Origin of the sequence: Tumebacillus avium, assembly GCF_002162355.1 — a bacterium.
Classification (GTDB): Bacteria; Bacillota; Bacilli; order Tumebacillales; family Tumebacillaceae; genus Tumebacillus_A; species Tumebacillus_A avium.
Genome location: NZ_CP021434.1, coordinates 3,741,954 through 3,799,624 on the forward strand (window position 1 = coordinate 3,741,954; position 57,671 = coordinate 3,799,624).

The 57,671-nt window shown below is 52.8% G+C and carries 58 protein-coding genes (2 of these 58 cut by a window edge); 50 read left to right on the forward strand and 8 right to left on the reverse strand.

Annotation, left to right across the window (positions count from 1 at the left end):
• The 15 genes from CBW65_RS18060 to CBW65_RS18125 all read left to right on the forward strand — a co-directional run.
• Positions 1–3,934, forward strand: the 3' portion of a protein-coding gene (locus tag CBW65_RS18060) for a non-ribosomal peptide synthetase (RefSeq protein WP_087458021.1). 2,537 nt of this gene lie to the left of the window's left edge; 3,934 of the gene's 6,471 nt are visible here — the last part of the coding sequence; the start codon falls outside the window, past its left edge; it ends in the stop codon at positions 3,932–3,934.
• Between the two features lie 113 nt (positions 3,935–4,047).
• Positions 4,048–4,761: a 4'-phosphopantetheinyl transferase family protein gene (locus CBW65_RS18065; RefSeq protein WP_087458022.1), complete on the forward strand. Its 714-nt coding sequence runs from the start codon at positions 4,048–4,050 to the stop codon at positions 4,759–4,761.
• A 30-nt stretch (positions 4,762–4,791) separates the two neighbouring features.
• Positions 4,792–5,550, forward strand: a complete 759-nt coding sequence (locus CBW65_RS18070) for a thioesterase II family protein (protein ID WP_087458023.1) — start codon at positions 4,792–4,794, stop codon at positions 5,548–5,550.
• A gap of 15 nt (positions 5,551–5,565) precedes the next feature.
• The gene (locus CBW65_RS18075; RefSeq protein WP_087458024.1) at positions 5,566–5,790 is read left to right on the forward strand and encodes a hypothetical protein; all 225 of its coding nucleotides are present in this window, start codon (positions 5,566–5,568) and stop codon (positions 5,788–5,790) included.
• A 115-nt stretch (positions 5,791–5,905) separates the two neighbouring features.
• Positions 5,906–6,481: a hypothetical protein gene (locus tag CBW65_RS18080; RefSeq protein ID WP_087458025.1), complete on the forward strand. Its 576-nt coding sequence runs from the start codon at positions 5,906–5,908 to the stop codon at positions 6,479–6,481.
• Positions 6,441–6,977, forward strand: coding sequence for a DUF6431 domain-containing protein (locus tag CBW65_RS24905; protein WP_232463330.1), 537 nt, complete (start codon positions 6,441–6,443; stop codon positions 6,975–6,977). The genes CBW65_RS18080 and CBW65_RS24905 overlap by 41 nt, the downstream gene beginning before the upstream one ends.
• Before the next feature lie 44 nt (positions 6,978–7,021).
• Positions 7,022–8,377, forward strand: coding sequence for a DDE-type integrase/transposase/recombinase (locus CBW65_RS18090; protein ID WP_087455884.1), 1,356 nt, complete (start codon positions 7,022–7,024; stop codon positions 8,375–8,377).
• Positions 8,370–9,170, forward strand: coding sequence for an ExeA family protein (locus CBW65_RS18095; RefSeq protein ID WP_087455883.1), 801 nt, complete (start codon positions 8,370–8,372; stop codon positions 9,168–9,170). Before CBW65_RS18090 ends, CBW65_RS18095 begins: the two co-directional genes overlap by 8 nt.
• Before the next feature lie 151 nt (positions 9,171–9,321).
• Complete coding sequence (locus tag CBW65_RS18100) at positions 9,322–9,795, forward strand: HNH endonuclease (RefSeq protein ID WP_087458026.1); 474 nt, start codon at positions 9,322–9,324, stop codon at positions 9,793–9,795.
• Between the two features lie 145 nt (positions 9,796–9,940).
• Positions 9,941–10,753, forward strand: a complete 813-nt coding sequence (locus tag CBW65_RS18105) for a DNA adenine methylase (protein WP_157722040.1) — start codon at positions 9,941–9,943, stop codon at positions 10,751–10,753.
• A 54-nt stretch (positions 10,754–10,807) separates the two neighbouring features.
• On the forward strand, positions 10,808–11,416 hold the full coding sequence (locus tag CBW65_RS24910; RefSeq protein WP_232463359.1) for an SIR2 family protein: 609 nt from the start codon (positions 10,808–10,810) through the stop codon (positions 11,414–11,416).
• The gene (locus CBW65_RS18110) at positions 11,362–11,694 is read left to right on the forward strand and encodes an SIR2 family protein (protein ID WP_332457842.1); all 333 of its coding nucleotides are present in this window, start codon (positions 11,362–11,364) and stop codon (positions 11,692–11,694) included. Before CBW65_RS24910 ends, CBW65_RS18110 begins: the two co-directional genes overlap by 55 nt.
• 125 nt (positions 11,695–11,819) lie before the next feature.
• A complete protein-coding gene (locus CBW65_RS18115) occupies positions 11,820–13,541 on the forward strand; it encodes a hypothetical protein (protein ID WP_157722041.1) in 1,722 nt (573 codons plus the stop codon).
• Complete coding sequence (locus tag CBW65_RS18120; RefSeq protein ID WP_087458030.1) at positions 13,531–15,687, forward strand: hypothetical protein; 2,157 nt, start codon at positions 13,531–13,533, stop codon at positions 15,685–15,687. The genes CBW65_RS18115 and CBW65_RS18120 overlap by 11 nt, the downstream gene beginning before the upstream one ends.
• On the forward strand, positions 15,684–16,658 hold the full coding sequence (locus CBW65_RS18125; protein ID WP_087458031.1) for a hypothetical protein: 975 nt from the start codon (positions 15,684–15,686) through the stop codon (positions 16,656–16,658). The genes CBW65_RS18120 and CBW65_RS18125 overlap by 4 nt, the downstream gene beginning before the upstream one ends.
• A 148-nt stretch (positions 16,659–16,806) precedes the next feature.
• Here the strand turns inward: CBW65_RS18125 and CBW65_RS25160 are convergent, their stop codons facing one another.
• Complete coding sequence (locus tag CBW65_RS25160) at positions 16,807–16,935, reverse strand: hypothetical protein (RefSeq protein ID WP_269767961.1); 129 nt, start codon at positions 16,933–16,935, stop codon at positions 16,807–16,809.
• The gene (locus CBW65_RS18130) at positions 16,932–18,251 is read right to left on the reverse strand and encodes a helix-turn-helix domain-containing protein (RefSeq protein ID WP_087458032.1); all 1,320 of its coding nucleotides are present in this window, start codon (positions 18,249–18,251) and stop codon (positions 16,932–16,934) included. The genes CBW65_RS25160 and CBW65_RS18130 overlap by 4 nt, the downstream gene beginning before the upstream one ends.
• 130 nt (positions 18,252–18,381) lie before the next feature.
• Here CBW65_RS18130 and CBW65_RS18135 point away from each other — a divergent pair, with 130 nt between their 5' ends.
• The 3 genes from CBW65_RS18135 to CBW65_RS24600 all read left to right on the forward strand — a co-directional run bounded on the left by CBW65_RS18135 (position 18,382) and on the right by CBW65_RS24600 (position 20,549).
• A complete protein-coding gene (locus CBW65_RS18135) occupies positions 18,382–19,098 on the forward strand; it encodes a DUF3238 domain-containing protein (RefSeq protein ID WP_157722042.1) in 717 nt (238 codons plus the stop codon).
• A 73-nt stretch (positions 19,099–19,171) separates the two neighbouring features.
• Positions 19,172–19,618, forward strand: a complete 447-nt coding sequence (locus CBW65_RS18140; RefSeq protein ID WP_157722043.1) for a DUF6843 domain-containing protein — start codon at positions 19,172–19,174, stop codon at positions 19,616–19,618.
• Positions 19,619–20,027: 409 nt separating this feature from the next.
• The gene (locus tag CBW65_RS24600) at positions 20,028–20,549 is read left to right on the forward strand and encodes a transposase (RefSeq protein WP_198299648.1); all 522 of its coding nucleotides are present in this window, start codon (positions 20,028–20,030) and stop codon (positions 20,547–20,549) included.
• 154 nt (positions 20,550–20,703) lie between these two features.
• Here the strand turns inward: CBW65_RS24600 and CBW65_RS25165 are convergent, their stop codons facing one another.
• Entirely contained in the window at positions 20,704–20,829 is a 126-nt protein-coding gene (locus tag CBW65_RS25165) for a hypothetical protein (protein WP_269767962.1), read from the reverse strand.
• On the reverse strand, positions 20,813–22,138 hold the full coding sequence (locus CBW65_RS18150) for a tetratricopeptide repeat protein (protein ID WP_198299649.1): 1,326 nt from the start codon (positions 22,136–22,138) through the stop codon (positions 20,813–20,815). Before CBW65_RS18150 ends, CBW65_RS25165 begins: the two co-directional genes overlap by 17 nt.
• Before the next feature lie 179 nt (positions 22,139–22,317).
• Here CBW65_RS18150 and CBW65_RS18155 point away from each other — a divergent pair, with 179 nt between their 5' ends.
• Positions 22,318–23,607, forward strand: a complete 1,290-nt coding sequence (locus tag CBW65_RS18155; RefSeq protein ID WP_087458036.1) for a helix-turn-helix domain-containing protein — start codon at positions 22,318–22,320, stop codon at positions 23,605–23,607.
• Between the two features lie 96 nt (positions 23,608–23,703).
• Here the strand turns inward: CBW65_RS18155 and CBW65_RS18160 are convergent, their stop codons facing one another.
• Together CBW65_RS18160 and CBW65_RS18165 are read right to left on the reverse strand one after the other, a co-directional pair.
• Positions 23,704–24,195 (reverse strand): hypothetical protein, encoded by a 492-nt coding sequence (locus CBW65_RS18160; protein WP_087458037.1) that lies wholly within the window; start codon positions 24,193–24,195, stop codon positions 23,704–23,706.
• A gap of 17 nt (positions 24,196–24,212) precedes the next feature.
• On the reverse strand, positions 24,213–24,884 hold the full coding sequence (locus tag CBW65_RS18165) for an amidase domain-containing protein (RefSeq protein WP_157722044.1): 672 nt from the start codon (positions 24,882–24,884) through the stop codon (positions 24,213–24,215).
• A gap of 332 nt (positions 24,885–25,216) precedes the next feature.
• Here CBW65_RS18165 and CBW65_RS25395 point away from each other — a divergent pair, with 332 nt between their 5' ends.
• The 18 genes from CBW65_RS25395 (at position 25,217) to CBW65_RS18255 (ending at position 44,719) form a co-directional block, all read left to right on the forward strand.
• On the forward strand, positions 25,217–25,378 hold the full coding sequence (locus CBW65_RS25395; RefSeq protein ID WP_157722045.1) for a helix-turn-helix transcriptional regulator: 162 nt from the start codon (positions 25,217–25,219) through the stop codon (positions 25,376–25,378).
• A 404-nt stretch (positions 25,379–25,782) separates the two neighbouring features.
• Positions 25,783–27,126 carry a radical SAM/SPASM domain-containing protein gene (locus CBW65_RS18175; protein ID WP_157722046.1) on the forward strand — a complete coding sequence of 448 codons (1,344 nt, stop codon included), beginning with the start codon at positions 25,783–25,785 and terminating at the stop codon, positions 27,124–27,126.
• Positions 27,127–27,340: 214 nt separating this feature from the next.
• Complete coding sequence (locus CBW65_RS25170) at positions 27,341–27,667, forward strand: MFS transporter (protein WP_269768023.1); 327 nt, start codon at positions 27,341–27,343, stop codon at positions 27,665–27,667.
• A complete protein-coding gene (locus CBW65_RS18185; RefSeq protein WP_157722047.1) occupies positions 27,667–28,602 on the forward strand; it encodes an MFS transporter in 936 nt (311 codons plus the stop codon). The genes CBW65_RS25170 and CBW65_RS18185 overlap by 1 nt, the downstream gene beginning before the upstream one ends.
• A gap of 280 nt (positions 28,603–28,882) precedes the next feature.
• The gene (locus tag CBW65_RS18190; RefSeq protein WP_087458043.1) at positions 28,883–29,032 is read left to right on the forward strand and encodes a thiazolylpeptide-type bacteriocin; all 150 of its coding nucleotides are present in this window, start codon (positions 28,883–28,885) and stop codon (positions 29,030–29,032) included.
• A 46-nt stretch (positions 29,033–29,078) separates the two neighbouring features.
• A complete protein-coding gene (locus CBW65_RS18195; RefSeq protein WP_087458043.1) occupies positions 29,079–29,228 on the forward strand; it encodes a thiazolylpeptide-type bacteriocin in 150 nt (49 codons plus the stop codon).
• 45 nt (positions 29,229–29,273) lie between these two features.
• Positions 29,274–29,423: a thiazolylpeptide-type bacteriocin gene (locus tag CBW65_RS18200; RefSeq protein ID WP_087458043.1), complete on the forward strand. Its 150-nt coding sequence runs from the start codon at positions 29,274–29,276 to the stop codon at positions 29,421–29,423.
• 177 nt (positions 29,424–29,600) lie between these two features.
• The gene (locus CBW65_RS18205) at positions 29,601–32,327 is read left to right on the forward strand and encodes a lantibiotic dehydratase (RefSeq protein WP_087458044.1); all 2,727 of its coding nucleotides are present in this window, start codon (positions 29,601–29,603) and stop codon (positions 32,325–32,327) included.
• Positions 32,328–32,332: 5 nt separating this feature from the next.
• The gene (locus CBW65_RS18210; RefSeq protein ID WP_157722048.1) at positions 32,333–33,499 is read left to right on the forward strand and encodes a lantibiotic dehydratase C-terminal domain-containing protein; all 1,167 of its coding nucleotides are present in this window, start codon (positions 32,333–32,335) and stop codon (positions 33,497–33,499) included.
• Positions 33,483–35,336, forward strand: coding sequence for a hypothetical protein (locus CBW65_RS18215; protein ID WP_087458046.1), 1,854 nt, complete (start codon positions 33,483–33,485; stop codon positions 35,334–35,336). The genes CBW65_RS18210 and CBW65_RS18215 overlap by 17 nt, the downstream gene beginning before the upstream one ends.
• The gene (locus CBW65_RS18220; RefSeq protein WP_087458047.1) at positions 35,336–37,327 is read left to right on the forward strand and encodes a TOMM precursor leader peptide-binding protein; all 1,992 of its coding nucleotides are present in this window, start codon (positions 35,336–35,338) and stop codon (positions 37,325–37,327) included. The genes CBW65_RS18215 and CBW65_RS18220 overlap by 1 nt, the downstream gene beginning before the upstream one ends.
• 12 nt (positions 37,328–37,339) lie before the next feature.
• Positions 37,340–38,857, forward strand: a complete 1,518-nt coding sequence (locus CBW65_RS18225; protein ID WP_198299650.1) for a nitroreductase family protein — start codon at positions 37,340–37,342, stop codon at positions 38,855–38,857.
• A gap of 15 nt (positions 38,858–38,872) precedes the next feature.
• On the forward strand, positions 38,873–39,862 hold the full coding sequence (locus tag CBW65_RS18230; protein WP_087458049.1) for a thiopeptide-type bacteriocin biosynthesis protein: 990 nt from the start codon (positions 38,873–38,875) through the stop codon (positions 39,860–39,862).
• Positions 39,862–40,746, forward strand: coding sequence for a SagB family peptide dehydrogenase (locus tag CBW65_RS18235; protein ID WP_087458050.1), 885 nt, complete (start codon positions 39,862–39,864; stop codon positions 40,744–40,746). The genes CBW65_RS18230 and CBW65_RS18235 overlap by 1 nt, the downstream gene beginning before the upstream one ends.
• An 82-nt stretch (positions 40,747–40,828) precedes the next feature.
• Positions 40,829–41,908 (forward strand): TOMM precursor leader peptide-binding protein, encoded by a 1,080-nt coding sequence (locus CBW65_RS18240; protein ID WP_157722049.1) that lies wholly within the window; start codon positions 40,829–40,831, stop codon positions 41,906–41,908.
• A complete protein-coding gene (locus CBW65_RS18245) occupies positions 41,905–42,639 on the forward strand; it encodes an ABC transporter ATP-binding protein (protein ID WP_232463361.1) in 735 nt (244 codons plus the stop codon). The genes CBW65_RS18240 and CBW65_RS18245 overlap by 4 nt, the downstream gene beginning before the upstream one ends.
• A 6-nt stretch (positions 42,640–42,645) precedes the next feature.
• A complete protein-coding gene (locus CBW65_RS18250; protein ID WP_232463362.1) occupies positions 42,646–43,389 on the forward strand; it encodes an ABC transporter permease in 744 nt (247 codons plus the stop codon).
• A 202-nt stretch (positions 43,390–43,591) separates the two neighbouring features.
• Positions 43,592–44,719, forward strand: coding sequence for an N-acetylmuramoyl-L-alanine amidase family protein (locus CBW65_RS18255; protein ID WP_087458053.1), 1,128 nt, complete (start codon positions 43,592–43,594; stop codon positions 44,717–44,719).
• A gap of 47 nt (positions 44,720–44,766) precedes the next feature.
• Here the strand turns inward: CBW65_RS18255 and CBW65_RS18260 are convergent, their stop codons facing one another.
• Both CBW65_RS18260 and CBW65_RS18265 read right to left on the reverse strand, forming a co-directional pair.
• On the reverse strand, positions 44,767–45,213 hold the full coding sequence (locus tag CBW65_RS18260; protein ID WP_087458054.1) for a GyrI-like domain-containing protein: 447 nt from the start codon (positions 45,211–45,213) through the stop codon (positions 44,767–44,769).
• A 76-nt stretch (positions 45,214–45,289) separates the two neighbouring features.
• Positions 45,290–45,493 carry a hypothetical protein gene (locus CBW65_RS18265; protein WP_087458055.1) on the reverse strand — a complete coding sequence of 68 codons (204 nt, stop codon included), beginning with the start codon at positions 45,491–45,493 and terminating at the stop codon, positions 45,290–45,292.
• 121 nt (positions 45,494–45,614) lie between these two features.
• Here CBW65_RS18265 and CBW65_RS18270 point away from each other — a divergent pair, with 121 nt between their 5' ends.
• The 13 genes from CBW65_RS18270 to aroA all read left to right on the forward strand — a co-directional run.
• Entirely contained in the window at positions 45,615–45,962 is a 348-nt protein-coding gene (locus CBW65_RS18270; protein WP_087458056.1) for a hypothetical protein, read from the forward strand.
• A gap of 113 nt (positions 45,963–46,075) precedes the next feature.
• Positions 46,076–47,152, forward strand: a complete 1,077-nt coding sequence (locus CBW65_RS18275) for a M42 family metallopeptidase (RefSeq protein WP_232463363.1) — start codon at positions 46,076–46,078, stop codon at positions 47,150–47,152.
• Entirely contained in the window at positions 47,134–48,159 is a 1,026-nt protein-coding gene (locus CBW65_RS18280) for a M42 family metallopeptidase (RefSeq protein WP_087458057.1), read from the forward strand. The genes CBW65_RS18275 and CBW65_RS18280 overlap by 19 nt, the downstream gene beginning before the upstream one ends.
• Positions 48,156–49,136, forward strand: coding sequence for a M42 family metallopeptidase (locus CBW65_RS18285; protein ID WP_087458058.1), 981 nt, complete (start codon positions 48,156–48,158; stop codon positions 49,134–49,136). The genes CBW65_RS18280 and CBW65_RS18285 overlap by 4 nt, the downstream gene beginning before the upstream one ends.
• Before the next feature lie 145 nt (positions 49,137–49,281).
• Positions 49,282–50,439 (forward strand): chorismate synthase, encoded by a 1,158-nt coding sequence (aroC, locus tag CBW65_RS18290; RefSeq protein ID WP_087458059.1) that lies wholly within the window; start codon positions 49,282–49,284, stop codon positions 50,437–50,439.
• Complete coding sequence (gene aroB, locus CBW65_RS18295) at positions 50,436–51,533, forward strand: 3-dehydroquinate synthase (RefSeq protein WP_087458060.1); 1,098 nt, start codon at positions 50,436–50,438, stop codon at positions 51,531–51,533. Before aroC ends, aroB begins: the two co-directional genes overlap by 4 nt.
• Positions 51,534–51,536: 3 nt before the next feature.
• On the forward strand, positions 51,537–51,914 hold the full coding sequence (gene aroH, locus CBW65_RS18300; RefSeq protein ID WP_087458061.1) for a chorismate mutase: 378 nt from the start codon (positions 51,537–51,539) through the stop codon (positions 51,912–51,914).
• A gap of 286 nt (positions 51,915–52,200) precedes the next feature.
• A complete protein-coding gene (gene trpD / locus CBW65_RS18305) occupies positions 52,201–53,238 on the forward strand; it encodes an anthranilate phosphoribosyltransferase (RefSeq protein WP_087458062.1) in 1,038 nt (345 codons plus the stop codon).
• Positions 53,239–54,039, forward strand: a complete 801-nt coding sequence (gene trpC / locus CBW65_RS18310) for an indole-3-glycerol phosphate synthase TrpC (RefSeq protein ID WP_087458063.1) — start codon at positions 53,239–53,241, stop codon at positions 54,037–54,039.
• A complete protein-coding gene (locus CBW65_RS18315; RefSeq protein WP_087458064.1) occupies positions 54,036–54,659 on the forward strand; it encodes a phosphoribosylanthranilate isomerase in 624 nt (207 codons plus the stop codon). Before trpC ends, CBW65_RS18315 begins: the two co-directional genes overlap by 4 nt.
• A complete protein-coding gene (gene trpB, locus CBW65_RS18320) occupies positions 54,656–55,855 on the forward strand; it encodes a tryptophan synthase subunit beta (protein WP_198299652.1) in 1,200 nt (399 codons plus the stop codon). Before CBW65_RS18315 ends, trpB begins: the two co-directional genes overlap by 4 nt.
• Positions 55,852–56,688: a tryptophan synthase subunit alpha gene (trpA, locus tag CBW65_RS18325; RefSeq protein WP_087458065.1), complete on the forward strand. Its 837-nt coding sequence runs from the start codon at positions 55,852–55,854 to the stop codon at positions 56,686–56,688. Before trpB ends, trpA begins: the two co-directional genes overlap by 4 nt.
• Positions 56,689–56,849: 161 nt before the next feature.
• Positions 56,850–57,671 carry the 5' portion of a 3-phosphoshikimate 1-carboxyvinyltransferase gene (gene aroA, locus CBW65_RS18330; RefSeq protein WP_332457843.1) on the forward strand. It continues 459 nt past the right edge of the window, so 822 of the gene's 1,281 nt are visible here — the first part of the coding sequence; the start codon lies at positions 56,850–56,852; the stop codon falls past the right edge of the window.

Here is a 57,671-nt window from a genome sequence, read left to right on the forward strand (position 1 = left end):
GCTGCACATCGGCGGGCCCGGTGTGACGAGGGGGTACCTCGGGCGGGAGGAGTTGACCGCCGAGCGGTTTATTCCGAATCCTTATGGCGAGGGCAGGCTGTACAAGACGGGCGACCTCACCTGTTATTTGCCGGACGGGACGGTCAAGTTCCTGGGCCGCATCGACCATCAGGTAAAAGTGCGCGGCTACCGCGTCGAGCTTGGCGAGATCGAAGCCCGACTGGCCGAACATGATGCCATCCGCGAAGGGGTGGTCATCGCCCGTGATAACACGCTGATCGCCTATCTGGTCGCAGAAGGGGAGCATCTGCCCGACCCGCTCCAACTGCGCGGTTTTCTGAGCGCGCGGCTGCCGGAGTTTATGGTGCCGACCGTTTATCTCCAGCTCGATGTCATGCCGCTTACCCCAAGCGGAAAGATCGACCGCAAAGCTTTGCCTGCCCCGGAAGTCGAGAGCAGCCTGACGGTGAAGGCGGAATACGTGGCACCGTCGACGCCGCTGGAAATTGAGGTCTGCGCGATTTGGACCGAAGTGCTGCAAGTCGAGCAAGTCGGCGTCCAAGATAACTTTTTCACCCTTGGCGGCCATTCGCTGCTGGCGACGCGCCTGATTTCACGGGTGAACTCCCGGTTCGGGACACAATTGCCGCTGCGCTGCCTGTTTGAAGCTCCGACGATTCTCCAGCTGGCTGCCCTGATCGAAGGGCAGGAGCGCACCGTGACAGCGCCGCCGATTTTGCCGGCCTCGCGTGACGAGCATCTGCCGTTGTCTTTCGCGCAAGAGCGTCTCTGGTTCCTCGACCAGTTGCTGGCGGACACGGCGACCTATAACATCCCGATTGCGGTGCGGATGCAAGGGACACTGAACGGTGATGCGTTGTTAACCAGCATCCAATCGATGGTGCAACGACATGAGTCGCTTCGCACGACGTTCCGCATTGTCGACGGGCAGCCCAGACAAATTTTCACAGACGATGTGCAAGTTTCCCTTCCGGTGGCCGATGTGCGAGACGACAACGAGGCACGTCAACTGGCATTGGAAGAAGCCAGACAGCCGTTTGATCTCGCGCAAGGACCGCTGCTGCGTGCGAAACTGCTGCGGTTGGGAGAACACGACCATGTGCTGCTGCTCACCCTGCACCACATCATCGCCGATGAGTGGTCGATGGGGCTGATTGTCCAAGAAATTTCCGAGACGTACGGCGCATTGGCAGCGGGGCAAACACCGCTCTTGCAGGCACTGCCGATTCAGTACGCCGACTACGCGGCCTGGCAGCGCGAGTGGCTGCAAGGGGAAGTGCTGCAAAAACAGCTCGACTATTGGAAAAATCAGCTCGGCGGCGAACTGCCCGTGCTGAACATGCCGACCGATCACCCTCGTCCGGCAGTACAAACGGAGCATGGTGCAAGCCAGACGTTCTTGATGGATGCCGAGCTGACAGCCAAGCTGCATCGCCTGAGCCAGCAAAAAGGCGGGACGCTGTTCATGACCTTGCTCGCAGCGTTCAACACCTTGCTGTACCGCTATACCGGCCAAGACGATATCGTGATTGGCTCCCCGATCGCAGGTCGGGGGCGTGAGGAGATCGAAGGACTGATCGGTTTCTTTGTCAATACGCTCGTCCTGCGCACCGACCTGTCCGGCCAACCGACGTTTGCCGAGCTGGTCGAACGCGTTAAAGAGACCGCGTTGCAGGCTTATGAGCATCAGGACGTGCCGTTTGAAAAATTGGTCGAAGTGCTGCAGCCGGAGCGAGACATGAGCCGCTCGCCGCTGTTCCAGGCGATGTTTGTGCTGCAAAATGCGGTGCACACGCATGTTGAACTCCCCGGCGTCACGCTGAGCGGCTTTGAAGTCGACAGCCAGACGGCCAAGTTCGACCTCAATCTGTTCCTGCAAGAGAATCCGAACGGAGAACTGTCCGGCAGGCTCGAATACAGCACCGACCTGTTCGAGGGCACGACGATCACCCGCCTGATCGAGCATTTTGTCACCTTGCTCGAAGCGGCTGCCGAACAGCCGGAGCAGCGCATCGCCGACCTGCCGTGGCTGGGCGCGGAAGAGCGTCAACAGCTGCTCATCGACTGGAACAACACGCAGGAAGACCTGCCGCTGGCCCGCATCGACGAACTGGTCACCATGCAAGCGGAACGCACGCCAGACGCAGCAGCAGTAACGTTTAACGGACAGCTCCTGACCTACCGCGAGCTGAACCTGCGCGCCAACCAAGTCGCGCACCGCCTGCAAAAGCTCGGAGCGGGGCCGGATGTGCCGGTTGGGCTGTCGATGGAGCGCTCGCTCGAAATGATCATCGGATTGCTTGGGATCATCAAATCCGGCAGCGCTTATGTGCCGCTCGATCCGGCCTATCCGAAAGACCGTCTCGGTTTCATTTTGGAAGAAACGCGTATCCCGATCCTGCTGACCCAGCAGGGTGTGATGGCGGCCGAAGTGCAGGACAGCGTGCAAGTGATCGAGCTGGACACCGACCGTTCCTTGCTCGAAGAAAGCGGGGAGAACCCGGTCAGCCAAGCCAGGCTCGACGATCTGGTCTACATCTTGTACACCTCTGGCTCGACAGGCCGCCCGAAAGGCGTGGCGATGCCGCACCGCCCGGTGGCGAACCTGCTGGCCTGGCAGAAGGGCGAATCCCGCAAAGCGGATGCCCGCACCTTGCAGTTCACGTCGCTGAACTTCGACGTGTCGTTCCAAGAGATCTTCGCGACGCTGTCTGCAGGCGGGACGCTGGTGCTGATCGAAGAAGCCCTGCGCCACAACCTGCTGGAACTGCCGCACGTGCTGATCGCGGAAAAAGTGGAGCGGCTCTTCCTGCCGTTTATCGCCCTGCAGCAACTGGCGGAGATCTGCGCCGAGCTCAAACTGTATCCGCGCGATCTGCAAGAAGTGATTACGGCAGGGGAGCAGCTTCAGATCACGAAAGCGATCCGCAGCCTCTTCGCGGAGCTGCCAGACTGCACGCTAAGCAACCAATACGGCCCGACCGAAAGCCACGTGGTCACGGCGCACACGTTGCAGAACGGGGAGGCCGAATCCTGGCCGCTGCTGCCGTCGATCGGTCGTCCGATCGCCAATGCCAAGATCTATGTGCTGGATGCGGCGATACAGCCGGTTCCGGTCGGCGTGCAAGGCGAACTGTACCTCGGCGGACCGGTGCTGGCGCGAGGATATCTCGGCCGGGATGACCTGACCGCAGAGCGCTTCCTGCCCAATCCGTTTGCTGTCGGTGAACCTCTGTACAAAACGGGTGACGGTGTGCGCTGGCTGGCGGATGGCACGATCCAATACCTCGGCCGTCTCGACAACCAGGTCAAGATCCGCGGCTTCCGCATTGAGCTGGGCGAGATCGAAGCGGTGCTGACTCAGCACCCGGAGATCCAAGAGTGCGTAGTCGTCGCCCGCGAAGACGTGCCGGGCGACAAACGCCTGGTGGCGTATCTGGTCGCGGGACGTGACCAGACGCCGGACCTCGGCGAGGTGCGCGCTTATCTGAAAGCACACCTGCCCGCCTACATGGTGCCGGCGTTCTGCATGCAGCTCGACCAGATCCCGCTCTCGCCAAACGGCAAGGTCGACCGCCGTCAGCTGCCTGCGCCGGAAGCGGGGGAACGCCTCACCGAGTACGTCGCCCCGCGCACCCCGACCGAAGAACGTCTCGTCGCGATCTGGTCAGATCTGCTGCGCGTCAAGGAGATCTCCGTCCATGACAACTTCTTCGACATCGGCGGCCACTCACTGCTGGCGACACAGCTGGTCACGAGAATACAAAGCGAGTTCAAAGTCGCCCTGCACCTCCGCGACCTTTTCGAAAAAACCACCATCGCCGAACTGGCGCAGGAGATCGAAGCGGCCGAAACCGTTCAGGCTCCGGTTTACAAACGCCTGGAACGCGTCGGCACCAAGAAAAAACGGTAAGTCAAAAAGAGTCCGGGCTGTAAATGCTCAGACTCTTTTTTTCATCCACAAACACAGAAAATCGTGATAAAATAAAAGTTAATATATATTAAGAAAATGGAGCGTTCACACATATGACCCTGACCACGATCCAACTCTTCGCCGTTCACCGCGGCGCACAACTGACAGATGCACAACTGCAGCAGTCCCTGCAGACCCTGCCGCTGGAAGACCAGCAGCGCATTCTCCGCTACCGCCGCTGGGAAGACCGCCAAAGCGGCCTGCTCGCCGCCAAACTGGCGCGGAAGATGCTCTCCGAAGAGCTGAGCGTCCCGGCGAGTGACCTGCAGATCCGCCGCACCGAGCTCGGCCGTCCGTACCTGCACGGATTTGCAGACTGGCAAGGCGACTTTAACGTCTCCCACTCCGGCGACTGGGTGTTTGGCGGCATCACCACGCAGGGCGTGCTAGGCGTCGACGTCGAAGGCCTGCGCGAGATCGAGATGGAAGTCTCCAAACACTGCTACTGCCCGGAAGAGCGCGACGAACTGTACAGCCTCGGCGGGGCGGAGCAGAATGCGTTTTTCTACGTGCTCTGGACGATGAAAGAAGCGTATATCAAGGCGATCGGCACGGGGCTGTCCACGCCGCTGACCTCGTTTGGTTTTGACATCCCGAGCTTGAAAGAAGGAAAGATCCTGCTGAAAGATGATCAAGGCGTCCCGCAGCCGCAATGGCATTTCCAGCGTTACGACGTGGACGATGCCTACCGTTTTGCGATCTGCTCCGACCAGGAGAATCTGCCGGGCAGCATTACCCTGCTGACCCGCGACGAAGTGCTCAACTAGACCCTACATCCAAGGAGGAACACCACCACCATGACCCAGACCACCCAAGCGTCCAAATGGTTCCAATGCGCCGATCCGAAACCGCAGGCCACTTCGCGCCTCTTCTGCTTCCACTTCGCCGGAGGAGGAGCGTCCGCCTATAACCAATGGGGGAAAGACCTCCCCGACAACATTGAAGTCGTAGCGATCCAGCTCCCAGGCAGAGAATCCCGCCTCTTCGAGCCGGTGTTTACTTCGCTCCAACCGCTGTTGGAGACGCTGGCAGCTGAGCTTCTCCCGCATCTCAAGGATAAGCCGTTCGCCTTCTTCGGCCACAGCATGGGTGCGATCGTGAGCTTCGAGATGTCCCGTTATCTCAAAAAGCACCAAGGTATTCAGCCGACCCATCTTTTCGTCTCCGGCTATCCGGGGCCGCATACGTACAAGAATGAAGACCCGTATTACGTTAAATCGGATGCCGACCTCATCCAAGACCTCGTCGAGCTCGGAGGGACTCCGCAGGAGCTGCTCGATAATGAAGAGCTGATGAAGCTGGTGCTCCCGACGATTCGGGCTGACTTCCAAGTCTGTGATACGTATGAGTTTGCGGAAGGCGTGCTCCTCGACTGCCCAATCACCGCTTTCGGCGGCTGGGCGGATGAGATGCTGACGGAAGAGGGCATGCAGGCGTGGGGCGAGTTGACTGGTGGCGAGTTTGAGATGGAGATGTTTGAGGGGGATCATTTTTATTTGCTTGAGACAGGAAAAAGAAATGCAATTTTTTCACATATAATCAACTATCGAAAATAGTTTGGGGGAAAAGAAATGAGATTCAAATTCCATCTTTTGTCTGGACATACCGTGAGATTTCCCAAAAAAGAGTTTTATCTTGAAGCAGAAAGCCTTGAAGATGCAGCTAAAAAACTTGCACATGTGAACGGGGAGAAATTCCTTGGAAGCGGATGGGTGAACAAAGGATATATCGCTTCATATGTGTTCAAAGATATTGTCGAACCAGTTGATTATCAGATTCTTGAAGTACGCGAATAAATACTGTTGTCATATTAGATTGCCCATTTAGTGCGGGGCAATCTTTTTTACGGTGATATATAGCTAGAGGATGATTATAGATTATCTAGAAAAATTGGAAATATGAGGTGTAATTATGGAGTACGAAAAAGGTTATATTGGTGTAACATCTTGGGAATGGTTTGAATTTCTGAGGGATAGTAAGATTACGAATAATGTTTGCTTTTGGAGAAAAGAAGAATCGCCATCAAATTCGCTTAGGCCGGGTGACCTTTTCTTTTTCCTTGTGAAAAATAAGAAACAAAAGAAAGGAGAAAGGGCCATTCTTGGCTATGGTGTATTCCAAAGGTACGAAGTACTGGATGTAGAAGAGGCTTGGAAGAAATATACGTTAGGTAATGGATCAACCGACAAGAGTACATTCATTAGTAGAGCTAAATCTTTGAGTGGAAATAAATCAGAAAGTTTTGAGCTCAGCTGTATTATTCTTTCGGTGTTACAGCCAATGCCAATTGACCAAAAGCTGACGCTATTGCCTGTCCAAAAATTGACGGATATAATGACCACGTACAAATTAAAAAAAGGAAAAAGACGACTCTGTATGATGTGCCGCTGCGCTAACAGTTGCACCAGAGTCGTCCCAAAAAATCGCATGATCATTTTATCAAATTATGGGCTCGAAGAAAATAGAAAACGTGGTGTTTTTCGTTAGGAGTGCAGAGCAGCATATCTGCCCTGTCTGTGAGCATGAACTGTTCGTGATCGGTAGCAGGAGTCGCATTGGGCGTAAGCCAACCAGTGAACGGGTCACCTATATCATTCGTCGTTTGCGTTGCAAGGGGTGCGGGAAGATCCATCATGAGTTGCCGGACCTGCTCGTTCCTTATAAACGTTATGAAGCCGAATGCCTTGAAGCAGTCTTGTCTCAGGCGCAGACCTCAGACGTAGCCGCTGATGAATCAACCCTGTATCGCTGGCACATTTGGTTCAAGGTGTGCTGGCAATACTGGGTTAATTGTTTATCAACGGTTGCAGCGCGTCAAGAAAATCCGGTGGAGCCATTGTCCGTACCTTCACCGTCTGCACTCCAAAGGATCGGACATTACGTTGGACAAGAGGCAGGTTGGCTGGCGAGAGTTGTCCGACCCATCGTTCATTCTCAATTATGGGTACATACCCGTTTCGCCTTCTTGTCCGCGATTCCCTAAGGTATCGTGAATCTACATCCTATTGGAAAGGACTGTAGATTCCTATGAAAAACGACAAAAAGGCAGAAGAGATCGCCGTCGAACGGATGCAGTTGATCTCTCCTCTGTTGGCCGATGGTATTGACCCTGGAAAAGCCAAAGAGCTGAAGAAAGCCATTTGTGAACAAACCGGCTTATCCGAAAGAACTCTCCGTCGTTATCTATCTGCCTACCGGGCCGAAGGTTTCGCCGGACTTCGACCTCAAGGGAAGGGTCAAAGGCAAACAGCCGAAGCAATTACTCCCTATCTCCTTGAGCAAGCCATCCTGCTTCGCCGAGAAGTACCCAGCCGCAGTGTTGCACAAATCATTCAGATCTTGGAGTGGGAAGGTTTAGCGAAGCCCGGTGAGATCAAGCGCAGCACCTTGCAGGAAAAATTGATGGAGAACGGCTACAGCACTCGCCACATGCGACTATACTCAACCTCTGGCCTTGCGGCCAGACGCTTTCAACACAAACAGCGTAACCAACTGTGGCAAGCTGACATAAAATTCGGGCCGTATCTACCGATTGGTGAAGGCGGAGCCAACAAGCAAGTCTATCTCGTTGCGTTCATCGACGATGCGACTCGTTATGTGTTGCATGCGGCTTTCTATCCAACACTCGACCAAACGATCGTAGAAGACTGCTTCCGTTTCGCAATACAAACAAATGGCGTACCTGATTCTGTCTACTTTGATAACGGCAAGCAATTTCGAACCAAAAGTATGACTCGTACATGTGCAAAACTTGGCATACGTCTTCGCTTTACTAGGCCATATGCAGCCGAATCCAAAGGGAAAATCGAGCGCTTCAACCGGGTCATAGACAGTTTCCTAACGGAAGCTGCGCTTGAAAAGCCCCAGACACTCGACCAGCTCAATCTGTTGTTCCAAGTTTGGCTCACCGAATGTTACCAGACCAAACCCCATTCCGCACTCGATGACAATTCTAGCCCGCAGGTGGCATTTCGAAGCGGCTCGACGCCGCTCCGGCTCGCCGAGGAATCTCTCATTGCGGATGCGTTTTTACACAGCGAAACGAGAAAAGTGGACAAGGCTGGCTGTATTAGTTTTATGGGGAAGAAATACGAGGTCGGGCTTTCTTTCATTGGACAAAAGGTTGAAGTCGTCTACGACCCGCGTGACATCTCGACGATTACAATTGAGTATGGCAGCCATACACCGTGGCAGGCGAAAGAACTGATCATAGGTGAATGGGCAGGAAGACGCCCCTCTATCCCGTCGACAATTGAACCGCTTATAGTCGAAGGTTCACGGTTACTGGACGCTGCGGAGAAGAAGAATCAAGTCAGGAAAGAACGTCAAACACGCGCCGTCTCATTCCGCAAAATTCGGGAGGAGGCGAAGCGAGATGTTTGAGGCGTTTTATGAAATGGCGAGAACCCCTTTTTCTCGTGATATGCCTACCCATGAGCTGTATGCGTCGGATGTTTTGGAAGAAACGCTTGAGAGATTGGAATATACGGCCGAAAGGCAATGGTTCTCCGTTGTGACCGGCGATTGCGGAACTGGTAAAACAACGACCATCCGCCGATTCGCGGATGTGCTCGACACATCGAGATTTAAACTGTTGTACCTATCCGATTCAAAGCTAACGCCTCGCCATTTTTACAAGGGATTGCTTGAACAGTTGGGGTGTGAAGCGAAGTTTTATCGAGGGGACAGCAAGAGACAACTGCATCGGGAAATTGAGCTGATGCGGGGGATTCATCGCCTGCAACCAGTCGTGGTGGTCGATGAAGCGCATCTGCTAGACAAAGAAATGTTTGAAGAAGTACGGTTTCTGCTGAACTTCAAAATGGATGCCCAGAGTCCAATGGCTCTGATCCTGGTCGGACAAAATGAACTGTGGGATCGCCTTCAACTCCAGATGTTTACGGCCATTCGGCAAAGGATTGATCTACAGTGCAAACTGGTTCACTACGACCGCGCACAGGTTGGGGCGTACATAGCTCGTCATCTGGAATATGCGGGCGTTAGCCGTGACATTTTCACGGATGGTGCGGTCGATGAGATCTATCGTTATTCAAGTGGTACGATTCGCTTGGTTAATAAGGCTGCCACACATAGTCTGATCTATGGAGCAGCAAATAAGCATCGAATCATTGACGACCACATGGTGAAACGGGTAATCGCGGGAGAATTGACTTGATTCTCCCGTTTTTTCTTTCAGGTTTAACATCGCTCACGCGGTCATCTTTTTCGTCAATTCTTGGACAGCAGAGCCTGTCAATTTACGGACATTATAGGGCAGTAGTAACATTTCGGATCTTAATTTCTTTGAAGAGCCTATATATTCAAAAATGAAAGGCGTCTACTTTAAGGAGAGAACCGTCTCTGGTCGTTATATTCATGTTGGCGAAATCGAAGCTCTTCTCGATCACTTCCCGCCAAACTATGATAGCGAAGTTGGTTTTAGTGAGGATGATAATAGTTTTACAGAAGGCCGGAAAATGATGCGATTACACCTTGTTCGAGAGCGAAATCATAAGCTAATAGCACTTGCTAAGGAGAATTATAAACGTATACATGGTAAACTGATATGTGAAATATGCAGGTTTGACTTTGAAGAAAATTATGGGATCGTGGGCAGAGATTATATTGAAGGACATCATATCGTGCCGATGTCGGAACTAAGTGAGGATCATCAAACAAAAGTAGAGGATATCGCACTTGTCTGCGCAAACTGCCATAGGATGTTACATCGTAAACGGCCATGGTTAACGATGTCACAATTGAAGAGACTTCTCAAAAAGCCAAATATTGAGTTGCAATAAGTCGAAGCCTTTGGATATAGCTGCATAGTTCCTGGTTAATTTCTGATTCTGCTAAAGTATAGGAATTTGTAAGCATTTGTTATGTCCAAAAAGGTATAAAAAATATATAATGCAACACAGAGCCATAAATTAGGGAGCGTAGATGATGTACGATAAAAGAAGGTTATCACCTCTAAGATATCCTGGGGCTAAGGGGAGAGTCTTAGATAAGATATCGAAATACATGTCTGTTGAGCATGTAGAATATAGGGAACCATTTGTTGGTGGCGGGTCAGTTTTTCTTTCAAAAATGAAGGTAGAAAGGAATTGGATTAATGATCGAGATGAGTTAGTTGCTGCTCTTTGGCAAGTTATTAGGGATACACCTGAATCTTTGTGTGAGTATGTTGAGTTAACCCTCCCAACAGTTGACTATTGGAGAGAAGTTAAGCGGCTACCTGAAGTAAATCTTCTTGAAAAAGCATACAAATGTCTCTTTCTAAACCGTACAAATTACTCCGGTATATTAAAAGCCAATCCAATCGGTGGAATTGAACAAAAATCTAAGTACCCGATAGATTGTAGATGGAATCCAAACAATCTGATTAAGAGAATTATGCTTTGCAGCGAAAAGTTACAAGGCACAAATATTACAAGTCTGGATTTTAGAGATGTTATTGAAGCAGCGGGTGATGAGGTGTTGATGTTCGTAGACCCTCCATACTATAAAAAAGGGCATAGATTATACCCGACCTATATGAGTAACGAGGAACACCACGTTTTAGCTCAACTACTGCAAAACACTAATCATAGATTCTTACTTACTATTGATAATTGCGAGGAAGTGCAAGAACTTTATCGATGGGCAAATATGTATATTGCACATGAAAGTTGGTTTTATACAATAAAGCCTCAAAATGGAAATTATTTAAAGGGAAACGAATTGTTTATTAGTAATTTTGATATCGAAGAGGTATAGAGATTTAACTTCTCGACACCTAACGGCCCCCAAAAGGGGGCTTTTTTTTTTCTTATGTTGAGAAAGTTTACTTCATCGGATAGAATTACAGGTATAAAAAATAATTTTGGAGGAATTAGCATGGATATATACATTCGACGAATCGCTGATGGATTAATCAAAAAGAAAAACAAATCGGAAGCGGGCGTTGTGTTTTTTTTAGGAGCTGGTTTTTCAATGAGAAAGGCTGATGAAGTAGACGGACTCGGAAGTGGAAACGAACTTGCTTCAAAGTTATGCTTGCAGCTAGATCGACCTAATACCTTATCGCTTGAAAGAGCATCCGAGTATTTTGAGGCGGTATTTGATAGAACCGATTTGATAAGCGAGGTTAAAAGTTATATCAAAGAAAACCAAACCCAGAAAAAAAGCCATATGTTGCTTAGTGAAATAATAAATTTATTAGATGAACCAAACGAAATTGTGTTCACTACCAATTATGATACTTTACTTGAAACCGCGTACAAGGAAAAATATAGAAAGGATTTAGAAGTGTGGAAGCTGGGGAGTCTTATAGCAAGTATCGGCATATCTATAAGATTCATGGATGCATTTCGTTGGAATCAGAGATGGTACTTACTTCAGAGGATTTTTATAATGTTACTACAGAAGAAAACCTTATGAAAGATCTTTATTCCGTGCTGCGGAATAACACATGTGTTTTTATAGGGTTTGGGATGGAAGATCGAGATCTTTTAGATCTATTATTTAACATTCGAGCAAAGAACCAAAACTTTGGTGCAATGAAACATTATTTGGTTATTCCAGAAGGAAGGATTGATAAGGAAAGAGTAAAGTATTTAAACAAAAAATTCGGTATTGAACAAATTGCGTTGGATCGAGATGATTTTCTTGAGCGATTGATCGAAGAGTTTAAAAAAAAAGTAGCAATGATAGATTAAACAACTTTTTAGAAACTTCGATAACAGAATTTGAAGAGCGATCAAATTGGCCATATGAGAACATTGTCGATGATCTACTGATTAACGCTGATTTATTTAAATCTAAAATCGAATATCTTCCGTATTTGATATTGTTTGGACAACATTATGATAGAGACACTGCTATTGAATCTATCCTACAGTCATTAAGTCCGCAACAACTAATGCCTTTGTATAGAAAGCACTATGATCTACTTGACCAGAATGGGCTGATAGGGAATCGGAAAACATTACTAATTGAAATTGCAAACATAATTGCTAATAAAAAAATTTTGGTTGAAAAGTCTGTTGTTAAAGATTTTGTCAAAGCCTTGTTGGAGGAGACAAGGCATGGCCAAATAGGGTCAGTAAATATTTCGATTTTGTACCAATTATTTGATACGGAAGATAAATGCAAAGTTCTACCTCTTTTTTCTACACAAATATTTGACGATATTAAGGATATGGAATTCGAGCTTAATTCACTTAAAGGAGAATTGGGCTTAGAAACTGCGCTTACACTATTTGCTCAGGTAGTAGTAAAGTCTACTAATGTCGATGTAATTAATACGATAGTAAGAGTGGCGGAAGATTCACTTGTGGGGAAAATCTCCAAACTCAGAATGGCCATCATTAATTACGAAATCGACGGGTTGGAGTTAATACCGATAGACGACGGTTTTGGGGATGGGATGAAGAGAAATTTGCTTGAAATAAACGATGAGTGTAAAGCTGTTAGATCGAAGCTATCATCATTATGGACAAATGAATTTCATGATGCTGCTAATTCGCTCAATAGTGATTATCCCCTAAGTGAGTTTATTGCCGAACCTGACATAATTACAAACGGTCCATTTGCTACTGCTAGATTGATTATTGGTACTGGTAAAGGTTGTCTTGTCTCCGATTCAAATTCTCTTATCTCTATCGATTTGGAATCGCATCTTACTAATGCTATTAATGAAGGAGATGTAGTGACCTTAAGTCCAGTGCTGGTTGATGGACGAGTTGGATATGCGACTGTTGACGGGTTCATCAAAATTGTCACTTTTGAAGGTGAAGTGGTAAATCTTGTCGTTACTAATGACAAGATTGTCGCTTTAAAATCTTTCAATAACAAGATATTTGGTCTCGGAGAACTAGGAGATATTTACGTTTTAGACAGCGAAAGTGATGAAACAGTCGACTTATCGTATGAACTTAAAAGTGAGTATAGTTTTTCGGGTATGGTAATAATGGCCAACAATTTGCTCGTATATAATGAACAGTTTATATACCGGCTTGAAATAAAATCAAACGGATATCTTGAAGTCAGATCTGAATATAAGTGTGATAACATTCAAAGCGTTTCAGGAATTGGCAGCTATTGTTTTGTAGTTACCCTGGAAGGGCTGATAAGACTTAATATTTACAGCGGCCATGAAAGAAAATATGACCTGACATCTCCAATAGATGGGACCCTGATATTGGAAACAGAGGATACAGTTATTGTTAATTTTGGAGATAGGATAGTTCGATTGGATTTTAGTTATGAGGAACCTCGGCATAGAGTTGTGTATAGAAGTGATAACCAACGAATTAATGACATGATAATGTGTAATAGTTCTTTAGCAGTAGTACTAGACAATCATGTAATAGCAGTGCTCAAGGAAGTTGGTAAGGGTTTGTTTACGAAAATAAATGAGCATTATTTTGACCGTGAAGCTATGTGGAAACTTAGTTCAGGTTACGGAAGTCTATACATTACTGCAGAACACGGTGTTTTTGTAATTAAAAATCTATCATCTGAATTCAACCGAGTTGAGGGGGAAAAGAACTATGTTGTATAGTAACGCAAGTGAAGTGAACAATAGGGAGTTACTTGACCTACTAAAGTTGTATTTTGAAGATGCCGAAGTTCCAGTTGAATGGATCGAAAGTATCTTTGCGAGTTTGAATAGTCCTGTAATATCTACAGTTACAGGAATAGATTTTTACTTGAAGGTTGAAGGGCTTGAAGGGAAGGTTGGTTACGAGCTTTCTGGTTCTGCGAAGAACAGTAAGGTCTTTGAAATTGTTGGGACAAATCAAAGATTTAAAACCTCGACTCTTATTATTATTGCATTAATTTTGGGTTTCGATTTTGATGGTCTTGATGATGAACTTTCTTCAAACCAGATTGTCACTCGTGTGAACAAAATGCGGAAGTTTATTTTTGAAAACAGCGATCTCGTTATGGTTTTGAAATTATCTAATGCCGACTATTCGTTTAATTTTGAGAAATATAGAGATAAATTGACCTTCTCTGATAGTGATGGTGCCCGAGGCGAATATTATCTTGAAAATGATTTTAGTATATATGAGCAATATCAAGAAGAATTATCTAAGTTGTCAATAGCTGATGTTCAATTTGTATCAAAAGGTAGGAACTTTGTAGGTCATGTTCACAGAGAGATTCGAGACGAATTTCTAGCTACCCTTAACGCGATAAAAAAACCTGTGGAAATTATCGTAAATAATAAATTGCAAGAAAGTCAAACCAACAGCAAGATAAAACAAAAAACACAAGTGGAAATTAAAAACGAAAATGTCTATCTTCGAAACGCTGCCAAAGCTCTAGAAGGACTCGGACTAAGTTTGAACGAGGCAGTATTACATTCAAAGTTCTTAAACAGAAAGATGGACAATTTCGAAACGATTTCAAGTGTCGTTAAAAAAACTGAAAAGTTGAACGGTGAAGAAAAAGCATTAAACTCCTTAATACTTGTAAAACAAGAGGAATATAACGAAAAAATGGGGGAGATACGAAAGTATATAAATGGACTAAACGCAGAAGCCGCACCGTTTGGGACTAATTTCACTCAGAATGATATCTTAGAAAAGATGCAAAGAATTAAGAACGAATGGAACGGACTGCTTATTGGCGGCGAGAGTATCAAGTCAATCCTTCGGGATCTTGAGGGGGAGAAAGTAGTCCCATTTACTGTTAGCAGCAATTATCTCCCCTCTCTGTTTGTAAAAAATAAGCAAGATTTGATGAAGTTGTTTGAAAATGTCTCGAATCATCATATGGGTGTAAATAAATTCCTACAAGTTGCTGATGGGAAAATAGAAATGGTTGATGGCCTCTTGAAGGAGAAAGATCTAATTCAGTTAAAACTTCGTCAACTTAACGATCAACGAAATACAATTATGATGGAGTTGAATGAATTACAAAGTATATTAGATGCTTTTAGATACTTTGGTGATTATGATGATGAGAGTTATTTAGACAAAGTGATGGAGGAAGTTGTTCAAAGGAAGGACTATAAATTATCTTTGAAAATTGTTAAGTTGTTAGATGAGGCAGAGTTTGTACTCAATGCGAGCTCAAATTCTGAATTATTGGATCAAATTCATTCAAGAATTAAAGAAAATGAGGAGTTGCTCGAGAAAGGGAAAACCGTTGTTTCTCTTCCTTCTCAGGCAAAATATACCATCGCACTAGGGAAAGCGTTACAGGATTTGCTTGCGGTTATAGCTTATTTAGATGCTGACCCCAGTTCGCAGTCTTTTGATGCAAAATATAGAGCATCAGTAAGTACGAATTTACATCATACAGTTGTTGGATTGTTCAATGACTATATGAAGGAACGGTGTAAATACTACTTCGAAGTGATTTCAAAAGAAGTAGTTGTTACCGAAGTTCTATCACAATACAATTTTATCAATCAGGAATTTGATATTAATGGAAGGAAAGTTAGTACCAGAGAAGGTATAAGTGGTGGTACAGACTCAGCAATGACAGTCCGAAGCTTTGCTTCAAAACCTACACTTAAGAAACTAGGTCTAATTTTACTCGTTGATGAGTGGGGGGACGTGGGAGTTGAGTTAGCCAAAAGTGTTTATAAAACCTTTGAAGAACTAGATACTTTTGGATTTGGGATTTTCGTCAAGGTGGACGATGATTATGATGTGCTAGAATTGTTTGCTGTAGCGGAGGGGGAGAAAGAGTGAAAGATTCATTGAGGTTGTTACATGTGATATATCAACTTAGCGGGAAGTATATTGGTATGGTGCCAGATACCTCCCCATTAGATGAGGATAAGGTTATTAGATGGCTTAGTAATTTTCTCGTTAGAAGAGTAAAGAAATCACAATTTACAGATGATATGAAACTTGTTACAGTGAAACGTTTCTTTGGTGATAACTTATTGTTTGAGGAATCACTTGAGATGTTGGAGCGAGTTAACGCCGTAATTAAAGTGCGTGATTATATCGTGATAACAGAACTTGGTATATTAATTTCCATTCTTTCGAAATCTTCTACAGGTGATATTCCAAGTTATCAATTTACGGCGTTGAATCTGTTAAGTGCCGGTATTTCTAAGGTGCATAAAAGCAGGATTGGCAAATTATATCCACAAGGACTTCCAGCAAAAGAAACAGTTTTTACAATTTTTCTTCTGGTAAATGGCTCTGTGTGTAGGTCTCGTGCTTTTTCATATAATGACGAAGACGATACTTTAGATGTTGAGCCCATTTTGCTTACTATGGATCGAATTTCAGAGATGTTGTTTGATGGATCCTTCAACATTACTGATCCTAGTGAGTTTTCTAATATGCTTAGAAGAAATACTGGAAATGGCCTTTTAGGTAGGGTATTTGATAGTTTATACGTATCGAAATTCGATAGGATTAGCAAAGTACGCACGGTTTACTTTAATTTAGGGAAGGATATTGATGATGTTGATGCAATATCCAATAATTACAAGAGTTTATTATCTATCTTGATTGACTCAACTGAAAGTATAATAGATCCTGATGTCTTTTTGGATAATTTAAGGAATCTAGTAATCAAGTATCTTGTCGAAAATGATCTTCCGGCGCATTTGCAGTTAACGTATTTTAATGGTGTGGATTATCGTAACACCCTCTATCCGTTACTTAAAGTTATTGATTCTTTTCACGAGCAGAATTATCGATGACAGCCATCGTCATTTGTCTGGCCTGAATTGTCTGACCGATAGCAACTACAGGTTGGGATACAAATAAGATTGAAAACTCAATACGGAATTTTAGACAGAGGTAATAAAGAAAACCGTGGCTATCGCCACGGTTTTCTTTTTGAGATGCTTAATTCGGGCTAACAATCCCCATTGGATCTGGCCCCGGTGCATCGTAGGCAAGTTCAACATTCGATACAGAGTAGAAACTAAACATAAGTAAGGCAATAAACACTGCAGTTATCAGCAATTTTTTCAAGAGAACAAATCTCCTTTCGGATACAGATTTTTGAACAATAGGTTACGCTCACGTTCAAGTATTAGAGCCTGCTCGAACTTGCCGGTCTTTTGATACGCATCGACTGCAACTTCAAGCGAATCAACTTTTCCTGTGACAATTCCTATTTTATCAAACAAGTCAGCCGATTTTAATGAGTCCTCGATACATTTAGTGTAATTATTTGTGCAGAGGTAGTGTTTTGATCTTGCTTGGAGAAATACAGCGTGTTCAATCGAATGATGAAGGCTATGTTTATCGATCAAAGCTGCGATTTCCTGAAGCATAGTCGCAACTTCATGAGGGTGATCGGTTGACTGCATTTCGGTCATTCTTGAGAGAACTAGGACATAGTTCTTGTAATCTTTTTGTTCCAGATAGAAGGCAGCACAATCTTTTAGCACAGCAACTGCCTCTGGTTTGTCTTCTTGGGAAGTTAAGAGAAGTGCAACATGGTGCTGTACCTTAACCGCCCAGGAGATCATATTGAGTCCTTTATACAGGACGAATGCCTCCTCAAACATTTGTGCAGCTCTGATGGTATCGAAAGCTTGAAAGTATGCTCTTCCGTGGGCAAATAGGGCATCTGCTTGTCGTTTGATATCTGTAGTACTGCGGAAATAAGAATAAGAGCGTTCTAAATAAAGAAATGCCTGATGGCCATGCCCCATGAGACGTAACGTATTTCCGAGATTGAAGGAAATGAACGCAGCCAATTGATCAAATGTTTCATAGCGATCGATGAGATCATAGGCTTTGTGATAGTTATAATACGCATTGGTCAGATCCCTTTTCTGATAAGAAGAGTTGCCCAACTTGTTTCTGATCCGCGCCAGAGTGTAGGCATCATCGAAATTGTTGTTTTCAAGTTGTGTAACCAGTGGCAGCAATATTTCGATCGCATCATCGTAAAGCCCTAATTGGTTTAAACATTCTGCATAATCAATCGCAACCTCGATCTGATCTGCTTGTGATAGATCGGGCTGTAGTTTTAATTCTACAAGAAGTGGTTTCGCCTGTTGAGGTTGCGCGGTTTCCAAGTACACCTTGATCAGCTTATGCTTGGCGAACACCTCCATTTGTTCCAACTCGTTTTTTACCAGCTCGTGCAAGGGAACTTGCAGTTTACGAGCGATATGGTGGAGGAGTTCGACTGATGCTGTATTTTTATTTCTCTCTAGCTGGCTGATCATGGAGATCGTTACAAAGCCATCTGCTACGTCGGATTGACTCATGCCTTTTTCTAGACGCAGCCGGCGAATCTTTTCTCCTATTGTTTCTGCTGTTTGGATTGTCAAAAAGATGCCTCCTAATAAAAGAATCAATTATACAATAGCATAATTTCTGGCTGGTGTGTATTCACAGTTGAATTTGTTGTTATTTATTCAAATGACCCCAAAAATAGCATCGACGATAGGAGGGTCTTTCTTGTTCGTTGACCGATTACATAGCGGGGAAGAGAAATTGAGTCACATTCCATTTACCGTTGCCATATCGTTTAAGGAGGTAAATGAAGGAGGAGATGGAATGATTATTTTGCGTGTCGTAACATTCATACCTAAAAACCCTGAAAACAGCGATCCCTCGACAGATTGGATTTACCTAACTGCAGTACCAATTGCACCGGGTTCTTATGTTCAATATTATTATCTTGGAGATGAAAGGGATTTTAATCCGTATACGGCAAACACCCAAGATTTTAGAACGGCCCAACATTTTGAGATCGATTTTTATTACCATACCTTTGCATCGTATAAAAACACTGGGATATCAAATCAAAAAACGATTGTATTTCCTACTTTAAAAGTGGATTACAGCCAGGCTCAGGTTTCCCCGAATTGCTTAAGCGTTAATTGGGTAGACTTCCAAAGAGATTATTGCCAAATCAGTATGAAATGTGATTGCGCCGACCCCTTTATTGATGTTGCCCCTGCTGTAAACTATGATTTTATTATTACAGTGCATTCAAATGGCTATGTTCAGGTTACTGGCACACATGATGGTTTTCCGGCTTTCGAGATTTATAAGAGTTTTGATAATGGTGCAACATGGGGGACTGTTTATAAATATGACCCCCGGCCGATAGAGGCTGGTTTGACGGAATTATTCCCTGGACACTCTATTACTGTCAACAAATGGGGCTGACTTCGTTGCAGGATTCTGTAACTTTTTGAGGGAAGTACTAATTCAGAACGGTATGTGATAGGGGAGAAAAAAATTGAGCAAAAGATCCATATCAGGAATTGTTGTTATTCTTGTTCCCTTAACCATCATACTTGCTGTGTTAGGCGGAATATATTACATGTTTCAACAGAACAGTCGTACGGCCAGCCTATATTTAGTACCTCAAGGGTATGTAGGAATGGTTTCCGTTCAGTTTGGGCAAGCGGGAACAGCACCCGTGCCGGAGGAAGGGGAGTATCTTGTTTTCCGGATCCCTGATTCAGGAGTGTTGAAAACGGCTACACCTGAACCCGAATATGGGAAAGCTGCAGACAAATATTACTATGTTGATCAAAAGGGTACTCGTACTGAGATTGAACCGACCGTCGGAATTCATGGCGGGTCAATTGGTGGAAAAGAAGGTGCCCCACCAACTTTAAGCTTTTTCGTCGGATCTCAAGCCGAGTGGGAGAAGTTTAAGCAACAACAAACGAATAAATAATACAAAAGCACCTTGCCGCGAAAGGCATGGTGCTTTTTTGAGCTGATGGTTGTTCAAATGGCTAATTTATACAACACCATCTCTTTTTGATAAGTGCTAACGGCGCAAACTTCCAATCAGTCTCACCGTACTGTTCCATTTGTGCGCATATCGTTGGTGATACCAGCCTCGAGTATTTGTCGACGCAGCCTTGAACTGATACATGGTAAACGAACAAGGCGGTTGCCTGCGACGACTTCTTCGTTGGTGAGGACCATAACATGCTGTACATCTGTGAACAACGGTTGTAAAATCCCCAATATAAACGGTTGAAAATTCCCCACTTCCAACGGACAATCTCTCCGAGGGGAGAGAAATCATGGTCAAGAATGGGGAATATTTTGTGATTTAAGAAATGAAGCAACGGGGGATGAGCATCACGTCAATCGCGAACGAGCTCGGTCGCGACCGTAAGACGATCAGAAGATGGATTCGGGAGGGAGTTCCGGGCGAGTACCGCCGTACTGTAGAGAAACCAGAAAAGTTGGCTCCCTTCAAGACTTACGTCAGACAACGGATGGAAGAAGGTTGCCTCAATGCGGTTGTTATCTTAGACGAGATTCGAGCAGTAGGGTACACCGGCGGAATCACGATCCTTCGAGACTATATGCGACCGCTTCGGCCGCAGGTGTTCTCAAAAGCAACGGTCAGATTTGAAACACCGCCAGGTCGGCAGGCTCAAGTGGATTGGGGCGAGTTCCGAGTTGAGTGGAACGGAAAGAAAAAGCGTCTCTACGCGTTTGTCATGGTTTTGGGCTTCTCCCGATCAATGTTTGTGGAATTCACAGAAGATCTTCGTGCTTTGTTTACGGTGATAATTTATCAGTTTGAGAAAAAAGAAAAAGAACATCATTGTGATGTTCTTTTATCGTACATTTTGTTTACCCTTTAACGATCCCTAGTGGTTCTCCGTCCCGGTCAGCGGCTACATTGACACCAAGAGGGCCGGGGTCGAGATCTGAAAACCCGTGTACTAATATGACGAACATCGTAATGAAGAAAAATCTTCTCATCCTGATTGCTCCTTGTGTAGGTTTTTGTGAAGGCTACTCCTTGTCTGGGGCAATGATCATGGGAGGGAAGTGGTCGTCGTAAGCTGCAACTGTTGAATGGGTGGTGAGCAAGGAGAAGCACGCCAGGGTCATAGCAATCAAGCTAATCAATTTTTTCATGTGATTTCACTCCATCCAATTGAAGTTTTTCGAAAAGCTCACACCTTTGCCTTTCCAAGACAAAGGCTTTATCGAATTGCCCAAGTCTCTGATAAGCATCGGTTGAGATCTTCATTGCCTGAATTTGATCTCGGATAAATCCAATTCTATCAAAAATCTCAAAGGATTTCGATGCGTAATAAATAGATTTGCTGTAATTCCCCGTCTCGTAGTAATATTGTCCGAAATATTTGTACAACTCGCCAGTGGACGGATGATTCTTTTCTACTTGATATTTATTCACAAGGTTGAGCGCATCGTTCAAGGAAAGCGCTGCACGATTAAAATCCCTTTTTTGAAGATGAGCATTTGCGATTTTAGTGTGGATCAAGATCATTCTAGGATAGTCGTTTTCTTCTTCAAAAATTGGCAGGCAACTAGTAAGCTCTTGGATCGCCTGATCTGGATTTTTCTCCAGCGTTAGGACGGAAGCAATTGTATGTTGAACAATGGCAGAAAAGATTTTTAGATTGTGACTGTTCAAAATGACTTTAGCATGTTCAAAGCAATCAATCGCTTTTGAATATTCCTTCATGTTTTTATATGCCAGCCCTTGCTCGTAATATACTTGGCCCAGACTCTTGAGGTCACCTACCCGTTCGAAGAAGTCGAAAGAACTTTGAAGGTGGGAAATGGAATCCTCATATCGTCCTTTGATCATTAAAGCTACCCCGAGGTTGTAACAGATCTTTGCGCTCAAAACATTGAATTCGAAACGATTTGAGTAATCGTATGCTTTTTGGTAATTGTAAAAGGCGTTCGTGTATTGGCGTAGGATCGTGTAAGCCTTGCCAATCTGATTCCGAACCTGCGCTAACAAGTAGGCATCGTGATGATTATTAACCTCCAATGTGTGAATGAGGGGCAGAAGTATCTCCAGTGATTCGTTGGGTTGTTTTTGCTGATATTTACTTTCCGCTAAATACACGGTCAGTATGTCATGTTGGTTAGTTGAAAGTTCCGGATGCTTCAATACGTTATTAATTACTTGCTCTGCTTCTTTCGACTTGGAGGTTTCGAGCAACACTTCTACAAGTTTGATTCTGCTTACCAGTTCCATATGTTGGTCTTCATTTTGCAAAAGCTCACGAATAGGGATTTTAAATGTATCTGCCAATTTGGCTAGAAGTTCAGCAGATGGTGTTGAACGATCCTGTTCAATTGTGCTAATCCAAGATATAGTTACTCCGACGAGATTACCAAGTTCGGTCTGTGATAAATTTCTTTCTTTACGTAGTCTGCGAATTCTTTGACCTAACGTTTCGTTCATCTGATCACATCCATTATTATTGGATTTCATTGAATAGTATATAAAATTAATCGTAAATCAGCAACGAAACACGAAAACTTCTGTAACTTGTTTTGGATTAATACTTTATATCAAGAATTGATGTAATCAACAAAACACTCCTATAATCAAGTCGCAATATAGCGGAAGGAGTGTTGAAAATGACTAGTCCGTCACTCGGACAAAGGATTCGTCAAATTCGCTTGAATAGAGGACTTACACAAATTGAGCTTGCTAAGGGTTTGATCACACCGAGCATGGTGTCGCAAATTGAATCCGACCGGGCTCGTCCATCTTATAAGGTTTTGGCAGGGATTGCTGCACGTTTGGATGTTCCGCTGGAACATCTTTTAAAGGGCGTGAATTTCGATCTGGAGTATGCGAGCAAATATAAGATGGCAATGAGCATGGTACTGGCGAAAGAATATGAAACTGCGATTCAGCTATTTGAGGAGCTGCTGGAAAGTGCGCCGCATCGGATTCCGAGGGAGAGTTTGCAATTGGAACTTGCGTTTTGTCATCTTGAGATGGGCCACGCAGAAGATGCTGAGGGCATTTTGAACCAGTTGTATCAGGTATTGAGCACAAAGCCGGAAGATCCGCTATTTGCCGTTGTGCTACTTCATCTGGGGAAGGTCGCTGAGTTGAAGGGGGAGTATCCGATTGCCCTTTTCCACACGAAGCGGGCATGCGATGAGTTGCAGAAAGCAGAAGAGATCGACACAGACTTTCAGACGAAAGTCTTGATGCAGCTGGCGAATCTTCATGAGAAGATAGGCAAAGTGGCCGAGGCAGCTGCCTATTTTGAAAATGCTTTGTCACTCAATCAGACTACCGATGAAGAACGTGGAAAGACCTGTCTTCGCTTGGCTGATGTATACGTTCGACAAGAGAAGTATGAACAAGCAGAGGAATATGCTGCGAAGGCGTATTTGCTTTTATCGGAACAAACCAACAAGGAACTGAAGCAGGATATGCAACACCGCTTGCTCATGATCAGACGGGGAAGCAGTGACTGGAAGACTATCGTTCGAGATCTGCTTGAGATTGCAGAGCAGGCGACGAGAGCTGTTCATAAAACAAAGGCTGGGCAAGTATATGCTGACATAGCTCTGGTCTACTTGGAGAACAACGAGTTCGATGAATCCTGGGCATATGCGGAGAAGGCACGTATCGCTCTAAGTGATACGGATCCTGCGATGGGGAAAGTACATCGTGTGCTTGCTTGCATTTATTTGCAACGTAAGGATGAGAAAAAAGGCAGGAAGCACCTCGACAACGCAGTCAAAATTTATAATTATCATGGCAAAGTTGCAGAGCTTGAAGAGGTTACGCTTTACATGTGCCGGTATCTGAACAACCAAGGGGAGCAAAAAGAAGCATTTGAGCGGCTGGAGCAGTTTCATCTTTACATGATGAAGCAATTGGAGCAGCGCGGAATCGTGTTGTAGAGAACCCCTGATTTTTGCACACATGGCATTTTCTTTACCCATACATGTCAAATGAAAAGGGCTGACCGTAAGGTCGCCCTTTTGATACTTCTTGGATTACGGGTTTTCGACTTTTACAATCGATTCTTGTTCCTGAATACTTCTGATCTGGACAAGTTCGGCCATTAGCTGATCATTGCTCTTCGTTTTTGCTTCTTTTTGCTTTTTAAGGCCCGAAAGCATCTTTTGTTTTGCTTTCACAGTTGCAAGGGCCTTATGATCAACCGGTTCAATGTTGTATCCTTTTTCTTGAATCTCCAAAGCCGTTTCCAACCCGGCAATCGCTTCATCAAGGTCCTTTTCCGGGTTCGGGTGCAGTTCTTTTTCCAACTTAGATAACTCAAGATTTTTACTCTTCAGGTCATAACCTTTTTGAGCACTGACTTGAGGGTCTTGGATGGTTTTGAGTTCTTGCTCAGCCGCTTCGACCTCTTTTTTCATTCTTTCGAGCTTTTCAGCTTTAGGTGTCATATCGGCGGAAGCGCTGTAACCTGCAATACCGGCAGCCATGAGAGCGGCTGCAACAGTGATCACTAATCCTTTTTTCATCTGCTTTACCCCTTCCTCTAATAATTAGTTGCTTGTTTAATTCGATATGTTACCAACCAACCGTCTGAGTAAGCGTAACCTGCGAGAGTTTGCTTCAGATAAGAATTTTTCTTGTTTGTCGTATGCTGCGCGACAAGAAGGTCTGAGCTTGAGAAGCCGTGTACGACTTGAGTGTGGTAGGTGAGACCGTCGCTACGGACGTATTGAACAATATCACCTGGCCACAGATCTGTATAGATTGTATTAAAGTTATTATAAGCTTCCGCATAGGTGTATACCTTGTACTGGTAAGCACGGTTAAATCCATTTCCATTAACATTGCCCCAGTGGTATCTAAATTCATGAGCACCTGTCCAAGACTTTGAGCGAAGAGGAATATCGGCGCCGTCATAATACCAACTTCTTATATCCCCAGATAATATCCCACCAGCTGAAAAAACTTTGTTTTCCGTAAGCCCCCCATGAAACAGGACTTGAGAGATAAAGTTCGTACAATCCCCGCCAGCATCTGTGTAGTCGAAGTAAGCCGAGTTAGGATACACAGCATAAGTCTCTGCATATTGTTTTGCAACTGTTCTGTTGTACCCAGAGTTGGCGTTTGGATCAGAGTTGGTGTAGTTACCGGCATATGCGGGAGACGTCAGTAAGGACGCCCCGATCAATGTTACGAACAGAGCTTTTTTCTTCAAAATTGAAACCCCTTCCATTTTATTATATGCCCGTTTGCAATGCTTGAATACCCCGTCAGTCTTTAGTCCGAGGCAACCAACTCCTTTCGTTTCAAACTAATCTCATTTACCTAGACAAAGAAAGGGAAATATATCCATATCCAGTTTTATATTAACACTTTTCTATTATTTGTGGAATATATATTTTGAAATTAATATAATTTGTCGCCTATCCTAAAATGTGATTCTATGAATAAGCTCAGAATCACACATCTCGACTGAAAAATATACTGATAGTACATGTAATTCTCATCTATAGAATTACTATAGGTGAACTATCATGCGATGGACAGGTGATTAAGGAGCTTAGGCTGGCACTTGGGTTGAAGCAGGAGGCGTTGCCGGATGGGATCTGCGTGCAGGGGCAGTTGAGCAAGATTGAGAAGGGGGAGTACATACCAACGTCCAGCACGCACTATGAATTGGCACGGCGATTGGGGGGAGCGTGGACTTGATATCTCGGCAGGTGCGAGATGCGTGGCACGTTTATGTGGAACAGACACTAGGGATGCTCCGGCATTTGGTGAAGGAACAGGAGTATGGACAGATGATGAACTGGTCGCCGCAGAACGGGAATGCCCCGTATTTCAGACTCTGGCCGGGGAACAGATCTTGATGTGGCAAGAAGGCATCGCCTGCTAGTATCTGGCCGGGGCGTTTGCAGAGTCGCTCGAAGTGCTGAAGCAGGCTTTAAAGCTTGAAGCGGCTTCGTACAATCAGTCGGAACATACCAAAACGTCATGGACAACCGTCCGTGACGTTTTTTTATTTAAAATAATAAAAATCCGAATAATACGGCATCGGACGCTATAACGTTATATCAAGTGATTCACGACCGAACGAAAGAGGGGGTAAACAGGTGGGGGAAACAGTTTATAAGCGGTCTCGTTATACCGTTCAGCATAAAACGGCCGATGGGAGCTTTATTTTATATAACTCGATGACCGGGGCGATTGCGGTGGTGGAGCCGGGGCAGCGGGAAGCGGTGCAGCAGACGCTGCGAACGGGTTTGCATGGACCGGCGGCGACCGAGCTGGAGGAAGGCCTGGTCGAAGGGGGATTTCTGGTCGGGGCGAGCGTTGATGAGCAGAAGGTAAACGATTTCAAACGTTTCAGTTCCAAATATCGGACCGATCACTACGGACTGATTCTCATGCCCACCGAAGAGTGCAACTTTCGCTGCGTCTATTGTTACGAAGATTTTCTGCGCGGCGAGATGACGCCTGAGGTGCAGCAGGCGGTGATCGAACATGTGCGCCTGAAAGCGCGGACGGTCGAGAGCCTGGACATCGCGTGGTTTGGCGGCGAACCGCTGGAGGGGTATCGAGCCCTGTGCAACATCTCGCAGGAGGTGGTGAAGATCTGCGCGGAAAACGGCGTGGAGCTGACCGCTTCGATGACGACCAACGGATACCTGCTGACCAAGGAGCGTATGGAGACGCTGAATCGATTTCACATCAACCGCTTTCAGATCACCATCGACGGGCCAAGGGATATGCATGACACGCGCCGGATTCTCAAAGGCGGCGGGCCTACGTACGACCGGGTGTTGGAAAATCTGAAAGCGGTGCGGACGACCGACCTTGATTTTCATATCCGCATCCGCTGCAATTTTGACAAGATGAGTTCTGAGCGGGCCTCCGAGCTGATCCATGAGCTGCATGCGATCTGTGAGGGCGATGCACGATTTGAGATGTATTTCTTCCCGATCGGCAAATGGGGCGGAGATAACGACGAGGACCTGTTTATCTACACCAATAAAAACGAGGCGTATGAGCGTTCGTATGAGTTGCAGGCGGAAGCGAACTGCTTTTTCCCGAACGGCACGTTCCACTCCGGGGCGCTTGAACCGATGGGCAGCGTCTGCTACGCGGCGATGCCGAACAGTGTTGTCATCGGCTCGGACGGCAGCTTGTACAAGTGCACGGTGGCGTTCGACGATCCGATCAATCAGATCGGCCGCTTGCAGGCGGACGGGACGCTGGCGATCGATGAACACAAGTTCGCACTGTGGGTAACTTCTGATTCCACCGATGATAAGCAATGCAAAAGCTGTTTCTTCCAGCCGGCCTGCCAAGGCGCATCCTGCCCGCTCAGCCGATTCCGGACGGGGAAGAGTCCTTGCCCGCCGACGAAAAAGAACATCACCAAGGTGCTGGAAGTGCTGATCGCGGTGGAAGAAAATCCAGTGACGGAAGCTTGAAAGGAGGTGATTCTGCATGAAATTCGTGAAAAAAGCAAACCAGGCTGTACGCAAGATTAACGCGGGCAACAACTGCAACTGCTAATCACACATAGCTGCCAAAAAGGACCGTTTCGACGGTCCTTTTTGGATGTTTACGAGTCTGTAAACTTGTTAGCGAATCGTATATAATGGAGCCAAATCGGCGAAAGGGCAGAAGGACAGGTGAGTGAGCATGGATTCGCGGTTTGCGATTTTCCGGCAACGCAGCTTTTTGTTTTATTGGCTCGGCTATGTGCTGTCACAGCTGGGCGATGTCATTTTTATGATCACGATGTCCTGGATGATCGTGGAAGTCACCGGCTCCGGGATCATCATGGGTACATTTTTGATGATGTTTGGCATTCCGCGGCTGGCTGTCATGCTGATCGGCGGCGTGATGGTCGACCGCTATGATCCGCGAAAAGTGATGATTTACTCCGATCTGCTGCGGGCGGCGGTGCTGGCGGTGATCTTGGCGTTTAGCATCGGGGGATGCCGGAGCTGTGGTTTTTTTATGTGATGGCTGTGATTTTTGGACTTGTTGATGCTTTTTACTGGCCGGCGGCTGGCGTCATTCGGCAGCGGATTGTGACGAAGGAGCATTACACCCAGTCGAACAGCGTGCTGATCGGCTCGATGCAGGTGGCGGGGATCATCGGCCCGCTGGCCGGGGCGATGATCTTTGCTATGGGCGGCTATCATCTGGGGCTGGTGCTCAATGCCTTGTCGTTTATCATCTCCGCCGGGACGCTGGCGTTTGTGAAACTGCAGCCGCAGGAGTCTGCTGCGGCATCGCCAGCCGGGAAGCAAAAGCGTTCCTTTAAAGCTGACTTTCTGGAAGGCATCCGGTATGTGGGGAAGACGCCGATCATTTTGACGATGATCATCGTGAGCTTTTTCGCCAATGCCGGGGCGAACGGGGTGTCGGTCGGGCTGCCTTTTTTGGCGGAGAAATTCGGCGTTGGCGCGGCCGGACTGGGGCAGATGTCGGCCGGCTGGGGGATTGGCGGGCTGATCGGGGCGGTGGTGATAACGCTGATCGCCATCAAGAACCCGACACCGCGCATGACCTTGATCGCTTTTTTCGTGCAGGGGGTCGCGATTTTTCTGACGATCTTTACGCTGAACCATTGGTATGCGGCCGCCTTGCTGGTGGTCTGCGGCTTGGCCTCTACGTCGATTCAGGTCTTTTCTTCCAGCGTCAACCAGACGATCATCCCGCCAGAGCTGATGGGGCGGGTCGGCAGCGTGATGGCGCTGATCTCGATGGGCTCGACACCGCCCTGCCAGGCGCTGGCCGGATGGGTGATCGATACGTTTGGCCTCGATGTGCTGTACTTCTCCGGCGGTCTGCTGGAACTGACGGCAGCCGGGCTGGCCTTTTTGGTGCCTGCGATCCGGCTGTACGGGCGCAAGAATGCGCGGCAAAACACATCGGGAAATGTTACGGTATGAGGGCTGCCCTCGTATCCGGTTAGCAAAAGACTCCCTCGACAGGGAGTCTTTTTATGGTAAAGGTAGGGTAAATATTCCAATAATCCTTGTATGTTATTTAGTCGTGTGATAGAATTCGGTTGTAGATTGTTAGTTACTTTTTTATTATGAACTGAAATAGATAATTGTTACGACTGTGTAAAATACGATCAGGAGTAACGAGACAAAATATTAACAATAAAAAACTTACTATTCGGATATTTTTTCGTGCATTTGTTTGCTTGAAAGGAGGTGAATACACATGGAAATCAAGGCTCTTGAAGTGACTGGTTTGGAAGTTATGGACCTGAATGATGCAATGGCTCTGCCGGAGACAGCTGCATCGTCCGGTTCCTCGTCCAGCTCCGGCTGCTCCACTTGCGGTTCCAGCTCCTGCTGCGGATCTTGCTAATGGTGGGAAGTTGGTGGTGTGAATCTTTGAAGGGAGGTGAATTGACATGGAAATCAAAGCTCTCGAAGTGACGGGTCTCGAAGTGATGGACCTGAATGATGCAATGGCTCTGCCGGAAACGGCTGCATCGTCCGGTTCCTCCTCCAGCTCCGGCTGCTCCACTTGCGGCTCCAGCTCCTGCTGCGGATCTTGCTAATGCGGGGAAGTAAGGAAGTGAATTTGAAAAGGGAGGTGAATCTAAATGGAAATCAAAGCACTCGAAGTGACTGGTCTGGAAGTGATGGACCTCAATGATGCGATGGCTCTGCCGGAGACAGCTGCATCGTCCGGTTCCTCCTCCAGCTCTGGCTGCTCCACTTGCGGTTCCAGCTCTTGCTGCGGATCCTGCTAATTTATGCATGCCTCATTCGATTGGTTGGCGCTGCTGTCACAGCGTCAACCAATCTTTCTACAGTCAAGCCGAGCGCTTTGTTTACTACTATCTCATTATAATACATATTTTTCGAAATCATTCTTGCTTTTTTAGGGGTTTGTCCCAGAAAGAATTACCAACAAGGAGGCATCGGAAATGAAGGACCTGACAACTGACACCCTGCAAGTCCCGTTGGGCGTCGATACCAAGCTCGCCCCGAGGTTCATGCTGCGTGTCGCAGGCATCTCGCTTCAGAGTTTGCTGGAGTGGCAAGCTCCAGAGACGATGGATCGCCTCTCTCAAATCACGGAGCATACCAATTGGCTGGATCATCACACGCAGCCGCTTGTCGACCAACTCGAGGCCGCCGTGCCGAAAATGACCGATGATGCGCTTCGCAACCAATTGATCAAATATAAGCGTGACATTTTCAATAACCGTTTTCCGAAAAAGCGTCCTCCTGAGTTTGCCGGACAGATCGCCGCTGATCTGATCGCCGAGATGCAAGCTTGGGAGGCTGTTTATCACTCGATCGTCGATCTGGAACAAGAAGCGCAGGCGCAGTATGAACGCGAACTGCGCCATAGCCGCATTCGGATGCAGGAGCTGGCGCAAGACCCGTATTTTCTGAACGGCGTGGTGCAGACCTCCCAAGAGCTGTACACGAAGATCCAGAAGTATATCGAAACGCCGGTCGACGAACACAGCGGCCGCCTGCGCAAAGTTGAATATGCGCTGAGCACGGTGCTGACCCGCACCGGAGCGAAGACGTCGCCGTTCAGCTCGTTTACGCTGGTCGGGCATGGCGAATGGGACGAAGCTGGCCAGGAGAGTCTGGCGTCTGTGCAGCAGTATCGGAGCAAACTGCGGATCAACCATACGTTTGTGCTGCGCCTGTTCGACGGGCTGTTGAAGCGGCCGGAGATTCGCCCGCTGCTCACCTATCGGGCCAATCGCTCGTCGATGGTTAGCAACGGGCAGTTCCGCATGATGCGCCGCACCGACAATCCCAAGCGTCGCCCCCGCGTGTTCCGCACCTCGGAGGCGCACGTTTCGCTTCATTATAATCCTTCGATTCAAACCGTCTTGGAAAAAGTGCAGGGAGCGCATGGCGCGATGCTCTCGTTTGAAGCGCTGCTGGGCGAGTTGGCAGGAGTTGGCCAGCGCGAGGAGATCGAAAAGTTTCTCGGGCAGCTGATCGACTTGCAGATCTTGGAGCCAACCGCAGAGCTTGTGGATCAGACGACCGACATTTTGACCGACGTGCAAGGCTGGCTGGCAAAGTGGCCGGTGGTGATCGCCGGGCGGGTGGCCGACAAGCTGCATGCGGTGCAGGAGATGATCGCTGCGTTTGAAACGGCGGCGGTGGAGGAGCGCAGAGAGCTCTTGAACCGCTTGACCCTGCAGTTTGAAGAGCTGTACGCGGAGGTGGGCGTGGAAGCGGACGGGTCGAGATTTGCCATGCTGCTCTATGAAGACGCGATGCTGCCGGAACCGACGCGCCTGCCTGCTGACGAGTGGCAGGGGATGATGCAAGACCTTGCGCGCTTGCAGGAACTGTCGCCTTTGTTTGACGTGAAGTACCGCCTGCAGTCCCGTTTGGCGCAGATGTTCCGGCAAACGTACGGGGAGGACGGCGTCTGCACGCGTGCTTCTGAGCTGATTCAGCCATTGGTGGCGGTCAATCAGGAATTTTTCCGGGCGATGGTGCCGGAGGAGCTGCATGCCGATCTGGGCATCGCCAATGAGGTGGAGAACATCCGCGTCCTCAATGAGCTGAAAGTTGAGTTTGGCCGGATGATCTCGGAGCGGCTGTTGAGCGGGGAAGAAGTGGTGCTGAGCGCGGAAGACATTGACGCGTTCACGTCGCAGATTCCGCAGAGCATCCGCAATCGCCCGATGGCACACGACTTTTTTGTACAGTGGCAAAAGCGGGCTGATGGGCAGAGTCTGCTGGTGCTCAACCAGGCGTATCATGGCTTCCTGACCTTTTTCACCCGCTTCCTTGATTATGCGGAAGGGGATGAAGTGCAGGAGTTGCGCGCGTATGTGGAGTCGCTGTTTGCCGACACGGGGGCATTTGCTGAGGTGTCCGGGGTGTACGGGTTTAATGCCAACCTGCGCGAACCGCTGGCCTCCCGCGAATTGGTGTTCCCGGATCTGCCGCAGACCTGGCCGGAGGAACAGGCGCCGCAGACGATGCGTTTTCATGACCTGTCCTGGGTGTATGACAAAGCGACCGACCGCGTCGTGCTTCATCATCCGGAAGCCGGCATCGTGCAGACGGCGTTCCTCGGGACGCTGATCCCGCTGATGCTGCCGAGTCTGGTGAGGATGGTGACCAATCTGTTTACCAACTCGCTGCTGCCGCTCAATTTCCACTCGTTCCATGAGCATACCTTGAGCGAGGAACAGCGTTTGCAGGAGGTGCGCGTCTATCCGCGGGTGCGGATGGGACAGGTCGTGGTCTCCCGTCAAAAGTGGATGGTGCCGCGCAGCCAATTGATCGAACGCGAGAAGAAGGAAAGCGAATATGAATTCTTCTCCCGCGTGCACAAATGGCGCACGAAGCTGGGGCTGCCCAGCCGTGTGTTTATCCGCTTCATGCCGATGACCGATGCGGAGAATCCGTTCGCGCAGATGTTTGAGAGCAAGGAAGCGGAGCAGGCCAATGTCGATTTTACCAGCTTTAAGCCGCAGTATATCGATTTTGAAAGCCCGCTGTTGGTGCGCCTGTTTGGGAAGATCATCGGCGATACGAGATTTGGCATGAAAATTGAAGAGATGCTGCCCGACGCGGACGGGATGTTTTTCAAGGAGCAGGGTCGTTCGCATGTGACCGAATTGACGGTGGAGCTGGGCAAGCCGGGCGGAAGGGGTTGAGGAAGGTGTGGCAGTCGATTCACGTGTTTTACTATGAAGACCAAAAGGAAGCTTTGATTCTGGACGCCATTCGTCCGGTGCTGCGGGAGTTGCGCGAGACATTTGGCGTGGAACGCCTGCATGTGCGCCGGCATTGGAAGTTGGGGCCGCATGTGGAGCTGCAGATGGAGGCAGAGGAGGATCTTTTGGCCGGCTCGATTCTGCCTTTCGTGCAGGAGCGGCTGGCTCCGTATCTGGAACAGCACCCTTCACAGCGTATGCTGGATGCAGCGCAGTATCTGCAGCAGAGCCAGACGCTGGGCGCCTGGGAGCTGGAGCCGGGGCCGTATGAGCCGCTGCAGCCGGACAACTCGGTCGCGGCGATGCCGTTTGTGCGCCGCTCGGAAGTGGTGAACGGCGTCAACGTGATGACGGCGATCGAAAACTTCTGGGTGCGGGCGCTGGATGCGGTGCTCGACATTATGGAAGATTCACGCGGCAACACGCTCAAACGCTACCAGTGGATGATCCGCATGATGGCGGCGGTGGCGGAGCAGTTTCCGAACCATGGCATCTTGCGCGGACATCTGTCGTACCGGTCGCATGTGGAAGGCTTTCTGGTGCAGATGGACAAAAACGGACAGCTGCTGACCGCTTTCCAACAGCAGGAAGAGCAGCTTGGCGGTGTGATCGAAGCGACATTGCGCGAGGCGTTGGACGGGATGGACGAGCAGGGCGTGTATGTCGGGGAGCAAGGGCCGCTGCGCGTGTGGTCGGAGGCGTTGCGTGACCTGTTTCAGGAGTGTTATGCGCTGGCAAAAGACGGGGAGCTGACTTCGAATACGGACCACTATCAGGATCTCGCCGAACGCATCGGGCAGGAAGCGGTCGACCGCTGGAAGATGGATGACCCGGAGTCGGGGATGAGCGAGTTTCATAAGACGCTGTTTAAAAAGCAAGGCAATGAACAATTTTTTGGCTCGCCGGAGTTTGCGACGTATCGCATGCTGATCAATGTGTTTTATACCTATCTGCCTTTGTTTGGCATCAACCCGAACTATAAGCATCTGCTGTGCTATCTGCTGTGCAACGCGGTGGAGCGTGTGAAAGGGGTCACGTGGCAGGAGATCGTCAGCGAGTTTGGGCAATCGGGCGGGGAAGGGGTGCTGGCACATCATGAAGCCAAAATCTAAACCGCACGTGCATTATGCAGCGACGGAGGACGGGGTGTATTTTCGCACCTGGACAAATGAGTTTGTGATCAAAGGCCCGACAATCTACCAGTGGGTCGAGCAGGTGCTGCCTTACTTGACCGGGGAGCGCACGCTGGACGAGCTGGTCGCGCCGCTGCCGGAAGCGCAGGCGAATTTTGTGCGCACGCTGGTCGGAGAGCTGGTGCGGCGCGGAGTTGTGGTGGATGCCTCGGCGGACAGCGAGGTGCCGGTCAGCGAGTTGGAGATGAAGTTGTACCGGCAGTCGATTCTTTATTTGGAAGACGGGGCTGTGAACGGTCGGGAGCTGTTTCAAAAGTTCCGCTCAGCGCGAGTGCTGCTGTCCGGGGCGGGCTTGAGCTATCGGGCGCTTGTGCGTTCGATGATCAAGATGGGACTGCAGGCTCCGGTGCTTGTCGAGACGGACGATGCAGAGCTGGTGCGTTTTGTTGAGCAGTGGAAAGCGAAGGATGAGACCCTGCATGTGACCTGGCTGGAAGCGGGTCGCGCGTGTGAATGGCTGCGCGGGCAGGCAGGACGTCCTGATTTTGTGGTGCATGTGAGCGATTGTTATGACGACGCGTTTGTTGGACAGCTGACTTCTGTGTGCGCGGAGCTGAACGTTCCGGCACTGGTCGGCACGCGGTTGTTTGGCTTCGGGGTGGTCGGGCCTTTGTTGGATGCGTCGGCCGCCACGGGCTGGAACTGTCTGCTCGATCGCTTCGTGCCGCCGGGCGAGCAGCTGGAAGAGGCCGAATCGCCCGTGTTCCGCCTGATGATCGGGAACGTCGCCGCGCTGGAAAGTTTTAAAGTGGTGACCGGCTTGGAGAGCTTGAACGTGCGCGATGAGGTTGCGCTGCTCGACCCGCGTCTCTTGGAGGCGAAGCATCACAGGCTGTGGCCGTCGCCGCTGCAAGGCAAGGGGCAAGGGGCGGAGGAACGCTTCTGGCAGCTGGAGGAAGCTGCGCCGCTGCGCGAGTTTTTGGGAGAGCTGGAAAGTCTCAAGGATGAGCGGCTGGGCGTGCTGAACATGCTGCATCCGGGGGATCTCTGGCAGATTCCGTTTGCGCACGCGCAGGCGATCGTACGCCTCCCTGGCTTTGCTGACGGGCGTCCGCTGGCGGTGATCGCAGGCGGGGAGCAGATCGACGAGGCGATGGAGATGGCGGTGCGCGAAGCTTTGACCGCTTATGCTCGCTTGGTGCAGGAGCAGATGCCTATGCAGCTTCCGAGTGAGATCGACGCCGCGTGGAGCCACGGGCGCGATGTGCATGAGTGGCAGGGGCGCGGCATTTTGCAGGCGTTGTCCGGGCGGGCGCGCCGGGTGGGCGAAGAGTTGAAGGAATTCACCTCTGCCGATTTGGGTGCGAGTTTGGAGCAGACGTATTGGAAGATGCTGACGCTGCGCTACGGGCTGCAGGTGCGCTTGTTCGCTGTCGAACTGGGTGTGGAGGCTGCACATCTTGTACGCGTGTGGTGTGACGGACAATGGATCGGGTCGGGCATCGGGCGCACGCGCCGCGAAGCTTTGAAGACTGCGCTTTTGCAAGCTTTGAGCGGCTGCCAGCTGCAGGAGAACCACCCTGAACAGATGACAGCAGCGACCATCGAGGCGGCACTTCTGCCGGACGTGATTGAAGAGCTTGCCGAGGTGCCTGCTGAGGCGGTTCCGGAGTGGAAGGCTTGGAATGCGGTCGTGCAGGAGCAGTTGCGCCAGCAGGGACTGCGCGTCGTGGCATTGCCTTGGCTGGCCGATGATGCGCCGTTGCAAATGGGCGTGCTGGTCGGGCAAATCGGGCTGGAGGAGGTGAGCGGTTGATGAACAAACGCCAGATATGGATCGTAGGCGAAGGCGTGCTGGCCGACTGGGTCTGTGAACGGCTCGAACTCAATTTTGAACTGACGCGGATGGAGCATTCGCAATCGCTCGCCTTTTCCGAAGGGCACGGGCCTGATGTGGTGCTGAGCCTGCTCGATCGCCGCGATACAGACGAGGAAGTGCGCATCCAGCGTTTGACGCGTGCGCATGGTGTGCCCTATCTGCGGGCGAGTCTCTATGTAGATCGGAGCTTTCTCGGCCCGTGGTCGTTCGCCGGACAGGAAGGATGTCTGCAATGCGCGGAGATTCGCATGCGCAATGTGCATCCAAACAAGCCGATCTGGAGCGCGGTGACGACAGCGCAGAGCAGTGAGTCGTACCGCACGGCACCGAAGCTGTGGACCGTTCCGTTCCTGGATCTGTTCGCAGAATTGGTCGCGGAGGAGCTGAACGCATTTGCAGCAGAGCGTGACCTGCGTTACGTGCAGGGGATGTACGCGGGCTACGACGGCTCGTTAAAGGGGCAACTGCACCGCTTTTTGCCGCATCCGCAGTGCCCGGAATGCTCGACGGTGCCGGATGATCTGCCGGAGCTGGCCGAGCTGAAGTTCCAGCCGCGGCTCAAGCCGCACCCGCGCGCCTACCGCCTGCCGAATCCCAAGCTGACGCGGGAGAACTTGCGCAAGGAGTTTTATGACTGGCGGATGGGGCTCGTGCATCATCTGTATCGGGAGACGTACTCGAAGTTCATTCCGATCACCGGGGCAGAATTGCCTTTGGAAACGGAAAACCACACGGAGATCGGCTTTGGCCGCACCGTCACCTTTAACGATTCGGAGTTCACTTCGATTCTGGAAGCGTTGGAACGTTATGCGGGGATGATCCCGCGCGGTCGGCGCACCATGCATATTGGCTCGTACAGTGAGTTCCGCGATCAGGCGGTGCATCCGCCACAGCTTGGCATCCACGACCCGGAGCAGCAAAAGGAGCCGGGCTACCGGTATCACCCGTATGATGATGAGTTGAAGGTCGGCTGGGTCTGGGCCTACTCGTGGCGGGAGCAAAAGCCGGTGCTGGTCCCCGAGCAGATGGTCTACTACCGTCTGAGCCAGACCACGCCCGAGCAGCCGCCGGTCAATCGGTTTGTCTATGAGACGTCGAACGGCTGCGCGATGGGCGGGTCGCTCGAAGAGGCGATCTATTACGGGCTGATGGAAGTGATCGAACGCGATTCGTTCCTTGTCGCCTGGTACAACCGTCTGCAGCTGACCGAGCTTGATCTGGAAGGCGTAAAGGATCAAAATATCCTGCTCGTCAAAGACCGTGTGGAAGCGATGGGCTATCGCTTGCATCTGTTCGACATGACGATGGAGAGCGGCATCCCGAGCATCTGGGCGACGCTGATCAATCCGGCCGACGATGCGGCGGTGAAAACCTACACAGCGGCCGGCGCGCATGCCGATCCGGAAAAAGCGATCATGGGCGCACTGGTCGAAGTCGTGACGTCGATGCCGATCTATGAGATCTCGATGGCTCCCAAACGCCAGCAGGCGGAGGAGATGGTGAGCGACCCGACGCTGGTGCAGACGATGGAAGATCATGTGCTGCTCTACTCCCATCCGGATACACTGCCGCGCTATGACTTCTTGTTTGCGGCAGACCGCCCGGTAAAAAGCGTGCGCGAAGTGTATGCGAAATGGTATGAGGAGACGCCGCCCGAGGACTTTTCGGCTGAATTGACCGGGCTGATGAACCAACTGCTGGAGCATCATCAGGACATTTTGGTGATCGACGAAACGCCGCCGGAGCTGGAATCGCTTGGTATCAAGGCGGTCAAAGTGATCGTGCAGGGGATGCTGACGATGTCGTTTGGCCATCAGTTCCGCCGCATCGTCATGGAGCGCGTGCAGCAGGCTCCCGTCACGATGGGCTACCGCAAGGAGCCGATCGCGCCGGAGGAGATCAACCTGCATCCGCATCCGTTTCCGTAAGGCGGGATGACGATGCACAATCGCGATCTGGCCATCGGGCGTTCGTTTTGGCTGCAAACCGGCTACCTGCGCTATGACACGATGCGCGATCTGGAACGGCGCACGGAGCCGGAACTCTTTCTGACCGCTTCCCCGTATCTGGGCCGCGTATCGCTGAGCCTGGCGCCGGTGCGGCCGCTTGGTTCGGTCGAGCCATTGCAACAGGTGCGATCAGGGGCAGCACTTACCCCTTTGGAGCGGCTGACCACGCTGCTCTATCTGACCTTGGGACTGGTGCGCTATGAAGCGGGCAGCGTGCGCCCCTTTCACCGGGGGGCTCCGTCGCCGAGGTGCCTGTATGCGACTGAGCTGTATGTCGTTCCGCCGCAGGGCGTGTTCCGCTATGACCCGTTGATGCACGCGTTGGAGCAGCGCAGTGAAGAGGGTATGTGGGACGTGTTGGAGCAGGCGCTTGGTATAACGCTTTACGGTGCGGAAAGCGTGCTGATCGTGGCGGCAGACGTGTGGCGCATCGCCCGGCTGTATGCGGACTTTGCCTACAACATCGCCACGCTGGAAGCCGGTCATGCGTTGGGGCAACTGCAGGTGCTGGCCAGCCGTTTGGGCTATGAGGCTCGCATTCATGAGCATTTTCTGGATCGGCCGGTGCTGGAATCGCTGGGCCTGAACGGAAAGGTGCAGACGCCGCTGGCGGTGGTTGTTTTATGGCCGCAGGGGGCGGTGAAGCAGGAGCGGGTTTCCTGTGAGTCAGTACCTCGGCAGCCTGTTGCTGCTGACACGCGATTCGAGCAGGAGATGAACCAATGTGGTGACCTGCAGAAGATGATGGAAGCGTCTCGCTTAACTTTTGCAGAAGAACTTCCCGAGGCGGAGCAAGCACAAGAGCATCTCGTCAGGACGACTGCCGATTTTGCCGGATCTGCCGCTGGATGCGAAGCGGATCTGCTGGACGTGATCAAAACGCGCAACTCGGGCAACGACAAGATCGGGCTGTCGGCCACCGGGCGGCCGATTCCGCTGGAACAGCTGTCCGGGCTGTTGCAGGCGCTGGCAGCGTTTCCGGATGCACAGGGTCTCGCCCGGGAGATCGGACTGTATCTGTCCGCCCATCGTGTGGCGGGCCTGGCGTCGGGGATCTACCGCTGTGAGTTGTCCGCGCCGGATTTCGAAGCGCAGAGCTTGCATCAGGACATGGGGTTATTGATGGAACAGGCCAGCGTGGTGGACGGGAAATATATCAACTTCCGGTCGATCCCGGCCGCTTTTTATCTCACGGTTGATTTCGAGCGGACGCTGCACCAGCATGGCAACCGAGGCTATCAGATCATGCAGATGAGGGCCGGGCGTTTGACGCAGTACCTCTGTCTGCTGGCGGCTGCCAGAGGCTGGTATGCCCGTCCGCTGAAAAGCTATCGTGATGCTGAGACGGAAGCTTTACTCGGCTTGTCACAGACGACCCGCACGGTGGTCTATCAGCTGGTGATCGGGGAGAGCGACACGCCGTATTTGGAATTTGATATGGGCTTGTAGACAGGAGGAGTGGGCATGACAGGCGTGACGAAGCGGGAATGGCTGGCCCTGCACATTTTTTATCACCATTTTGAAAAACAGGATGACCTGCTGCTCGACTGCCTGATGCCGGCGGCGCGCAAACTGCGGGCGGAAGGGCATTGCCAAGCGTGGTTTTTCCTGCGCTACTGGGACGGAGGCCCGCACATCCGCATTCGCTTCCTGCAGCCTGACGAGCATGTGGAGCCGTATATCCGCGAACAGGCGGCCGCATACATGCAGGCCCATCCGCCCGCGCAGGAGATGAGCAGGGAGGCGTACTACGCGCAGCACAAGTTCGACGGGGAAGCGGTTGACCGCGACAGCTTGCCGTGGTACGGGAACGGCAGCATCGTGCGTATGCCGTATGAGCCGGAGACGAAACGCTATGGCGGCGCGGCGGCGCTTCCGGTCAGCGAAGACCTGTTTGCACACTCCAGCGACATGGTGGAGCAGGTGCTCACCGCGACGCGGGGCGAGTACCAAAAGCGGATGAACATCGCCATGGATCTCATGCTGCTCACGGCGCTCTGCCTCGGTGTGCGGGTTGAAGATGCCGGAATGTTTTTCGAGCGCTACATGTACAGCTGGCAGACGTTCGTCGATCAGCCGGAAGCGCAGCGCGTGAAAATCCGCGAGCTGTTCGAACGGCAGCGCGAGGTCTGGGTGCCGCGCTTTCGCACGCTGGTCGAGTTTATCGACTCCGATCAGGAGTTCATGTTCTATCGCCAGTGGGTTGATCAGCTCAAAGCAGCTTTTGCCCGCTACGAAGCGATTGCGCTGCAAGGCGAGCTGGTCTGTCCCTACGATGATGACCCGGTCGACTCCGAACGCCGCCGCCGCTATGCGATCGCCTCGATTGCCGTGTCGCAGATTCACATGACGAACAACCGGCTCGGCGTGCTGATGTCGTACGAGCATTACCTGAGCTGCATGCTGCATCTCGCAGCGTCCGAAGCAGTTCAGACGGGCGAGGAGGTGCGCTGATGGCCAAACGCCTGCTGGCCGCCTCCAGGCGGGCTTCCAGCGTCGAGGAGCGCATGGAACTGAAGCGCACCGGGATCGACAACCCGTTTCATCTGGCGGAACTGTATCACGCCAACAGCAAATTTGACCCGGACCTGATGTCGTACCGCCTGCCGCTCGACAAGTATTCGGTTCCGGATGTGATGGAAGATGCGACCGAGATCTATTTTGACCTGCCGCGATTTGAAGAGCTGCCTCCGCTGCCGGGGGCATTGGGCGACGCGCTGCTCGCTCGCCGAAGTTCGTGGGACTTCGCGGAGCCGGTCACGCGGGAGGAATTGATCCTGCTGCTGAAATACGCGCTGGGCACCAACGCGGTGAAGACCGTGCCGGACGGGACGAAGGAACTGCAATTGCGGTTGCGCAGCTACCCGTCGGGCGGGGCGCTGTACCCGGTGCAGTTTTATCTCTACCTGCATGGCGTGGAAGGGATGGAGCGGGGGCTGTACCGGTTCTGCCCGTATCTGAACCGGCTGTATCTGCATCAGGTGGGAGACTTCTCCGGGCAGATCGCCGGGATGACCGCTTCGACCGATCCTGATGCCAATCCGGGCTTCGTCAAGCAGGACTACAGCCGGGCAGCCGTCCACTTTTTTCTCGCCGCCGACTTCCGGCACCAGTCTGACAAATACGGAGCGCGCGCTTACCGCCTGACATTATTGGAGGCGGGGCATGCTGCGCAGAATCTGCTGCTGGTGTCCACGGCGCTGGGGATGACGGGCGTCACCTTGGCCGGATTTTATGATGACCGGGCCAATGAGCTCTTGGAACTGGACGGTGTCGACCGCGCCGCCTTGTACATGATTCCGATCGGTCGGGCAGGAGGTGCATCACAAAATGGATAAAGAAGGTTTTCGTACCTTATTGTTGAATTCCTATTATAAGTTACGCGACGGTTACTTTTTTACTTTTCCTGAAAGTAATGAATTGCAGGTTCGTCACGTACATTGGGGCGAGAGTCTTGCCCGTGTCGGCGCTCCTGAAGGGGAGACCTGGCTGCAGGATGTGTTTGGCGAATTGGACGGCACGCGCACGATGCGGGAGATCATGGTACATGTTCCGGAGGCACGGCATGAGGATTGTTTGAAAATGCTGGCCGCGCTGCGCCGGTCGTTTTTGGCCGAATCCCCGACTCCGATCCCGGATGAGCGTTCATGGTCTGAGCAGTGGCTGCCGCACTTGATGGGCACGCGCCACACCGCACGCCATTTTTATGAACGGGAGCTGGCGAAGGCGAACATCTTGGTGCTTGGCGCCGGGATGATCGGCAGCCGTTTGGCAGCCGGGCTGGTGCAGCTCGGCGCCGGGCATGTGGCGGTCGCCGATGGGCGGGCGGTCACGGCGGATGACCGTTTTCAATCGCTTGCCTACGCGTATGCAGAGCTTGGCGCGATGCGCGCGGAGGCGCTGGCCGGCAGCTTGAACCGGATCGCGGGAACTGTGCGCGCATCCGGGCATGTCTGGGCGGCGCAGGACACGGAGGCACTCTGCCGCCTGATGGAAGGGCGGTCGCTGGTGCTGGTCGCCGAGGATGCATTTGCTCCCAGCCTGTATGAGCAGGTGAACCGGGTGGCGGTGGAGCAGGGCATCACCTGGTCGATGATCGTGATCGACGGGTGGAATGTGCATGTCGGACCGACGTTCCTGCCGGGGCGCACCGGATGTTATCACTGTCTGGAGGCGGACCGCCGGAGCCGGATGGCAAACCCGGTCTCGTATGACCGCTATGTGGAACATCTCATGCAAAACGGGGCGCAGGCAGCGCTTGCGATCTCCCCGACGTTCGCCGACATGGCGGCGGGGATGCTGGCCTCAGACGTGCCAAACATCGTCGGCAACATGCCGCAGCGCATGGAGACAGAATCGAGTCTGACGCTTGGCCGGCAGATGCAGATGGACATGCGGACATTTGATGCCGCCTTGCACGGAGTGATCAAGCAGCCGCGCTGTGCGGTATGCGGGTGCGGGGCGGCGGAGCAGCAGATCAAGGAGGAGGTAGCAACGTGAAGGAACAAACGGTGATCGAACTACATGACGCCAAGAAGACCTATGGTACGGTACAAGCCGTGCGTGGCATCTCGTTGAACGTATACAAAGGGGAAGTGCTCGGCATCATCGGAGCCAACGGCGCGGGCAAAACAACGACGCTGGAGATGATGATGGGATTGATCGAGCCGACCGCAGGCAAGGTGACGGTGCTTGGGTATGACGCCAGAAAACAGCCGGCCGAACTGAAAGAGAAGATCGGGATTCAGCTGCAGAAGACCTCGCTGTATGACCGGATCAAAGTCAGCGAAGCGCTCGAACTGTTCCAATCCTATTATAAGAAAACGCGTGATCCGAAAGAGATCGTCCGGATGTTGAATTTGGAGCCGTACCTGAAGATGCATGTCAAGAAGCTCTCCGGCGGCTGGCAGCAGCGCACGGCGCTGGCTTTGGCGCTGATCAACGACCCGGAGATCATCTTCCTCGATGAGCCGACGACCGGCCTCGACCCGAAGGCGCGGCATGACCTGTGGGAGATCATCCTCAAGCTGAAAGCGGAAGGCAAAACGATCCTGCTCTCCACGCACTATATGGAAGAAGCCAACAAGTACTGCGACCGGGTGGCGGTCATCCGCGCCGGGGAACTGGTGGCGTGCGATACGCCGGACAACCTGATCAAGCTGCTGCCGGGCGGGCAGGGCACGATGGATGACGTCTATGTGGAGATCGCTGCGGCGACGAAAGGAGCGTAACCTCTGATGAACATGTCTGCAATGCTGACCCATACGAAGATGGAGATCAAGCTGTTCTTCCGCGAGATCCTGTTCGTCTTCTTCACGTTCCTGCTGCCGGCGGTGAGCTTCATTTTCTTCGGCACGATGTTTGGCGATGAAACGTATAACGGCTACAATTACATCGACACGTACATTCCGGCGATGGTGTCGATCGTCATGTTCACGACCGGATTCTTCACGATTGGGCTGCAGGTGGTCATCGACCGCGAAAAGGGCATTTACAAACGCCTGCGCGGGACGCCGCTCAATTCGTCCTACGTGTTTGCGGCGATCATCACGAAAGGCTTCTTCTGCATCCTGGTCGGGACGGTGGAGATCATCCTGATCGCGAAGTACATGTTTGATGCCACGATCACCGGCTCGATGCTCCAGTTTATTTTGTCGATGATCCTCTGCGCCTTGTCGTTTTTCGCGATGGGCTTCCTCATCGCCAGCATCGCCAAGCGCATGCAGACGGCGATGGCGATCTCGATGGTCGCGATGTACCCGATGATGTTCCTGTCCGGGTCGACCATGCCGCTCGACAAGATGCCGGAGATCATGCAGACGATCTCCAAATTCATCCCGATGACCTATGTCAAAGACCTGCTCCAACTGGGCTGGGTCGGCAAGCTGTTCACCGAAGCGGCAGTCACGCCTGCGCTGGTGCTGGTCGGGATCTTCCTCGTCGGCACGTTTATCGGCATCAAGAAATTCAAGTGGGATTAACAGCAAGGAAAAATGAGCTGTCAACCGTCTAAGCTCCCTGAAAAGGGAGCTTTTTTGTCCTGCCGAAGCGGGAGTCTTCTGAGCCGTTTGCCCCATTTTTCAGAACAGATGGACTATTTCCCGCGAACGGGACAGGGAGGTGTCGGCTTTTGTCGAAAAAGAGGATCATGCAGAAAACGTATCGGGAGGAACAACGACGATCATGAAGAACAGCATGAGCCTTCTTTTGGCAGGGTTGCTTTTGGCAGGAAGTGTCTCGGTGGCAGAAGCGGCGACGACGACAACGAAGACGACCGTGACCAGCACCGCGAAACAATACAATGTGTTTCAGCGCAACACTTATTTGAAGAGTTTCGTTTCCTATAATGAAGCGGTTGCCTACGCGAAACTGTGGGATCACTCGTCGGTCGTGAAGATCGCCGGCAATCTCTGGCTGTGGGACAACTATCCGCGCTTTCAGGTCTATCAAGGCGAACGGATGTTGAAAGAGTTTACGACGCAAGCAGCGGCGATGGACTATGCCAAGCTGTGGGCGCGCTCGTCAGTCAGGACGTGGAAAGGCTCCTGGCTGTGGGACAACTATCCCAAGTACCGCGTGTTTCAAGGGGAGAAGATGCTGCGCGAGTACAAGTCGTTCGAAGAAGCGGTCGCCTATGCGCGGCTGTGGGCAGGCGCGTCGGTCCGGCAGATCACGGACGGGCACTGGGTGTGGGACAACTTCAAAGTGAAAACGCTCGTCATCGACCCCGGCCACGGCGGACGCGATCCGGGTGCGATCGCGTTGGATGGGACGGAAGAGGAAGACTTGACGCTGTCCTTCAGCTTGAAAGCCAAGGCAGAGCTGGTCAAACGCGGCTACAACGTGGTGATGGTGCGGGAGACCGATGTGGAGCTCGATCCTTCCACCACAGATCTGGCGGAAGAGCTACAGGCGCGAGTTGATGTGTCAAAAGCGAGCGAGGCGAATCTGTTCATTTCGCTGCATGCCAACTCGTTTTCCAGCACCGGCACGTACGGCACGGAGACGTACTACAACACCACCACCTCCTACGACGGCAGCGTCAACCCCTTCCCGGAGCAAAGCCGCCAACTGGCCGGCGTGATCCAAAAGCACGTCCTGCGCGCCATGGGCACGTATAATCGCGGCGCGAAGGACAGCAATTTCTACGTCCTGCGGAAAAATACCGTACCGGCCGCGCTCGTCGAGATCGCCTTCCTGTCCAACGCGGGTGATCTGAAAAAGTTAGAAGACACAGCTCTCCAGCAAAAATTCGCCGTGGAAATGGGCGCGGCGGTTGACGAGTATTTTGCGGTCAGCGGGCAAAAGTGACCACGAAAAAGCTCCCTCCACGAAAGCGGGGGAGCTTTTTTCAATTGTTACTTCAAAGGCAGCCAGATCTCAAAGCTCGATTCATCGGTGTTGCCTTGCCAGCGCTCGTCGTAGAGTTCGAGGAAGGGCGCGGCGTAGTTGCGCTGAAGTCCGTTTTCCGGGAGCCAGGTCTTGTAGGCGTATTCGAAGGTGTTGCGGAGGTTTTCCACTTTGCCATGGTGGGTGAACACGGCATAGCGCTGGGCGGCCACGTTGCGCTGCACCATGTCGTCCGGGATCGGGGACTGATCACAGATTTCGAAGGCGGCGATGTAGGTGAAGTCTTGCTCACGGTCCCAGGAGACGCCCCAGGTATCGATAAACTTCACCTCGTCAGCGCGGCGGATGAGGCTGTCCCACAGGGCAGGGATGCGCTCCATCTCTTGATAGGGGCCGGTGATTTCCAGTCCGATGACTGTAAAAGCGGCTTTTTCTGCGATTCTCGGTTCGGTCATGTTTTCTCTCCTCCTGCTTGTCAAAAATCTCCATGTTATGATTCTAGCACAGGAGGAATTTTTTGCATGAGGGATTTTAGTGCGCCTTCATCTTCTCCGCCACGTTGATCAGCTGCTGGGGCAGGATCATGCCGGTGTCGTAGTCGCCTTGGAGCACGCGGTACTGTTCGGCGTAGGATTGATCGCTGTCGAGCGACTCCGTTTCCGGGAAGCCGTATCCTTTGACCCGGAAACCTTTTGCTTCCAAATAATCGATTGCTTCTGAAATCGTCATTTTCATGGCAAACACTTCCTTATCAGCCTGTTTGGGCTAGTATGCGCACGTTCTGGCTCTTTTACGCAATTTGACCATCTATTCTGTGATTGATAGAATGAGAGTACGTTTTGAGAGGCAACGCCAAATGAGGGAACGAAAGGATGAGCGCATCGTGCTGAATTTCTTGTTGATCGCAGCAGTTGTATATCTGCTTACCACATGGGGAGTTCGTTTGCAGATGCGCGCCCAATTGTTTGGACAGGCTGTGGCCGGCCTCTTAGGCTATGCATGCTCGCTTGCAGCAGGCACTGCTGCCGGTTTGTTTTTGACGCTCTGCGGCGCGGAATACATCTATCCGCAGGCTAGTGTGATGGAGATCAGTGTGGTTTCCACCGTGCTGTCTGTTGGGATCGGGGAGTATTTGCATGCGCGCAGTTTCCGTCTTTCGCTGTTGCTGATGGCTCCGCTGCGCTCGAAAGAGTCGAAGCGGTAAGACGATCGTGAATATTCATGACGAACGGCAGACAGGATTGTCTGGTCCGTTCTTTTTTTCATGATCGAACGGCTATACTATGGTGTCGGAGTTTCTACAAAGGGGATGAAATCTTGAGCGAATACAACATCCGCGAAATTATGAAAGGCCTGCTTGCCGAATGGGGCATTTCCGGGTACGAAGACCGCATTGCGGCACGGCTTCGGGAAGCGCTTACACCGTTTACCGACGACATTCGCATCGATAAAATGGGCAACCTGATCGCCAAGATCGCAGGCAAAGGCACCGCGCCGCGCAAAAGCGTGATGCTGGCCGCGCACATGGACGAGATCGGCCTGATGGTGACCAAGATCGAGCCGAAGGGCTTCCTGCGCGTGACCAAGATCGGCGGGGTCGACCCGCGCACGCAGGTGGCGCAAGAAGTGGTGGTACATACGAAAGACGGCGACTATGTCGGCATCGTCGGCTCCAAGCCGCCGCATCTGACCTCGAAGGAAGATCGCGACAAGGCGTGGTCGCTCGATGAGCTGTTCATCGACATCGCAATGCCGGAAGACATGGTGCGCGAAAAAGTGCGCGTCGGTGACCCGGTGACGATCCGCCGCGAGCCGATCGAGCTGCAATACGACCGCATCGCCGGCAAATCGCTCGACAACCGTGCTTCCATCGCTTCGGTGCTGGAGTGCGTGGCCGAACTGCAACACCTCGAACACAATGTGGACGTATATGTGGTGGGCACCGTGCAGGAAGAGCGCGGGCTGTTTGGCGCAGGCCAGGCAACGTACGGGCTGCAGCCGGATATCGGGATTGCGATCGACGTGACATTTGGCGACATGCCGGGTGCGCCGGCCGACGCGACGTTCCCGCTCGGGTCGGGGCCGGCGATCGGCGTCGGGCCGAACTTGCACCACAAGATCACCCGGAGCCTCACGGAGACGGCGGAGCGTCTGGAAATGGGACACTCGTTCGAATACATGGAAGGCAACACCGGCACCGATGCCTGGATGATCCAGGTGCAGCGCGCAGGCGTGCCGACCGGGCTCCTGTCGATCCCGCTGCGTTATATGCACACCTCGGTGGAGACCGTCCGCTATTCGGACATTCAAGGGGTCGGCAAGCTGCTCGCCCACTATATTGCCGGAATTGATGATGAGTATGTGGAGGGATTGAGTTGCTACTTAAAAGACTGACCGAAGCAGTAGGCCCGTCCGGGTACGAACATGAAATTCGGCAAGTGATTTACGAGGAAATCAAGGACTACGCAGACCGCATCTACACCGACGCGATGGGCAACCTGTTTGCGGAAGTGGACGGCACCCGTCCGGGTCCGAAGGTGATGCTCTGCGCCCACATGGACGAAGTGAGCCTGTTTATCACCCGTGTGGAAGACAACGGCCTGATCAAGTTCCGCCACATCGGCGGGATCGACGACCGCGTGCTGCTCTCCAAGCCAGTGCAGATCGGCGATCAGAAGATTCTCGGCGTGATCGGTTCCAAACCGCCGCATCACCAGACGCAAGATGAGCGCAAGAAGCCAGTTGGCCTCGAACACCTGCGCATCGACATCGGCGCGACAACTCGCGAAGAAGCGCTGAAATACGTAAAGCCGGGCGACGTTGCCGTCTTTGCAACGAAATACGAAGAGATCGGGCACCGCTGCGCCAAGTCGAAGTCGTTCGATGACCGCGTTGGCTGTGCCGTGATGGTCGAGACGATCAAGAAGAAATTTGATATCCCGGTTGTCTACGCCTTTACGGTGCAGGAAGAGATCGGTCTGCGCGGCGCAGGTCCGGCCGCATACCGCATCAATCCGGACGTGGCGCTGGTGCTCGAAGGCACTTTGGCGTCCGACGTGCCGGACACGGTGGAACACGGGCAGGCGACGATCTCCGGCGCAGGCCCGGCGCTGTCGGTGATGGACGGTTCTTCGGTGCACAACCGCAAGTTCCTCAAAGAGATGATCGAAGTCGCGGATGAAGCGGGCATTCCGCACCAAATCCGCAAGACGGTCGCGGGCGGCAACGATGCCGGACGGATTCACCTGACCAAGGAAGGGATTCTGTCGGGCGTCATCTCCGTCCCGACCCGTTACATCCATGCGCCGTCACAGCTGATCTCGCTGGACGACTATGAGCAGACGATCGAGCTGGTGGAAAAGTTTCTCCGCCGCGTGGAGCAAGGGGGTTTTCAAGCATGAAAGAATTGATTGTCACGCTTGCCCAGGCGACCGGCCCCAGCGGGCAGGAAGAGAACGTGCGCGCGCTGCTCAAGCAAGCGGTCGCTCCGTATGCGGATGAAGTGCGCGAAGATGTGGTCGGCAACCTGATCGTCACCAAAAAAGGCAACGGCAGCGCGAAAAAGCACCTGCTGATCACCGCACACATGGATGAAGTCGGACTGATGGCTCTGCATGTGGAAGCGGGCGGACGCGTGCGTGTCGGCGGCATCGGCAGCATTGAGCCGGAGTCGATCATCGACAAGCGCGTGGTGTTTGCGAACGGCACGGTCGGCACCGTCCACGCCGATTCCCAAGACGACAAAGAGCTGACGATGATCAAATTGTTCCTCGACCTCGGCGTATCGTCCAAAGCAGCGGCGGAGGAGCTCGTGCAGGTCGGCGATTCCTGTGCGCGGATGCAGGAGACGGTGGAACTGACGCCGGGCAAGCTCGTCGGCAAGTCGCTCGACAACCGTGCAGGATGCGCGGCTGCTGTGGAAGTTCTGAAGCGACTGGGCACGCCGCAGCATGATGTGTCGGTCGTGTTTACCGTGCAGCATGGCGTCGGTTCGCGTGGCGTGAAGACGGCGGGCTATGCCTTGAAGCCGGACTTCGCGCTGGTGCTGGATGGCGCCAACATCAAATACTGCGCTGCGGTGGAGCTCGGCGCCGGACCGGCGATCAAAGTGATCGACCGCCAGGCGATCGTGCCGCCGCGGATCAAGCATTTCCTGATCGAGCAGGCGGAAGCGGCCGGCATTGCCTACCAGATGGAAGTTAATACGGAAGGCACGTCCGACACGGGCGCGCTCTTGCTGTCCGAAGACGGCATCCCGACCGGTGCGCTGTCGATTCCGGTGAAAGTCGAAGAAAACGGCACGGAGACGGTCGATCTGCGCGATGTGGAGCTGACGGTACAATTGGCGGTCAACGCGCTGCAGGCTTATTCGCTGTAAGTTGGTCGTGAGTTAGTTGTAAGCTATTGGTATCTGAAGCACCCTTGCACTGGGCAAGGGTGCTTTCTCTTGGTATAATGTTGCTTAATTGCGTAGTTTTGTCCTTATTTCGCATTGAGCTGAGAACTGAGAGGAGCAGATGAGTATGTTGAGGTATCTGACGGCCGGGGAGTCGCACGGGCCTGCACTGACGGCGATCGTAGAAGGGTTGCCGAGCAATCTTCCGCTGGATCTGGAGTTTATCAATCATCAGTTGTGGCGCCGCCAGCAAGGATATGGACGCGGTGGCCGGATGAAGATCGAGTCAGATCGAGTGGAGATCCAAAGCGGAGTGCGTTTTGGCAAAACGATGGGTACGCCTGTCGCGATGTTGATTCAGAACAAAGACTGGCGCAACTGGTCGGAGAAGATGGCGATCACAGGCGATGCGCCGGACAGTGTCGTGGAAATTACCAAGCCGCGCCCGGGTCATGCAGACCTTGCTGGCGCTCTTAAATACAATCAGGAAGACATCCGCAATGTGCTCGAACGGGCCAGCGCGCGCAACACGGCGACGATGGTCGCGGTTGGTTCGGCAGCTCGCCTGCTCTTGCGCCATTTCGGGATCGAAGTCTACGGCCATGTGGTCGAGCTCGGCCCGGTGCGGGTGGACCGTTTGGAAGGAACGATTCCGGAGATCGCCGAGCGCGCCGAAGCATCGGAAGTGCGCGTCGCCGACCCGGAAGCGGAAAAAAAGATCATCGCGGCGATCGATGCAGCGAAAGCGGCGGGTGACACGCTGGGCGGGATTTTTGAAATCATCGTCACCGGCGCGCCGATCGGTCTTGGCTCGTATTCGCATCCCGACCGCAAGCTGGACGGGCGTCTCGCCCAGGCTCTGATGAGCATTCAGGCGATCAAAGGCGTGGAGATCGGACTCGGTTTCGACGCGGCGCGCACGCCGGGCTCGCAGGTGCACGATGAGATCGGGCACCGCCAAGGCGATTACTACCGCCGCTCGAACAACGCAGGCGGCTTAGAAGGCGGCGTGACCAACGGCCAGCCGGTGATCGTCCGCGCGGCGATGAAGCCGATCCCCACGCTGTACAAGCCGCTCGAGTCGGTCGACATGCGCACGAAAGAGCCGTACCGCGCCACGATTGAGCGCTCCGACGTTTGCGCTGTGCCCGCCGCTGCGGTGGTTGGCGAAGCGATGGTCGCTTGGGTGCTGGGTCAAGCCTTTTTGGAAAAATTCGGCGGCGACTCGATCGAAGAGATCGAGCGCAACTACCACAACTATCTGACCATAATCGGTGAACGATGATCCGGGAGCGCGTCGATACAGGACACACCTCTTATGACATCGTGATCGGTACGGGATTGCTGGCGCGGACTGGTGCATTTTTGCAAGAGCTGAACGTGAAAGCGGCGTCCCGGCATCTGATCATCACCGACACGAACGTGCAGGCGGCGGGGCATCTCGCGCCTGTGCTCTCGTCGCTGGAAGCGGCCGGGTATCGTGCGGACGTGTTTGTGATCCCGGCGGGAGAAGCGTCGAAGCGGCTGGCATTGGCGGAAGAGGCGTTTGAGTTCGCGTATGAAAAGGGCCTCGACCGCCATTCGGTCGTCTTGGCGCTGGGCGGCGGCGTGGTTGGCGATTTTGCCGGATTTGTGGCGGCGGCGTACATGCGCGGGATCAACTTCGTGCAGTTGCCGACGACGATGCTCGCCCAAGACAGCGCGGTCGGCGGCAAAGTTGCCGTCAACCTGTCCCGCGCGAAAAATATCATCGGGGCGTTTCATCAGCCATTGGCGGTATTGTACGACATCGAGACGCTCCACACCTTGCCACTGCGCGAACGGCGCGGCGGGTATGCGGAAGCGATCAAGCATGGGATCATCCGCGATGCTGAATTTTTTGACTGGATGAAAACACACACCGCAGCCATTTTGCAAAATGATCCGGCGGTGCTGCCCGAACTGCTGGCCCGCTCGTGCCGGATCAAGGCAGAAGTGGTGTCGGCCGATGAGCGGGAGCAGGGGCTGCGGGCGATTTTGAATTTTGGCCATACGCTTGGTCATGCGGTCGAGACGCTGGCCGGATACGGACGGCTTGGGCACGGCGAAGCGGTGGCGATCGGCATGGTCGCCGCTGCCAGGCTGTCGGTCCGACTGGGATATTGTTCGGCAGAGACGGCAGCCGAGGTGGAAGCGATGGTCGAGCTGGCCGGGCTGCCGACGCGGATTCCGAACAATCTCGATACTGACGAACTGATATCATCGATGCAAAAGGACAAAAAAGCAACCGGCGGCACGCTGACGTTTGTGCTCCTGCGCCGCATCGGCGAAGTGGAGATCGTCAAGGAAGTGCCGCCGGAGCAAGTGCGTGAAGTGATTGCTGCTACCAGGGAGGGCTGACACATGACATTGGTCGTGCGCGGGATTCGCGGCGCTATCACCGTTGAACAAAATGATGCTGCGAGCATCCATCAAGCGACCCGGGAACTCTTGCTGGCGATGGTGGAGGAGAATCAATTGACAACTCCGCTGATCGCTTCCTGTTTCATCACGATGACGCCCGACCTTGATGCTGCATTTCCCGCCCAGGCCATTCGCGAGTTGGACGGCTGGGAACTGATCCCGCTGATGGGAGCTCTGGAAGTGCAGGTGCCGGGTGGACTGCCGATGTGCATCCGCCTGCTCCTGCATGTGAACACCGCCAAGACGCAGGAGGAGATTCAGCACATCTACCTGCGTGATGCGGTCAAGCTGCGGCCCGATTTGCAACAAAAGGGTTGACGGTCAATCGCTGGCGGTGTATCATGTTAACTAGTTAAGTGAGAGCCAGAGTTGAGTTTTATGGTTTTTAAAGGGGCGTTTTGCGCAGGAGTGCGCAGAAGCCAACGAGCAGATGAGAATAGCACAGGCGAGCCGAGACGAGAAGAGCCGATACATACGGGATGGGTCTACCTATCTGCGTACTTTCTTCCTTGTCCTTACCGGTCAGAGCGCCTATGCTCTGGCCTTTTTTAGTTGCTTGAGAGAGCAGTTGATTCGAGAGATGAGTTGAGAGGAGCGAGTTCAGATGATCAAACGTGCACTTCAAACGGTGATCGGCGGCGGGACGCTGGACCGGGAACTGGCAGAGGGAACGATGGGGCAGATCATGGCAGGGGAGGCGACCGGGTCGCAGATCGCCGCACTTTTGACAGCGCTGCGGATGCGCGGCGAGACGGTGGAAGAGATCACCGGATTTGCAGCGGCGATGCGCTCGTTCGTCACGCCGGTCGAGTCCGGCCTGAGCGGGCTGGTCGACACCTGCGGAACGGGCGGCGACGGCGCACAGACGTTTAACATCTCCACCACCGCCTCGTTTGTGGCGGCTGCGGCGGGCGTGAAGATCGCCAAGCACGGCAACCGCTCGGTGTCCTCGCGCTCGGGCAGCGCCGATGTGCTGCAGGCGTTGGGCGTAAACATCGACCTGACGCCGGAGCAGGCGTCACAGTGCCTGGAGCAGGTCGGCTTGACCTTCCTCTTCGCTCAGCTCTACCACCCGGCGATGAAGCATGCGATCGGGCCGCGCCGCGAACTGGGGTTTCGCACCGTGTTTAACGTGCTCGGTCCGCTGACCAACCCGGCCGGCACGAAGCGTCAGGTGATCGGCACGTTTGGAGCTGACCTCGTGGACAAAATGGCTTATGCCCTCGCCGAACTCGGCACCGAACACGCGCTGGTCGTGCATGGCGCAGACGGACTCGACGAGATCACCGTCACCGGCAGCACGAAGATCGCCGAAGTGCGCGGCGGCAAGGTGGAGCGCGTCTTCACCCTGACGCCGGAAGAAGTGGGCTTGCAGCGTCACCCGATCGACGCGCTGCAAGGCGGGGATGCGCAGGAGAACGCGGAGATTCTCGTGCGGATTCTCGAAGGGCAGAGCGGCGGCGCACGCGACATCGTTGTGATCAATGCGGCGGCGACCTTGTACGTCGCAGGCACTGCCGCGTCGATTCAAGAAGGCGTGAGGCTGGCGCAAGACGCGATCGACAGCGGTCGGGCGCTTGCTCTGCTGGAAAACCTGGTCAACGTCTCGCAAAGCATGGTACGGGAAAAGGAGCTGGCGTAAATGATTCTCGACAAAATCGTCGCTGTCAAACGCGAAGAGGTGGCGCAGTACGCCAAGTCGTTTGACCTCGGGCAAGTCACGGAGGAGATCGCCGCGCTGCCGGCAACGCTTGGGTTTGAAAAAGCGCTCCGGGAGACGAGCGAGTACATCGCCCTGATCGCGGAAGTGAAAAAAGCGTCCCCGTCCAAAGGGATCATCCGCCCCGACTTCGACCCGGTAAAGATCGCCGGCATCTATGAAGCGGCAGGCGCGAACTGCCTCTCCGTGCTGACCGACGAGCAGTTCTTCCAAGGCCATGCCGATTACCTGCGTCGTGTGCGGGCAGCGGTTGAACTGCCGCTTTTGCGCAAAGACTTTATCATTGATGAGAAGCAAATTTATGAAGCGCGTTTGCTGGGCGCCGACTGCATCCTGCTGATCGCCGCGATCTTGTCCACTGCGCAGATGAACGAATACCTGGCGCTGGCCGCTTCGCTTGGCCTCGACGTGCTGACCGAAGTGCACGATGAGAAAGAGCTGGAGCGGGCGCTGGAAGCGGGCGCGGGGCTGCTCGGCGTGAACAACCGCGACCTGCGCGACTTCAGCGTCGACCTCGGCACGACGGCCAGGCTCGCGGAGATGGTGCCTCCGGGCACGCTGCTGGTCAGCGAAAGCGGCATCGTCACTTTCGACGACGTGCAGCAGGTCAAGTCGGCCGGCGCAGGCGCGATCCTCGTCGGCGAAACCTTGATGCGCGACCCGTTGATCGCGCCGTCGATCGACAAGCTGCTCGGGCGCGTGGCGTCTGAGGTGCAGAGATGACGCTGGTCAAAATCTGCGGGCTGAAACTGCACGAGACGATCCGCCATGTCGGCACATTGCCGGTCGAGTATGTCGGCTTCGTTTTTGCCACCAGCAAGCGGCAAGTAAGTGCCGAGACGGCAGCAGAACTGGGGAACAGCCTCCCCGATGGCGTGCGGCGCGTTGGCGTTTTTGTTAACGAATCACTGGAAGAGATGGAGCGCATCGCCGAAACGGCCGGACTGCACGTGCTGCAGCTGCACGGCGACGAGACGCCGGAGTTGTGCGAACGGTTGAAACGGGAGACCGGCCTTGCCGTCTGGAAAGCGTGGGGCGTGCGCGGCGATGAGCGCGATGCCGAACTGGGCAGATATGCGGGGATCGTCGACGCCGTTTTGCTCGACAATGAGCGGGGCGGCACCGGGACGGCTTTTTCCTGGGAGCGGATTCCTGAGATTCGCTTGCATCTGCCCGATACACCATTATTTGTCGCCGGGGGACTGCACCCCGACAATGTATCCGAATTGATTGGAGCGTACCGCCCGGACGGCGTCGATGTGTCGTCCGGCGTCGAGACGGTTGGTGTAAAAGACCCGGACAAAATCACAGCATTCGTGACGAAAGTGAGGGAGCAGCAATGAGCACCATTTTCCCAGATCTCCAAGGGCGCTTTGGCAAATTCGGCGGCAAATTCGTCCCGGAGACGCTGATGAACGCGCTGACGCAGTTGGAAGCTGATTTTCAGCACTACAAAAACGACGCGGAGTTCCAAAAGCAGCTCCGCTACTATCTCCATAAATATTCGGGCCGCCCGACTTCGCTGTATTATGCGGAGAACCTGACCCAGCACCTCGGCGGCGCGAAGATCTACTTGAAGCGAGAAGACCTCAACCACACCGGCGCGCACAAGATCAACAACTGCCTGGCGCAAGGACTGCTGGCGAAAATGACCGGCAAAAAGCGCGTCATCGCCGAAACGGGCGCGGGCCAGCACGGCGTGGCGACGGCGACCGTCTCTGCGTTGCTCGGACTGGAATGCACCGTGTTTATGGGCGAAGAGGACATGGAGCGCCAGAAGCTCAACGTGTTCCGCATGCGCCTGATGGGCGCGGAAGTGATTCCGGCGAAATCGGGCACCCGCACCTTGAAGGACGCGACGAATGAAGCGATCCGCCACTGGGTCGAGCATGTGGAAGACACCTTCTACATCATCGGCTCGGTCGTCGGTCCGCACCCGTACCCGATGATGGTGCGCGACTTCCAGCGCATCATCGGCGATGAAGCGCGCGAACAGATCCTCAAGGAAGAAGGGCGTCTGCCGGACACGATCATCGCGTGCGTCGGCGGCGGCTCGAACGCGATGGGCATCTTCTATCCGTTCCTGCAGGACGAAAGCGTGCGGCTGATCGGCGTGGAAGCGGCAGGCGAAGGCGTGGAGACGGAACGCCACGCGGCGACGATCACCAAAGGCCGCTCCGGCATCATCCACGGCTCCTTGACCTATCTGCTGCAGGACGAGCACGGCCAGATTCAGCCGGCGCACTCGATCTCGGCCGGTCTCGACTACCCGGGCATCGGGCCGGAGCACGCGCATCTCGCCGACACGGGGCGCGCGACCTACCTGCCGATCACCGACGGGGAAGCGCTCGACGCGTTCCAGCTCTTGTCCCGCGTCGAAGGCATCATCCCGGCCTTGGAGTCGTCGCATGCGATCGCACAGACGGTAAAATTGGCTCCGGAGCTGCCGAAGGATCACCTGATCGTCGTTTCGCTGTCCGGGCGCGGCGACAAAGACGTGCACCAAGTGGCCGAGATGTTGGGAGGGATCGACGCATGACGCGCATTGCAGACACGTTTAAGCGGTTGAACGAAACGGGCGAAAAGGCTTTTATCCCCTTTTTGACGGCAGGCGACCCGAACCTTGAGGTCTCCGCCGAACTGATCATCGGCCTGGACAAAATCGGCGCGGACATCATCGAAATCGGCATCCCGTACAGCGACCCCCTCGCTGACGGACCTACGATTCAGGCAGGCTCCCTGCGCGCGCTGCAAGGCGGCACGCGGATGCCCGATGTGTTTGAGCTGGTGCGCCGCGTGCGCCCGCATGTGCAAGCATCCCTCGTGCTGTTCACCTATGCCAACCCCGTGTTTCAGTGGGGCGTGCGCGAGTTTTTCCAAACGGCGCAGGAAGCGGGCGCCAACGGCGTGATCATCCCCGATCTGCCGCTTGAGGAAAGTGAAGAAGCGCTGGCGGCCGGGCTGGCGACCGGGGTGGATTTCATCCCGCTCGTCGCCCCGACCTCGCAGGAGCGCATCGCGAAGATCGTGGCGCAAGGCCAGGGCTTTATCTACTGCGTTGCCGCGCTTGGCGTGACCGGCGTGCGCGAAGATCTCGATGCTGATCTGTCCGGCTATGTGGCCAGCGTCAAAAAGCATACCGCACTCCCCGTAGCGGTCGGCTTTGGCGTCGGCAAGCCGGAGCATGCGGCGATCATCGGGCAGTTTGCCGACGGCGTGGTCGTCGGCTCGGCGATCGTCAAAAAGGCATCGGCGATCGCCGAAGCGCTGAACGCCGGTGACGCCCCCCTCGCGGAGGCAAAAAAGCAGGAACTGATCGAATTTGCGGCTTCCCTGAAAGCGCCGCTGTATCCGAGCAGACAAGAAGCGTAACCCAAGCATAACTACAGGAATCCCCCAATTCCTTAAAACGGAGGCACGGCCTGTATGGCCGTCCTCCGTTTTGCATTTTTGGGGATGCTAGAGCAGGAAGCGGGATGCTCGAACGAGAAGTTTTTTCCAACGGAAAGCAGAGGAGGCAGCAAACGATGGACATGGTGATACAACCGGCCGGACGGGTGCAGGGCGAGGTGAAGGTGCCGGGCGACAAGTCGATCTCGCACCGCGCAGTGATGTTTGGCGCGCTGGCCGACGGCGTGACGCAGGTGCGCGGCTTTTTGCCGGGGGCGGACTGCCTGAGCACGGTGGATTGTTTTCGCAAGATGGGCGTCGAGGTGGAGATGCTCTCGGAGACGGAACTGCGCGTCAAAGGTGCCGGGCTCGACGGGCTGCAGGAGCCGTCCGATATTCTTGACGTCGGCAATTCCGGCACGACCGCCCGGCTGATGCTCGGTATCCTGGCCGGGCAGAACTTTCACAGCACGGTGACGGGCGATGCGTCGATCCGTCGCCGTCCGATGGGGCGCGTGACCGGGCCGCTGCGGGAGATGGGCGCGGTGATCGACGGGCGCGAAGACGGCCGTCTGGCTCCGTTGTCGGTGCGCGGCGGAGGGCTGCGCGGGATCAACTACGACTCGCCGGTCGGCAGCGCACAGGTCAAATCGGCCGTGCTGCTCGCCGGGCTCTATGCGGAGGGGATGACAGGCGTCAAAGAGCCGGAGCAGTCCCGCGACCACACGGAGCGGATGCTGCGGGCGTTTGGCGTGCCGGTCACCGAACAGGACGGCTACATCACGGTGCAGGGCGGCTCGCGTTTGACGGCGGCGGAGATCGAAGTGCCGGGCGATATCTCTTCGGCCGCTTTCCTGCTGGTTGCGGCGGCGATTTTGCCCGGCTCCGACCTGATCATTCGCGGCGTCGGCATCAATCCGACGCGGACGGGCATCATCGACGTGCTGCGCGAGATGGGGGCGCAG

Coding starts and splice junctions, on each gene's coding strand:
- CBW65_RS18065 (WP_087458022.1), top strand. CDS start 4,048: ATGACCCTGACCACGATCCAACTCTTCGCCGTTCACCGCGGCGCACAA.
- CBW65_RS18070 (WP_087458023.1), top strand. CDS start 4,792: ATGACCCAGACCACCCAAGCGTCCAAATGGTTCCAATGCGCCGATCCG.
- CBW65_RS18075 (WP_087458024.1), top strand. CDS start 5,566: ATGAGATTCAAATTCCATCTTTTGTCTGGACATACCGTGAGATTTCCC.
- CBW65_RS18080 (WP_087458025.1), top strand. CDS start 5,906: ATGGAGTACGAAAAAGGTTATATTGGTGTAACATCTTGGGAATGGTTT.
- CBW65_RS24905 (WP_232463330.1), top strand. CDS start 6,441: ATGGGCTCGAAGAAAATAGAAAACGTGGTGTTTTTCGTTAGGAGTGCA.
- CBW65_RS18090 (WP_087455884.1), top strand. CDS start 7,022: ATGAAAAACGACAAAAAGGCAGAAGAGATCGCCGTCGAACGGATGCAG.
- CBW65_RS18095 (WP_087455883.1), top strand. CDS start 8,370: ATGTTTGAGGCGTTTTATGAAATGGCGAGAACCCCTTTTTCTCGTGAT.
- CBW65_RS18100 (WP_087458026.1), top strand. CDS start 9,322: ATGAAAGGCGTCTACTTTAAGGAGAGAACCGTCTCTGGTCGTTATATT.
- CBW65_RS18105 (WP_157722040.1), top strand. CDS start 9,941: ATGTACGATAAAAGAAGGTTATCACCTCTAAGATATCCTGGGGCTAAG.
- CBW65_RS24910 (WP_232463359.1), top strand. CDS start 10,808: ATGTTGAGAAAGTTTACTTCATCGGATAGAATTACAGGTATAAAAAAT.
- CBW65_RS18110 (WP_332457842.1), top strand. CDS start 11,362: ATGGTACTTACTTCAGAGGATTTTTATAATGTTACTACAGAAGAAAAC.
- CBW65_RS18120 (WP_087458030.1), top strand. CDS start 13,531: ATGTTGTATAGTAACGCAAGTGAAGTGAACAATAGGGAGTTACTTGAC.
- CBW65_RS24600 (WP_198299648.1), top strand. CDS start 20,028: ATGAGCATCACGTCAATCGCGAACGAGCTCGGTCGCGACCGTAAGACG.
- CBW65_RS25165 (WP_269767962.1), bottom strand. CDS start 20,829: ATGAAAAAATTGATTAGCTTGATTGCTATGACCCTGGCGTGCTTCTCC.
- CBW65_RS18150 (WP_198299649.1), bottom strand. CDS start 22,138: ATGAACGAAACGTTAGGTCAAAGAATTCGCAGACTACGTAAAGAAAGA.
- CBW65_RS18155 (WP_087458036.1), top strand. CDS start 22,318: ATGACTAGTCCGTCACTCGGACAAAGGATTCGTCAAATTCGCTTGAAT.
- CBW65_RS18160 (WP_087458037.1), bottom strand. CDS start 24,195: ATGAAAAAAGGATTAGTGATCACTGTTGCAGCCGCTCTCATGGCTGCC.
- CBW65_RS25170 (WP_269768023.1), top strand. CDS start 27,341: ATGGATTCGCGGTTTGCGATTTTCCGGCAACGCAGCTTTTTGTTTTAT.
- CBW65_RS18185 (WP_157722047.1), top strand. CDS start 27,667: ATGGCTGTGATTTTTGGACTTGTTGATGCTTTTTACTGGCCGGCGGCT.
- CBW65_RS18190 (WP_087458043.1), top strand. CDS start 28,883: ATGGAAATCAAGGCTCTTGAAGTGACTGGTTTGGAAGTTATGGACCTG.
- CBW65_RS18195 (WP_087458043.1), top strand. CDS start 29,079: ATGGAAATCAAAGCTCTCGAAGTGACGGGTCTCGAAGTGATGGACCTG.
- CBW65_RS18200 (WP_087458043.1), top strand. CDS start 29,274: ATGGAAATCAAAGCACTCGAAGTGACTGGTCTGGAAGTGATGGACCTC.
- CBW65_RS18205 (WP_087458044.1), top strand. CDS start 29,601: ATGAAGGACCTGACAACTGACACCCTGCAAGTCCCGTTGGGCGTCGAT.
- CBW65_RS18215 (WP_087458046.1), top strand. CDS start 33,483: ATGAAGCCAAAATCTAAACCGCACGTGCATTATGCAGCGACGGAGGAC.
- CBW65_RS18220 (WP_087458047.1), top strand. CDS start 35,336: ATGAACAAACGCCAGATATGGATCGTAGGCGAAGGCGTGCTGGCCGAC.
- CBW65_RS18225 (WP_198299650.1), top strand. CDS start 37,340: ATGCACAATCGCGATCTGGCCATCGGGCGTTCGTTTTGGCTGCAAACC.
- CBW65_RS18230 (WP_087458049.1), top strand. CDS start 38,873: ATGACAGGCGTGACGAAGCGGGAATGGCTGGCCCTGCACATTTTTTAT.
- CBW65_RS18235 (WP_087458050.1), top strand. CDS start 39,862: ATGGCCAAACGCCTGCTGGCCGCCTCCAGGCGGGCTTCCAGCGTCGAG.
- CBW65_RS18250 (WP_232463362.1), top strand. CDS start 42,646: ATGAACATGTCTGCAATGCTGACCCATACGAAGATGGAGATCAAGCTG.
- CBW65_RS18255 (WP_087458053.1), top strand. CDS start 43,592: ATGAAGAACAGCATGAGCCTTCTTTTGGCAGGGTTGCTTTTGGCAGGA.
- CBW65_RS18260 (WP_087458054.1), bottom strand. CDS start 45,213: ATGACCGAACCGAGAATCGCAGAAAAAGCCGCTTTTACAGTCATCGGA.
- CBW65_RS18265 (WP_087458055.1), bottom strand. CDS start 45,493: ATGAAAATGACGATTTCAGAAGCAATCGATTATTTGGAAGCAAAAGGT.
- CBW65_RS18270 (WP_087458056.1), top strand. CDS start 45,615: ATGAGGGAACGAAAGGATGAGCGCATCGTGCTGAATTTCTTGTTGATC.
- CBW65_RS18285 (WP_087458058.1), top strand. CDS start 48,156: ATGAAAGAATTGATTGTCACGCTTGCCCAGGCGACCGGCCCCAGCGGG.
- aroC (WP_087458059.1), top strand. CDS start 49,282: ATGTTGAGGTATCTGACGGCCGGGGAGTCGCACGGGCCTGCACTGACG.
- aroB (WP_087458060.1), top strand. CDS start 50,436: ATGATCCGGGAGCGCGTCGATACAGGACACACCTCTTATGACATCGTG.
- aroH (WP_087458061.1), top strand. CDS start 51,537: ATGACATTGGTCGTGCGCGGGATTCGCGGCGCTATCACCGTTGAACAA.
- trpD (WP_087458062.1), top strand. CDS start 52,201: ATGATCAAACGTGCACTTCAAACGGTGATCGGCGGCGGGACGCTGGAC.
- trpC (WP_087458063.1), top strand. CDS start 53,239: ATGATTCTCGACAAAATCGTCGCTGTCAAACGCGAAGAGGTGGCGCAG.
- CBW65_RS18315 (WP_087458064.1), top strand. CDS start 54,036: ATGACGCTGGTCAAAATCTGCGGGCTGAAACTGCACGAGACGATCCGC.
- trpB (WP_198299652.1), top strand. CDS start 54,656: ATGAGCACCATTTTCCCAGATCTCCAAGGGCGCTTTGGCAAATTCGGC.
- trpA (WP_087458065.1), top strand. CDS start 55,852: ATGACGCGCATTGCAGACACGTTTAAGCGGTTGAACGAAACGGGCGAA.